The 42,922-nt window shown below is 62.8% G+C and carries 45 protein-coding genes, 1 tRNA gene and 3 pseudogenes (1 of these 49 only partly in view); 17 read left to right on the top strand and 32 right to left on the bottom strand.

Features of this window, described 5'->3' with window-relative positions:
* Window positions 1-52 (top strand): annotated as a pseudogene (locus YY7_RS56530) (SOS response-associated peptidase); its annotated part reaches 254 nt to the left of the window's first position; the annotation flags it as partial.
* A 34-nt stretch (window positions 53-86) separates the two neighbouring features.
* Here the strand turns inward: YY7_RS56530 and YY7_RS0115300 are convergent.
* The 3 genes and pseudogenes from YY7_RS0115300 to YY7_RS60310 form a co-directional block, all read right to left on the bottom strand.
* The gene (locus YY7_RS0115300) at window positions 87-314 is read right to left on the bottom strand and encodes a hypothetical protein (protein WP_028164031.1); all 228 of its coding nucleotides are present in this window, start codon (window positions 312-314) and stop codon (window positions 87-89) included.
* 616 nt (window positions 315-930) lie between these two features.
* Window positions 931-1,179 (bottom strand): hypothetical protein, encoded by a 249-nt coding sequence (locus YY7_RS0115305; RefSeq protein ID WP_028164032.1) that lies wholly within the window; start codon window positions 1,177-1,179, stop codon window positions 931-933.
* 629 nt (window positions 1,180-1,808) lie between these two features.
* Window positions 1,809-1,910: pseudogene (locus YY7_RS60310) on the bottom strand (DUF3606 domain-containing protein); the annotation flags it as partial.
* A gap of 742 nt (window positions 1,911-2,652) precedes the next feature.
* On the opposite strand from YY7_RS60310, the gene YY7_RS0115320 reads away from it, so the two are divergent.
* On the top strand, window positions 2,653-2,916 hold the full coding sequence (locus tag YY7_RS0115320; RefSeq protein ID WP_028164034.1) for a hypothetical protein: 264 nt from the start codon (window positions 2,653-2,655) through the stop codon (window positions 2,914-2,916).
* Here the strand turns inward: YY7_RS0115320 and YY7_RS60315 are convergent.
* The 3 genes from YY7_RS60315 to YY7_RS64745 form a co-directional block, all read right to left on the bottom strand.
* Window positions 2,879-3,172, bottom strand: a complete 294-nt coding sequence (locus YY7_RS60315) for a hypothetical protein (protein WP_155255182.1) — start codon at window positions 3,170-3,172, stop codon at window positions 2,879-2,881. The two genes, YY7_RS0115320 and YY7_RS60315, sit on opposite strands and share 38 nt — an antisense overlap.
* A gap of 156 nt (window positions 3,173-3,328) precedes the next feature.
* Window positions 3,329-3,541, bottom strand: a complete 213-nt coding sequence (locus YY7_RS60320) for a hypothetical protein (protein ID WP_155255183.1) — start codon at window positions 3,539-3,541, stop codon at window positions 3,329-3,331.
* A gap of 69 nt (window positions 3,542-3,610) precedes the next feature.
* The gene (locus YY7_RS64745) at window positions 3,611-4,021 is read right to left on the bottom strand and encodes a hypothetical protein (protein WP_155255184.1); all 411 of its coding nucleotides are present in this window, start codon (window positions 4,019-4,021) and stop codon (window positions 3,611-3,613) included.
* A 208-nt stretch (window positions 4,022-4,229) separates the two neighbouring features.
* Here YY7_RS64745 and YY7_RS0115330 point away from each other — a divergent pair, with 208 nt between their 5' ends.
* Window positions 4,230-4,463, top strand: coding sequence for a hypothetical protein (locus YY7_RS0115330; protein WP_028164036.1), 234 nt, complete (start codon window positions 4,230-4,232; stop codon window positions 4,461-4,463).
* A gap of 213 nt (window positions 4,464-4,676) precedes the next feature.
* Here YY7_RS0115330 and YY7_RS0115335 read toward each other — a convergent pair whose 3' ends face one another.
* The 3 genes from YY7_RS0115335 to YY7_RS58045 form a co-directional block, all read right to left on the bottom strand.
* Window positions 4,677-5,495 carry a pentapeptide repeat-containing protein gene (locus tag YY7_RS0115335; RefSeq protein WP_028164037.1) on the bottom strand — a complete coding sequence of 273 codons (819 nt, stop codon included), beginning with the start codon at window positions 5,493-5,495 and terminating at the stop codon, window positions 4,677-4,679.
* 182 nt (window positions 5,496-5,677) lie between these two features.
* Window positions 5,678-6,148 carry a PaaI family thioesterase gene (locus YY7_RS0115340; protein ID WP_035690184.1) on the bottom strand — a complete coding sequence of 157 codons (471 nt, stop codon included), beginning with the start codon at window positions 6,146-6,148 and terminating at the stop codon, window positions 5,678-5,680.
* Window positions 6,149-6,166: 18 nt separating this feature from the next.
* A complete protein-coding gene (locus YY7_RS58045; RefSeq protein WP_028164039.1) occupies window positions 6,167-6,745 on the bottom strand; it encodes a bifunctional transcriptional activator/DNA repair enzyme AdaA in 579 nt (192 codons plus the stop codon).
* An 83-nt stretch (window positions 6,746-6,828) separates the two neighbouring features.
* Here YY7_RS58045 and YY7_RS60330 point away from each other — a divergent pair.
* Window positions 6,829-6,905, top strand: a tRNA-Arg gene (locus tag YY7_RS60330).
* 68 nt (window positions 6,906-6,973) lie between these two features.
* Here the strand turns inward: YY7_RS60330 and YY7_RS51660 are convergent.
* The gene (locus tag YY7_RS51660; protein ID WP_080663699.1) at window positions 6,974-7,363 is read right to left on the bottom strand and encodes a DUF1330 domain-containing protein; all 390 of its coding nucleotides are present in this window, start codon (window positions 7,361-7,363) and stop codon (window positions 6,974-6,976) included.
* A 342-nt stretch (window positions 7,364-7,705) separates the two neighbouring features.
* Here YY7_RS51660 and YY7_RS60335 point away from each other — a divergent pair, with 342 nt between their 5' ends.
* From YY7_RS60335 to YY7_RS0115365, 3 genes are all read left to right on the top strand, one after another.
* On the top strand, window positions 7,706-7,846 hold the full coding sequence (locus tag YY7_RS60335) for a hypothetical protein (protein WP_155255185.1): 141 nt from the start codon (window positions 7,706-7,708) through the stop codon (window positions 7,844-7,846).
* A gap of 167 nt (window positions 7,847-8,013) precedes the next feature.
* Window positions 8,014-9,738, top strand: coding sequence for a sugar nucleotide-binding protein (locus YY7_RS0115360; RefSeq protein WP_028164040.1), 1,725 nt, complete (start codon window positions 8,014-8,016; stop codon window positions 9,736-9,738).
* Window positions 9,735-11,552 carry a glycosyltransferase family 2 protein gene (locus tag YY7_RS0115365; protein ID WP_028164041.1) on the top strand — a complete coding sequence of 606 codons (1,818 nt, stop codon included), beginning with the start codon at window positions 9,735-9,737 and terminating at the stop codon, window positions 11,550-11,552. Before YY7_RS0115360 ends, YY7_RS0115365 begins: the two co-directional genes overlap by 4 nt.
* A 9-nt stretch (window positions 11,553-11,561) precedes the next feature.
* Here YY7_RS0115365 and YY7_RS0115370 read toward each other — a convergent pair whose 3' ends face one another.
* Both YY7_RS0115370 and YY7_RS51665 read right to left on the bottom strand, forming a co-directional pair.
* Entirely contained in the window at window positions 11,562-12,551 is a 990-nt protein-coding gene (locus YY7_RS0115370; protein ID WP_035690188.1) for an alpha/beta hydrolase, read from the bottom strand.
* Window positions 12,552-13,590: 1,039 nt separating this feature from the next.
* Window positions 13,591-14,346, bottom strand: coding sequence for an AraC family transcriptional regulator (locus tag YY7_RS51665; protein WP_080663700.1), 756 nt, complete (start codon window positions 14,344-14,346; stop codon window positions 13,591-13,593).
* Window positions 14,347-14,899: 553 nt separating this feature from the next.
* Between YY7_RS51665 and YY7_RS0115395 the strand changes: the two genes are divergently transcribed.
* The 4 genes from YY7_RS0115395 to YY7_RS0115410 all read left to right on the top strand — a co-directional run bounded on the left by YY7_RS0115395 (window position 14,900) and on the right by YY7_RS0115410 (window position 19,400).
* Window positions 14,900-15,415 (top strand): (2Fe-2S)-binding protein, encoded by a 516-nt coding sequence (locus YY7_RS0115395; RefSeq protein ID WP_035690192.1) that lies wholly within the window; start codon window positions 14,900-14,902, stop codon window positions 15,413-15,415.
* On the top strand, window positions 15,412-16,428 hold the full coding sequence (locus tag YY7_RS0115400) for an FAD binding domain-containing protein (RefSeq protein ID WP_028164045.1): 1,017 nt from the start codon (window positions 15,412-15,414) through the stop codon (window positions 16,426-16,428). Before YY7_RS0115395 ends, YY7_RS0115400 begins: the two co-directional genes overlap by 4 nt.
* On the top strand, window positions 16,425-18,665 hold the full coding sequence (locus YY7_RS0115405) for a xanthine dehydrogenase family protein molybdopterin-binding subunit (protein ID WP_028164046.1): 2,241 nt from the start codon (window positions 16,425-16,427) through the stop codon (window positions 18,663-18,665). The genes YY7_RS0115400 and YY7_RS0115405 overlap by 4 nt, the downstream gene beginning before the upstream one ends.
* A gap of 354 nt (window positions 18,666-19,019) precedes the next feature.
* The gene (locus YY7_RS0115410; RefSeq protein ID WP_028164047.1) at window positions 19,020-19,400 is read left to right on the top strand and encodes a hypothetical protein; all 381 of its coding nucleotides are present in this window, start codon (window positions 19,020-19,022) and stop codon (window positions 19,398-19,400) included.
* A gap of 5 nt (window positions 19,401-19,405) precedes the next feature.
* Here YY7_RS0115410 and YY7_RS0115415 read toward each other — a convergent pair whose 3' ends face one another.
* Entirely contained in the window at window positions 19,406-19,903 is a 498-nt protein-coding gene (locus YY7_RS0115415) for a hypothetical protein (RefSeq protein ID WP_028164048.1), read from the bottom strand.
* A 244-nt stretch (window positions 19,904-20,147) separates the two neighbouring features.
* A complete protein-coding gene (locus tag YY7_RS63125; RefSeq protein ID WP_051396716.1) occupies window positions 20,148-20,744 on the bottom strand; it encodes a hypothetical protein in 597 nt (198 codons plus the stop codon).
* Window positions 20,745-21,083: 339 nt separating this feature from the next.
* Here YY7_RS63125 and YY7_RS0115430 point away from each other — a divergent pair, with 339 nt between their 5' ends.
* Entirely contained in the window at window positions 21,084-21,470 is a 387-nt protein-coding gene (locus YY7_RS0115430; protein WP_028164049.1) for a VOC family protein, read from the top strand.
* Between the two features lie 150 nt (window positions 21,471-21,620).
* Here YY7_RS0115430 and YY7_RS0115435 read toward each other — a convergent pair whose 3' ends face one another.
* Window positions 21,621-21,959 carry a hypothetical protein gene (locus YY7_RS0115435; protein ID WP_028164050.1) on the bottom strand — a complete coding sequence of 113 codons (339 nt, stop codon included), beginning with the start codon at window positions 21,957-21,959 and terminating at the stop codon, window positions 21,621-21,623.
* Between the two features lie 365 nt (window positions 21,960-22,324).
* Here YY7_RS0115435 and YY7_RS0115445 point away from each other — a divergent pair, with 365 nt between their 5' ends.
* Window positions 22,325-22,675, top strand: coding sequence for a GrlR family regulatory protein (locus YY7_RS0115445; RefSeq protein ID WP_028164051.1), 351 nt, complete (start codon window positions 22,325-22,327; stop codon window positions 22,673-22,675).
* A 197-nt stretch (window positions 22,676-22,872) separates the two neighbouring features.
* Here the strand turns inward: YY7_RS0115445 and YY7_RS0115450 are convergent, their stop codons facing one another.
* The 8 genes from YY7_RS0115450 to YY7_RS0115485 form a co-directional block, all read right to left on the bottom strand.
* Complete coding sequence (locus YY7_RS0115450; protein ID WP_028164052.1) at window positions 22,873-25,554, bottom strand: PAS domain S-box protein; 2,682 nt, start codon at window positions 25,552-25,554, stop codon at window positions 22,873-22,875.
* 231 nt (window positions 25,555-25,785) lie between these two features.
* Window positions 25,786-26,586 carry an NUDIX hydrolase gene (locus YY7_RS0115455; RefSeq protein WP_028164053.1) on the bottom strand — a complete coding sequence of 267 codons (801 nt, stop codon included), beginning with the start codon at window positions 26,584-26,586 and terminating at the stop codon, window positions 25,786-25,788.
* Window positions 26,587-26,716: 130 nt separating this feature from the next.
* Window positions 26,717-27,673, bottom strand: a complete 957-nt coding sequence (locus YY7_RS0115460) for a dihydrodipicolinate synthase family protein (RefSeq protein ID WP_028164054.1) — start codon at window positions 27,671-27,673, stop codon at window positions 26,717-26,719.
* Between the two features lie 69 nt (window positions 27,674-27,742).
* Window positions 27,743-28,621, bottom strand: a complete 879-nt coding sequence (locus YY7_RS0115465) for an SDR family oxidoreductase (protein ID WP_028164055.1) — start codon at window positions 28,619-28,621, stop codon at window positions 27,743-27,745.
* Between the two features lie 184 nt (window positions 28,622-28,805).
* Window positions 28,806-29,666: a MaoC family dehydratase gene (locus tag YY7_RS0115470; protein ID WP_028164056.1), complete on the bottom strand. Its 861-nt coding sequence runs from the start codon at window positions 29,664-29,666 to the stop codon at window positions 28,806-28,808.
* A 199-nt stretch (window positions 29,667-29,865) separates the two neighbouring features.
* Window positions 29,866-30,255 (bottom strand): Zn-ribbon domain-containing OB-fold protein, encoded by a 390-nt coding sequence (locus tag YY7_RS0115475; RefSeq protein WP_028164057.1) that lies wholly within the window; start codon window positions 30,253-30,255, stop codon window positions 29,866-29,868.
* Window positions 30,255-31,412 (bottom strand): thiolase domain-containing protein, encoded by a 1,158-nt coding sequence (locus tag YY7_RS0115480; protein ID WP_028164058.1) that lies wholly within the window; start codon window positions 31,410-31,412, stop codon window positions 30,255-30,257. Before YY7_RS0115480 ends, YY7_RS0115475 begins: the two co-directional genes overlap by 1 nt.
* A 245-nt stretch (window positions 31,413-31,657) precedes the next feature.
* Entirely contained in the window at window positions 31,658-35,149 is a 3,492-nt protein-coding gene (locus YY7_RS0115485) for an indolepyruvate ferredoxin oxidoreductase family protein (protein WP_028164059.1), read from the bottom strand.
* Window positions 35,150-35,536: 387 nt separating this feature from the next.
* Here YY7_RS0115485 and YY7_RS0115490 point away from each other — a divergent pair, with 387 nt between their 5' ends.
* A complete protein-coding gene (locus YY7_RS0115490; RefSeq protein WP_028164060.1) occupies window positions 35,537-35,944 on the top strand; it encodes a hypothetical protein in 408 nt (135 codons plus the stop codon).
* 65 nt (window positions 35,945-36,009) lie between these two features.
* Here the strand turns inward: YY7_RS0115490 and YY7_RS0115495 are convergent, their stop codons facing one another.
* The 3 genes from YY7_RS0115495 to YY7_RS0115505 are packed head-to-tail and all read right to left on the bottom strand — an operon-like array spanning window position 36,010 to window position 37,549.
* The gene (locus tag YY7_RS0115495) at window positions 36,010-36,825 is read right to left on the bottom strand and encodes an isocitrate lyase/PEP mutase family protein (RefSeq protein ID WP_028164061.1); all 816 of its coding nucleotides are present in this window, start codon (window positions 36,823-36,825) and stop codon (window positions 36,010-36,012) included.
* 33 nt (window positions 36,826-36,858) lie between these two features.
* On the bottom strand, window positions 36,859-37,209 hold the full coding sequence (locus tag YY7_RS0115500) for an antibiotic biosynthesis monooxygenase family protein (RefSeq protein WP_028164062.1): 351 nt from the start codon (window positions 37,207-37,209) through the stop codon (window positions 36,859-36,861).
* A gap of 31 nt (window positions 37,210-37,240) precedes the next feature.
* Window positions 37,241-37,549, bottom strand: a complete 309-nt coding sequence (locus tag YY7_RS0115505) for an NIPSNAP family protein (RefSeq protein ID WP_028164063.1) — start codon at window positions 37,547-37,549, stop codon at window positions 37,241-37,243.
* A 161-nt stretch (window positions 37,550-37,710) separates the two neighbouring features.
* On the opposite strand from YY7_RS0115505, the gene YY7_RS0115510 reads away from it, so the two are divergent.
* Both YY7_RS0115510 and YY7_RS65035 read left to right on the top strand, forming a co-directional pair.
* A complete protein-coding gene (locus YY7_RS0115510; RefSeq protein ID WP_028164064.1) occupies window positions 37,711-38,406 on the top strand; it encodes an ArsR/SmtB family transcription factor in 696 nt (231 codons plus the stop codon).
* Between the two features lie 246 nt (window positions 38,407-38,652).
* Window positions 38,653-38,877 carry a GCG_CRPN prefix-to-repeats domain-containing protein gene (locus YY7_RS65035; protein ID WP_080663701.1) on the top strand — a complete coding sequence of 75 codons (225 nt, stop codon included), beginning with the start codon at window positions 38,653-38,655 and terminating at the stop codon, window positions 38,875-38,877.
* 268 nt (window positions 38,878-39,145) lie between these two features.
* Here YY7_RS65035 and YY7_RS64750 read toward each other — a convergent pair whose 3' ends face one another.
* Window positions 39,146-39,319: a hypothetical protein gene (locus YY7_RS64750; protein WP_155255187.1), complete on the bottom strand. Its 174-nt coding sequence runs from the start codon at window positions 39,317-39,319 to the stop codon at window positions 39,146-39,148.
* A gap of 389 nt (window positions 39,320-39,708) precedes the next feature.
* On the opposite strand from YY7_RS64750, the gene YY7_RS0115525 reads away from it, so the two are divergent.
* On the top strand, window positions 39,709-40,170 hold the full coding sequence (locus YY7_RS0115525; RefSeq protein ID WP_028164065.1) for a VOC family protein: 462 nt from the start codon (window positions 39,709-39,711) through the stop codon (window positions 40,168-40,170).
* Between the two features lie 14 nt (window positions 40,171-40,184).
* Here the strand turns inward: YY7_RS0115525 and YY7_RS0115530 are convergent, their stop codons facing one another.
* The 5 genes and pseudogenes from YY7_RS0115530 to YY7_RS0115545 all read right to left on the bottom strand — a co-directional run.
* Entirely contained in the window at window positions 40,185-40,496 is a 312-nt protein-coding gene (locus YY7_RS0115530) for a hypothetical protein (RefSeq protein ID WP_028164066.1), read from the bottom strand.
* A 32-nt stretch (window positions 40,497-40,528) separates the two neighbouring features.
* The gene (locus YY7_RS63140; protein ID WP_245287286.1) at window positions 40,529-40,807 is read right to left on the bottom strand and encodes a filamentation induced by cAMP protein fic; all 279 of its coding nucleotides are present in this window, start codon (window positions 40,805-40,807) and stop codon (window positions 40,529-40,531) included.
* A gap of 38 nt (window positions 40,808-40,845) precedes the next feature.
* A pseudogene (locus YY7_RS63145) lies at window positions 40,846-41,010 on the bottom strand (Fic family protein); the annotation flags it as partial.
* Window positions 41,011-41,192: 182 nt separating this feature from the next.
* Window positions 41,193-41,357: a hypothetical protein gene (locus YY7_RS61900; protein WP_196237274.1), complete on the bottom strand. Its 165-nt coding sequence runs from the start codon at window positions 41,355-41,357 to the stop codon at window positions 41,193-41,195.
* Window positions 41,358-41,420: 63 nt separating this feature from the next.
* Window positions 41,421-42,922: acyl-CoA carboxylase subunit beta (locus YY7_RS0115545; RefSeq protein WP_028164067.1), on the bottom strand; the 1,502-nt coding region annotated here is incomplete at its 5' end.

Genomic DNA, 42,922 nt, shown 5'->3' on the forward strand with positions numbered 1-42,922 from the left:
CCTGAAGATCGTCATGCGCGGCCCCGACAAGGAAAATAAGCTCGCCGCATGAAATACACCGAGCGGGCAAGCCAAGCGCCGATGATTCATTTCCCGGCGATGGCTTTGGACAGAACATCGCACTGCTCGTCGAAGTCCAAATGCGGGTTTTGCCTTTTCACGACCTGTTCCAGTTCAAGCGCCGCGATAGCAAGCTCATCACCTAAACGCTTAAACAGCTCGCGTTGACGTGGATCCGTCGCCGACGTGCCGAGGTCGGCAAAGTGCTTCGCATCAGCTCGAAGTTGGTGCCACTTCCCGGTGAGGTCCTTCATGGCGCATGTCCTCGGTTTGGCGTCGTTCTTGGCGGTCGAGTGCGACGCGCACTGCAGAGCTTTCGCCTAGCGGCCGCATCCGACACCTTCTTTCGAAGGGCAAGCAGCTGAGCCCTTTCCTGTTCCAGCCTATCCATAACGATAATCACGATTTGAAAGTCCTCTTTAGAACCACCTTCGATTGGAAAATCCATTTACGCCTCCACTCGGGAAAAAGTAGCATCGCCTCACCCGAGCGGCGGTCCACTTACCTGTGTTAAGCCGAAGCGAGATTTATTCTGCTCTTGAACATAGACAGCCTATCTGAGCGAATCCGACGAGTCGGATTCCCGACAGATCAGAATGAACCTACCTGCGCTGATCTCCGCTTGAATGCTCGCAAATCGAGCCGGCGAGATTGACTAGATCGTCTTACCAGCGAAAAACTCCGGCGCTCGTGCGTGCGTTCCTCAGCCAGACCACCGGGAAAACGCGGCAACTTGCGGGGGAACGATGCCGCTCACCACGGCTTTAAAGTTAGATAATGTGCCCCCGGAGGTATTTGTCGATGACGAAAGGAAATGACGCCATGGATGCCGTTGAGCGTGGTTTCCTCGCTTGCGCGCTGGTCGGATTTTTAGTCTTGGCGACAGCCATTTGGCTGATGTAGGCTCTGGCGCCCAAAGAGCCGTTGCGGCCCGAAGTCAAGCGCCGTCGGCTCCATCAGCGATGCGATCGGTCTGCCGCTATGCGAAAGCGTGGCAAGTTCAGCGTCGGCAACAAGCTTTCGAAGCGAACGCAAGTCCGACATCATCAGCGCGAGCACCTTGTCATCTGACAGCAGTTGCTCGCGAACTGTTTTGGCAGTGCGTTTTGAATCGGCCATGTCCACCGCCCTCCTTTCGAAGAGAATCAAGGCCCGCGGTGCGCCTCCATGCGCGAAGAAACGGCCCCAGCATGGGGGCAAAGCTGGGACCGTTCCTCTCGGGACGTGAGACGGCTGTCACACCAGCATGCGATATCGAACTCGCTGACGAGCTACACCAATATGGCATGCGTCGCGTGAACGCCGCGGCACGCACGTTCGGCCGACATTATAGCGCCTTCTTCAGAGCCTCAGTCGTGCTTGCGGCGGCGCTTAGCCAGCCAATAGACGCCATAGCCGATGGCCAGGACCGGAAGCCCAGCGCCAGCAACGGGCCCGGGGGCTCCGCTAACACGGTGACCCGGCGGGTCTCGACCAGGGGCGTTCTCGCAATTCCCCCCGCCGTTGCAGGCATTCGCGGGGAGGGCAACAATTGTCAGAGCAAGAGCAAAAACGGCGGCGGAAATGCCAGATACAATCTTCATCAGATCTTTCTCCTGCGCGCCAACTTTGTTCATATATAATTAAACACCCCATTTAAACATTAACTATTTTAATTTTTTAAGATATCTCACGGCGTGCGCCCCTTCGGCTCGTGAGGTCAGGGCGCGTTTTACGGACCAGGCACACTGAGCCGATAGCGTCAGCACCTAGCGGCCCAGCCGCTTCTCCGCCCGCTTCCGGCTGTTGCCGACCTTCTTGACCGTCTTCCGCACCATCGTGGCGGATCGGCCGGTCTCCTTCGCCTCGTACGCGGTGACCAGCGTCCGCATGCATCGGTTCGGAAGTAGACCTTGCCATACTCCAATATTCGGTCGTTCGACCTGTAGGGCACAGACGACACCTCGACTTCGCAGACTATTTTCGTGATGCTCAATTCATCGAGCGCCGCGCCGATGGTCAAGTTGAGATGCTTCGAGACATCGGGACTCCGGAGTCGCTCATCCGAGCTATGCCCGCCCTGCAGTCAATAGCCGGCTGGGCAAGGAGATTGTTCCGCGTCGCCTCGCGTCCGGGCTGAAAGTTCACAGCTACCGCAAGATCGCAGTCCATCGCAGGTTATCCGGCCAGAGCGCCCCACGGGCTGCAACACACGAAATCGCACGGTCTCGGATCACTGCCGGTTGTGGCGCGCGGCAGGCAACGGCGTCATAAAGGAACTGCGAAGCAATAGTGCCTATCTTCATCGGCCGCGGCACGCCACTTCCGCACGACGTAATGCACTGGTTTATTTGTGTTTTTTCGTTTTTGCCCGTTTTGGCACCCCCGTGCAATCGACTGCGAGAAACGCGCAACTCGGCTCCCCCCGCAAAGTGCTGGCCAGGGTTCAGCTTGGATGCATTCGAATGCGCCGCAGGGTCGGCGGGCGCACACCCCTCTGCAGCTCCCCCGAGCAAAAATAGTAGCGAACTGTGCTCAACCGAACAGAGACTTAGCGTCGATTGGCTAGAGTCCCACGTCCGCGTAGCGTACAGGCCAGCGAGGACGTGAGCCATGAAGGACCTCAGCGGAAGATTGCACCAGCTTCGGGTGGACGCCAACAATTGTGCCGTCATGGCCATGTCGGCGACGGATCCGAACAAACGCGAGTTGCTTAAGCGTTTGGCGGACGAGCTCGCCATCGAGGCACTTGAGCTGGAGCAGGTCGTGAAAAGCCAAACCGGGCATGTGGGCTCCAACGAGCAGTACGATGCCTTCTCCAAGCCAGCGTTAGATCCCGCTATGCCGGTCCGGAGAAAGCCGCTCGCCGGCTCGTGAAGCGCGTGCGTGTAGTCGAGCGAAACAGACCGACCGCATTCACATCGAGAAAATCAACTACTCGTTTCTTTTTCAGGACAAGGCCAAGCCGCCCGGATACGGCGCCGGGTTTAAGCTCGCGATCGAGCGCAGGCTTGTGGATGCACGAGAGCGGCACCTGCGTGAAGATCACGCCTGAAGCTGCCGAGATGCTTATTTGAAATCGCTGATCTGGCAGGAAGCTCTGCGGAAAGAAAGGTCCCAGCATCGGGGCCAAGCTGGGACCGTTCCTCTCCGGACGTGACAGGCGGCTGTTGCACGACTGTCCACTATCGAGGTCCCTAAAGGGTTCGATACCGGGACAGCATCCTCTCCACGTCGCGTGCATGCCGCATGTACGCCTCGCCGATATATGCCGCGTTCTTTCAGAACCTCAGTCGTGCTTGCGGCGGCGCTTAATCAGCCAATAGACGCCATAGCCGATGGCGAGCACCGGAAGACCAGCGCCAGCAATCGGCCCGGGGGCTCCGTTGATGTGGTGGGGGTGGTCTCCTCTATGGCGACCGCCTGAGGCATTTGCAGGCGGGACAATCATCGTCAGAGCGAGGACAAAAAACGCGGCGGAAATGCCAGATAAAATCTTCACTCGATTTCTCCTGCATTTTGACCAGGCCCAAATAATGGTAATAAATTCCTTATTTAAAATTTAAATAGTTTAATTATTAAGAATTTTTTCTCGCGCCCCGCCCAGCCGACGGTTCACCCCCGGCTTGGGGAAAACGGTCGTTACGTCAATAGCGCTGCATTTTTCCCGATCGGCGAAGCGATATCCTCTCATGTGGGCTTTCGGTGCATCATGCAATTCAGCCGCATCATCGGTCCGACGGAGGACTTCCAAGTTTGGAGCGCGATAAGCTGCGGGTTCTCGTTCGTGATCAGTAATGAGAGCCGAACCGGCCCCGGCCTTCACGGAGAGCCCGGCTTTGTTGCCTCGTGGCGTCCCATCGATCTGAACAGGCCTGCGATCAGAGTGGGCGGTTCGCCGTTCAAAACCTTCGCTGAAGCCGAGAATGCGTGTGAGGCGATGCTGAAGCACCTGACCGACGACAGGGCCGGATAGGAGCATGAGCACGGCTGCGGCTGCGGCGCGGTCGGCCCGCCCTGCAACGTCGCGGCGCCTGGTAACGCACGTTGTGGAATATCCACTGGCGTCTCCATCACCGGTACTGTCCCTGGCGATCAGACGTGGTCAGCCTTGGAACACCAAAGGTTGGGGCGAGTTTACATACGGCCGTAGTCCAGGCGGGAGGCCCGAGACAAAGAAGGGCCGAACCATGACAACGTTCCGAACCGATCAAGTTGACGACGACAGGGTGAACATCAAGCGCGCCCCGAACACATTGGCCGGGTCGATCGCCCGGGTCGACGATCATTGGCGCGTCGAGATCATGTGGGGCGGCCCTGGCGGTGCCATTATCTACGAGGCGCCATCACTGCCCCGCGCGTTGGCGTTCATGGATGGGGTCGACGCGGCATTCGAACGGGTGATAATGCTCGGAGAGCGCTAGACCATATTATGCCGGAGACGGTGTGGGTTGCGCATCGCAACGGAACCATTGGCCCTCCGACGGCACGAATTCCAACGATGAGCTGCTGCTCGCGACACTCAAGGCGTTTTGCGAAATCTGAAATCGCGGCAGGTCGCACCTTCCACGATCGTGTTGGCGGCGATATGCGGATCGCTTCAGGCCGAAATGCCAGGTTGTGGCTCAGTGCGATCGCTAAGGTGGGCGCCGCGCCAGGTTGAAGTTCCGGGCCTTGTCCAGATTGCGCGCCTTTTCCAGCGCGGCTGCACTGGGCATAAGGGCCGAGGCGAGGTCTGCTTCGGTGAAATCGGCGCCGGCGAGATTGGCGTTGGACAAGTCGGCTCCCGCAAGGTCAGCGTGGTTCAGGTTACAATTCGCCAGATTGGCGTTCTGCAGCTGCGCGAATCCCAGATCGGCGCGCGAGAGATTGGCACCGCTCAGATCCGCATTCCTGAGATCGGCAGATTTGAGCACGCCACGCATCAGGCCCATCGATTGGTTGCGCATGTCAGCGCTCAAATCGGCGCCCGCAAGCGTGGCCCCAATCAAGTTGGCACCGGAAAGATCTGCGGTGATGCGAGCGCCGTTCAGATCGGCGCCGCCAAGCTTGGCGCGTTGCATCTGCGTGCCGAGCAGCGATGCCCCTACGAGAGACGCTTCCGTCAAATCCGCGTCGACCAGCCAGGCCTGGTTCAGGGTGGCTCGATCGAAGCGCGCGCGTTTCAGGCGAGTCCGGTTGAGCTTGACGAGGCGGAGATTGCCGCCGGAGAAGTCGAGCCCCGAGAGATCGAGATGCGACAGCCGCTTTCCTTGCAAATCCGCAGCGCGTTGGCCCGCGCCGTCCTCAGGCGCCATCTTGAGAAGCGTCTCGACGTCGGCGCGCGTCATCTCCGATGTCGACATTTCGGGACTGTTGAGGTCGACGCTGCGCAGCATGTCCTGCGACACGGCGTCAATGGGATCAACCAGCAGCGCCGTCATCGACACAAGGGCAAATGCGAGACGAAACAGCATCGCTGTCGCTCCGCTCCAGTAACCCGCTATTGTCTCTTGCATCAAGGTGAAGCGTCAAGTCGCGGTCCTGGTGACTGGAGGGAGCAAACAGGCCGCGAGATCATAGGGCTGCGGCGAAGCAATAGGGCTGCGGCGAAGCAATAGTGCCAATCTTTATCGGCCGTAGCGCGCCATCGTCGGGTTCAACTCGGCAAGATGAGGCACGTGGTTGTGCCATGGGCGAGCAATCGGCCCTTGACGTCAGTGACACGCCCTTCGGCCGTGCCGATGCGGCGTCCACAATTCAAGACCGTTCCTTCGGCCCTGATCTGGCCTGTTTCCGGCGTGATGGGACGCACAAGAGAAATCTTGAACTCGAGCGTTGTCTGGGCCACGCCCATGTCCAGCATCGATTGGACGGCGAGCCCCATACAGCTATCAAGCAGCGTCGCCGTGAGACCACCATGGACCGTGCCGGCTGGATTCAAGTGGGCGCCAGTTGGGATGAGCGTCACGACAACGCGACCGCGTGTAGCTTCGGTGACATCGTATCCCAAGGTTTGCGCCAAGGTGTTGAGAGGAATCGTGCCACTCGCAAGGCCCTGCACGAACTCCAATCCACTCATCGCTTTCTGTGTCTCGGCATCCACCGTCCCGAAGGTCTTGGTCAGCATCATATCGCTCCGTCTCGCTCAACTCGTTTTCGTTCTTGGCGACGTGTTCTTGCGAAACGCCGATGGTGACCGGCCATAGATCCGGCTGAAAGATGCGCTCATGCGCCTTGCGCTCGAAAACCCGGCACGCTTGGCGATGAGAGGAATTGGAAGATCGCTTTCATCGAGGAGACGCTTTGCACGTTGAACACGAAGCGAAAGCGCGACTTGCAGGGGCGATGCATCGAGGTGCTCGGCAAACAGGCGCGCGAGGTGCCGGGCCCCTACTCCGAGACGCTCGGCCAATGCTTCGATATTGCTCCGATCAAGCGCACCGTTTTCGATGAGGGCCAGTGCGCGCTCGACAGTCGTCCTGGTCCCCTTCCAGGCCGGGCAGAATGGAGCGGCCTCCGGACGGCAGCGGAGGCAAGGTCGAAAACCCGCGTGTTCTGCGGCAGCGGCGCTGCGATAAAACCTCACATTCCGCGAGAGCGGCGTTCGCACCGGGCAGACGGGCCGGCAATACACCCCCGTCGTCTTCACCGCCACAAACACCAGCCCGTCCCACGCCGGATCGCGGCGCCGAAATGCTTCATACTGTGCGGCGAAGTCGAGCATGCGATTGCTATAATGACCATCGCCGCAGGTGGCGAGCCACTCCGGAAGATCGGGTCCGAAAACGACCGCCGCCAGGACGGTCCGCGCTCATAGCCAGGCAGGATAGAGCATCGGATTTCGATTCCGAGGGGCGGAAGTTCGAATCTCTCCGAGCGCGCCAGTCTCAAGCGGGGTAAGCCAATATCTGCGCACGCCTGCCGCAGCAGCGCGGCCTGGGATGGACCGCGACTACTTTTCGACTTCGACGACGTACCTCCGTACGACTTTGACCGCCTTGTCACGCTGCGGTGCAAGGTCCGCCCAGGCTTTCGACTTGTAGAACGCTACGGCGTCATCCAAGCTATTCCATTCGACGATCCCCACCCCCTTGGGGGCTGGCCCACCGTCTATCTCAACAATCCGTCCGGCCGCGGTGCGCAAAGCGTGACCATGGGCTGCTTCTATCGCCTTCCGGGCGGCAGGCAAGTACGCGGCTTGGGCTGAAGCATCGAGGATCTCAATTTCGCCGACAGAGTAAGCTTTCGGCTTAGCTCCTTGAGCGTGGAGGCCTTGGACCGCGATAGCTCCAATTGCGACGCCCGCTAGCAATACCATTGCGAGTTTGGAACGAGATCTCATGGCGTTTCCTCCGATTTTGCAATTTCAATCGAAGACGGATGCCCCCTAGCCGTGTGTCGGAATGGCCAACTGAAGGTTCAAAGCAGACGGGCTGCTAATGCGCAAAACGCTTGCTCTCCCTAGCGGATGTACGGAGGAGCGACGCAAGCGCTGACAACACCGTTTGCAAGACGCCATCTACGATTTTCGATCTTGCACGCTGTTGTATTGCCGTCATTCTAACGACAACAAGCTGGCCGGCTTGAAGCGTAGGCTTCGGCTCCTCCCGCCAACGCGATCACGGAACCCGCGGTCTATTTTCCTCATCCGGAATGGCAGTTCGCCTACGACATGGACAACGGGGTGGCCGTCGCCAACCGGAAGAAGCTGCTCGACCGCCCCGCAACCGACAGGATGAAGATGCTGGGCTTCCACTGGCCCTATCCCGGCCTGGGCTTTGCCGAGCGGAAGGGCACGGGATATCAATATGTGCCGGCGGCCTGACGAGCCGCCTTCCCGACATCGTCGGTGGCGAAATCCTCCCGAGGCAATTTGCAAGCGGCGCCGCAATCTGCCGAATTCTCCTTGAAGCTTCAGAGCGCATCCGATAAAATTACAACTATTGCTCGATACGTTTGCTGTTGATAGATATTGCAATCTCCGAGAGTGCGATGCAGCGCTGGCTGATTTCAGGCGCATCGGGGCAGTTAGGCGGTCATATCCTCCGTGCGCTCTCGCATCGTCGTCCTGGCGACTATGTGCATGCGCTTGGCCGTGCCCCGCTGCCGGGTGCCCATGTCACCGAATGGGTGGATCTCAGAAGCGGCGCGGCTTTGATGGAGTTGCTGCAACGCGCGGCGCCCACGCGCGTCCTGCACCTTGCTGCAGTGCCGCCGGTGGTCGCCGAGTCCAATCCCGCCTCCTGCCATGCGCTCCACGTTGGCGCCGCGATGAGGATGGCGGCTTACGCCGCCTCCACGAACGGCTGGATGCTGTATGCCTCGTCCGATTTCGTGTGGGACGGAAACGGCGGGTTCCACGATGAAGGCGATGTGCCGCTTCCGGCGAACGTCTATGGCCGAAGCAAGCTTGCCGGCGAGCGTGTCGTCGCAGAGCACGGCTGTGGATTGGTCGCCCGCTACTCGCTGCTGTTCGGTTTCCCGGTCAATCAGCGCCAGACATCATGGACCACGATCGCCGCACGCCTGAAGCGCAACGAACCGGTCGCCGCGATAGACAACGAATGGCGATCGGCAATCAGCCTGGCCGACGCTGCTTTGGCAACAATAGAGCTGGCAGCGCAGCGCCATCATGGACTCGTGCACATTTCAGGCTCATCCGCGATGACGCCGTACGAGATCATCAGCATGATGCGCCAGGAGATGAACTCGGTGTCTGAGATCCAGCGGGTCTCGCGGGCCTCGTTCAGCCCGAACATGATCCGGCCGCGCAACGTCACCCAGTCGAACAGCCGGCTGAGGCGCCTCCTTCCGGGATTCGAACCCATGCCTTTACGCTCTGCTCTGCGCACCCCGCGGGGCGCGGTGCCGCGCTTTTCCGTGATCATTCCGGTGTATCACGGAGCCGACGCCGTGGGGCGGAGCCTGGCTGCACTTGCCGATCAGCAATTCGATGACGATGACGGACTGCAAGCGAGCGATGTCGAGGTGCTGCTGGCACTGAACGACGGCCGACCAGACAGCGAGGCGGCGGCGGAGGCGCATGTCGCGAGCCTGCGTGCACGGAACTTCCACGTGCGATTGCTACGGACCCCGCCGACCCGCCGCGCCGCCATAGCCGCGGCCGAGGCGGTGGCGGCTGCCGGCAGCCATCGCCTCTATCTGGACCAGGACGCCAGATTATCTCCGCACGCGCTTTCCGCCATATTTGCAGCGCTCACGAGCACAGGCATTCAATTCGCCGCGCCTCGCGCGCGGTTCGATCCCTCCCCTTCCCTGGTGGTGCGCGCGTTCTGCCGTTACTGGAGCGCTTTACCCTATTGCGATGCTTCGCCCGTCACCATGGGCGCCTATGCGGTGTCAGCCGAGGGCCGGCGACGTTGGGGCGCGCTCCCGCAGCTCGCTTCGGACGACAAGTTTGTCCGGATGCTGTTCGCGCCGAAGGAGCGGCTGCTGCTGACGTCGGAGAGCTATCATGTGGTGGCGCCGCAAGGCTGGCGCGAGCTGATCCGAGCCCGGCGCCGCTACCTGCGTGGTAATCGCGAACTGGCGCGCGCGACCCACCTTGCTCCTCCAGATCCGGTTCCACGTTACAGGGGCGTGCTCAGGCCGCTGTTGCGACCGTCGGCCTGGTTCGACTTCGCGGTCTTCGTCGCGGCCTATGGGGCGACCTGGCTGGCGGAAAGCGTCGGGGCGCGAACGATGAGACCATCGTGAACCGCGCCCTTGATGTCGTCATCCCCGCAGGTGGCGATCCTGGGCTGCTTTTGCGATGCCTGGTTGCGCTTCGGTGCGACGGCAACGAGATCGACCTTCGGGTGATCGTGGTGGCAAACGGGCCGGCGTTAAGCCAAAACCAGGCGACCGCCCGGTCATTGCTGACGGCGTTCGAGAATGAACGCCAAACATTGATCGTCGTAGCGAACACCTGTCCGGGCAAGACCGCAGCGCTCAATCGGGGCGATCGCGAACGTCGCGGCGGGGCGGTCCTTTACCTTGACGCTGACACCATCATTCTCCCTGGCACCTTGGCCGCGATTGTCGCGGGCCTGGCCACCGATGAGCCGCTTCTCGTCGCGCCCCCCATGGTGCTGGTTCGGCCGGAGGGCCGACTGGAGCGCGGGTTCGCCTCGGTGTGGCCGCGTCTCTCCGGGATGGAAAACGACGTCGTCGGGGCCGGCCTCTATGCCACCAACGCGGCGGGCCGCCGCAGGTGGCGCGAGTTTCCCCTGATCGCGGCGGACGATCTGTTCGTGCGCTCGCGCTTCGCGAGAGGCGAACGAAAACTGCTTGCGGCGGGCGGCTTCCTGTTCAACATCCCACAAGGATCGGATCTGCTCCGCGCCAAGCGCCGATGGGACCACGGCAATCGCGCCCTTGCAGGACTGCACGATGTTCAACCAGGTAACCTGCCCAAGAGGTCGTTCCGGTCCCGATTGGGCGATGTCGGGCGGCTCTGGCGAGAAGGCCCTGGCCTCGCCTGCTTCGTACTGCTTGCGCTCTCGGCACGGCTCACACGAGGCGAGAGCGATGGTGCCGCCGCGTGGATCGGGCCAAAGCCGCGGCCGATTGCACCAATCGCACCACGCCGGCCGCACATCGGCATATGCATCGTCACGCATAACAACGCTAACGAGATCGAAGCCTGCCTCGCTTCGCTGAAATCCCGCTGGTCCGATCTTTCGATTCGAATCGAGGACAACGCGTCGGTCGACGGCACGGTCGATCTGGTTCGACGAACCGGATGCCGCACAAAGATCACAGCGAACCTCGTCAATCGCGGTTTCGCCGCTTCGGTCAACCGACTAGCCGCCGATTTCGGTGAGGAAGTCGACCATCTTCTGCTCGTCAATCCGGACGTCGAACTGGCAGCCGACGCGATCGATCAGTTGATCGCGACCTCGCTGGCGAGCGAGACGGAGGCGATTGTCGGCGGACGGATGATGCGGTACGACGGCAGCGTCGACCCGACCAACTGCCTTGCCGAACCGTCGCTCCGGCAATCGATCGCGTTCGCATTGGGCCTGCGGCGCTGGCCCTGTTGCGGGTGGCTCGATCCGGATGCGCTCGGCGGCTGGTGCCGCACCGGTATTCGAACAGTCCCCGTGCTCACCGGAGCGACGCTCCTGATCAACCGCGCATTGTGGGACCGCTTGGGCGGGTTCGATGAGCAGTACTTCCTCTATGGCGAAGATGTTGACCTGTGCATTCGGTCGAAAAGACTGTCGAGCGCCACGCTATTCACTGGCTTTGCGCATTATGTCCACCAAGGCGGCGCGAGTTCGGCAGGCGACTCGCAGCGATGGGTCGCCATCCTGCGCGGCAAGGTGAGCCTCTACCGCCAGCACTTGCCCTCGCTCGCAAGCAGATTAGCTCGAGGGCTGCTGCTGTGCGGCGTAGCACTGCGCGCAATGGCTGAAACATCAGGGCTCGCTCGTACAAAAATATGGCGAGACCTGTGGCGGAACCGCGACCTGTGGCGGCGTGGGTGGCCGCCAAAGAGCAGCGTGGCTGGCGCCGCAGCTACGTGACAGCCGAGCTCACGCCGCCGAGGTGTCGATCTGGCGGCGGATCACTCGCCGCACCTCTGCATTCGACAGGAACAGATCGTGGTTGATGATGCCCCAACCCGAATCGGACGCATCGACCACGCGCACGCCGAGCTTCTCGATGACGGCCTTCTCGGCGGCGCCGACGCGTGTCATGCCGCCGGCGAGCGACCCCGAGAGGGCGAGCGCGCGGTCGTTCGTTGCGGTGATCACCGTGATCTTGCGGGCGAGCGGCCCGATGCGGTTGATCGCCGAGGAGAACACGTCCATGTCGATGTCGGGCGAAGCGAACACCACCGCCCCGATCCTGCCGTCAACGGTGTCACCATATCGATCATGGAGCTGGCGCAGGCTTTCGAGCGCCAGCATCGTTCCCATGCTGTGCGCGACGATGTGGACGCGGCCGACGCCCGGAGGCGTTACGATGGCCTGAAGCACGCGCTCGAAATCATCGCGGGACCACATTGCGCTGTCGCGATCGTAGGCGTAGTCGAACAACCCCGCCTTTGACGGCCAGGAGAACACCATCGTCTGGCCACGGAACCGGATGCCATCGGAAAGATGGGCGGCATCGAGCGCCGCCGTCTCGAACGTCTGCTTGAAGCCGTGCACATAGATCAGGACGTCTGATCCGCCGCCGCCGGCCTGCCCGAGAAGATCGCTGACGTCGCCCGAAACCGGCTCGACCTGATCAATACGCCAATCGCCGAGCCCTGCTGCCGCCAAGGAGAAACGACTTTCGTCCGGTGGCACCAGCTTCGCCCGTGCGACGGTCATCGCGGAGGCCCGATCCGGCCCGAACCAAGGCTTCGCGCGCCCGCCTTTTACGGGCTTGCGCGTGGTTGCGACAAGCAGCGTGGGGTCCACCGACAGCGACGATGCATCGTAGCGCGCGCCGGTCGCGCCCAGGCTGGCGCAGCCGCCGAGCGCGAGTGCGCCCGCGGAGGATGCGAGCCCGCCCAGCAGAGCACGGCGGGACATCATGACTTCGTTTTGCAGTAAATGTCGGACGATCACGCGGGACTTCAGAAGCCGCCTCCGTAAGACCCGCCCCTCACGAATTTCCTGAATGATGATGGCGGCGAGAAAAGGGCGGCAGCTTCAGGCCGGGACGTCGCGCAAGACCGCCGAACGGCGTAGATGTGTCGATTGCGGTGCGGAACCGGTCGGAACCCGGCGAAGCAAAGTTCCCTTGTGGCCATTCCAGTGAAGCCTTCGACCGCCTCACGCAGCGAGCCTTCGACGAAGGCGCCCGTCGTCCTGCTTATTAATGAGAGCAATCTGCCTAAAGCATCACGAGCTGGACCACACCATCTTCGAGCTCGCCGCGAGCAAGTCTCGCGCGAGCGATATGCTCGAACTCGGTTCGATGCCTGTGCAAGTAGCTGAGAGCTTGGTTCTGGGTCCGAAAAGTCGTCCGAAGTCGGCATGCTTGCCTGACCGGCCCGACCGCCAGCGAGAATGTAATGGTTTGCCCTGACTCGGTGGTGGATACCGTCCCCATGCTCTTCGCCATGTGTCCGCCTACTCCATAGGAAATGAGCGTCAGATGGTTTTCGCACTGCGCCGCTGAGCGCCGGAAGTCAATGGAGTTGCCGCCTTAATCGAGCGGCTCGTCTCGGTGCCCATCGGCGATGAGAGTAGCTTAGGCGGTCGATAGTCCATTTCGACTCAATACCCGGCCAAAGTATGTTCCGTGCCGTTTTGCCGAAGCGCCCTAAGCCTCCCGCTCGCGAGCGCAAACCCGCACGTGCTGCGATCCTCAATGCGAGCTGGTGGCCAGTCCTGCGCGGTCGCGCTCGATCGAGTTCCGGGGGTGCTCACGGCGGGGAGCACCCTGACGGAAGGTGTTCACAGTGGGGCCACCGTGATTTCACGGAATCCAAATCAGATCACAATACCGCTAAGGTTCTTTTGCCGGGGCCAATTTCATCCCGAACAGATTTATTAACCGGCAAGGGCCGCTGAGAAATCAGCGGCCCTTTCGTTTCAGCGCCTCGGCGCGACCGGAATGCGGCGTTCAACCGGATCTGCCGAGCCGCAGTTTGCTGGGCCTGACGCCATAGCGCCGGAGCGAGGCTCTGCTCAGCGCTCCCTCCGACTGGTAGCCGAGATCGGCGGCCATCACGCAAATGGGGTCGTTCGTGGTCATGAGCCGCTGTCGCGCGAAGCCGAGACGCAGTTCGGTGAGGAAGGCGAGCGGCGCCAGTCCGGCCAACTTGCGGAACGACCTGACGAGCGTTGCCCGGGATGCCGCGGACGCGTTCGCCAGAAGATCAAGCGTCCAGTCGCGGGCGGGCTCCCGCAGCATCGCAAGCACCGCATGCGACGTCGAGCGATGGGTCAGAAGCGCGAGAAGACCGCTAGCCGGCGGCGCCTCCTTGAGATGTTCGCGCAGCATCATCACGAAGAGCGCGGTTGCGAGATTGGTCGCGATGACCGTGGAGCCGGTCTCGTTCGAATCCAGTTCGTCGCTGATGCAGATCGCGAGCATGTGCAATCGCTCGGCCAGCACGACAAAGTTCGGAAGCGCGGCCATAAGCGCTTGCTCGGATGCAGCTTCGCCCCGCAATACGCCGCACACGAGCTCGGTGTCGTAGGCGACCCCAGGGGTCGACTTCGTGCGAATGGCATTGCGGAGTTCAGTCACGATGCTGCGGTTGGTGCCAACGGTCGAAACCGAGCGGACCACATGAGCGTCACCGTGCGGGAGCAGCAATGTATCGCCAGCGCCAAGCTTCACCGGACCGTGACCGGTCACCTTCCCAGACCGCACGAAACAACGCTGCCCGCTTCTGGGGCAAAGCCGTCAGAGATTTTCCAATCCGAGAGCATTCATGCTCACCCTGCCCCAACTCATGATGTCGCGGCGCGGAACGATGGCTGCTCTTGCTGATTATATCGAATAACAGTCCTCACGGTCACCGATCATGATCTATGCACTCAGCATCATCCTGATTCTAATGGCGGCGGCCGCCAGCGCTGGCGTCCTGATTGTTGCCGGGCTCGACGCTGATATGGGGTCGCACAGAAGCAACGATTGACCAGCGTTGCCTCAATGTGAGCCGGAACACTCCCGAACAGGCTGTCACGACAAAGACCCGCGACTTCACGGAATACATTCACAGCAAGCGCGAGGCTTTACGAATTTGCAGCGGGATGTCCTGCGGCATCGTGGCAAATGCACTCATGGAATCCGGCGTGCAATTTGGAAAGAACCGGAACAGCCGCTTCGACATGCTGCCGCTCGCGTTGGAACCAATCTAAACGGCCAGTATTCTCCGCTGTAATGGCGGATGGCAGTCACCCGCAAGACGGAGTTGCCGACGATGCAAGATCGAGCCGTGCAATCGGACGCCGAGCCTCAACCGCTGCCGGAAAAAGTGTCGGTGACATTGACCGTCAAGGGAACAGAGAGGCGCTTTTCGGTCCTGCCCTGGGTCTCGCTTCTGGATGCGCTCAGGGATCACCTCGATCTTACCGGCACCAAGAAGGGGTGCGACCACGGCCAATGCGGCGCATGCACCGTGCTTGTCGACGGTCGCCGCATCAACTCGTGCCTGACTCTTGCAGTGATGCGGGACGGCGCACACGTCACCACCATCGAGGGACTGGCAGCCAATGGCGCGCTGGACCCCTTGCAGCAGGCTTTCATCGACCATGACGCTTTCCAGTGCGGCTATTGCACGCCCGGGCAGATCTGCTCCGGCGTCGGGTTGATCGCTGAGGGACGGGCCAAGACCCCTGACGAGATCAGGGAATTCATGAGCGGCAACATCTGCCGCTGCGGCGCCTATCCCAACATCGTCGCCGCGATCCAGCAGGCGATGGGGACCAGGCCATGATCCCATTCCAATATACGAAAGCAAATAACGTCGCCGACGCCGTGCGGCTGATCGCGGCCACTAGCGGCGCAAAGTTCATCGCCGGCGGCACCAATCTGCTCGATCTCATGAAAGACAATGTCGAGCGGCCGACGACGCTGATCGACATCTCCCGCCTGCCGCTCGGCTCGGTCGAAGAGACAGCATCGGGAGGCTTGCGGATCGGCGCGCTGGTGCCGAACTCCGACCTTGCCTGGCATCCGCTGATCGAAAAGCGCTATCCGCTGGTGGCAAGCGCAATTCTTGCCGGCGCCTCGCAGCAATTGCGCAACATGGCTTCCACCGGCGGCAACCTGGTGCAGCGGACGCGATGCGCCTATTTCTATGACACGGCCACGGCCTGCAACAAGCGGCAGCCGGGTTCGGGCTGCTCGGCCGTCAATGGTATCAATCGCGGGCACGCCATCCTCGGAGCGAGCACCTCCTGCATCGCGACGCATCCGTCCGACATGTGTGTAGCGCTCGCCGCACTCGATGCCACCGTGCACGTGACGGGCTCCAACGGCGCGCGCGCCATTCCGTTCGCGGACTTCCACCGCTTGCCCGGCGATACCCCGCATATCGACACCAATCTCGGGCCGGACGAGATCATCACCGCGGTCGAGGTGCCGGCAAAGGGCTTTGCGACCAACTACTCCTACCTGAAGATCCGTGACCGGATGTCCTACGCCTTCGCGCTGGTCTCGGTCGCGGCCGCGCTCGAGCTCAAGGACGGCACGATCCAGGAGGCGCGGCTCGCGCTTGGCGGTGTCGCCCACAAGCCGTGGCGCGATCCGGCGGCCGAGGCGGCGCTACGCGGACAAGCCGCTGAGGAAGCGAGCTTTGCCCGCGCCGCTGATCTGCTGCTTCGTGACGCCAGGCCGCAGACGCATAACGGCTTCAAGGTCGATCTCGCCCGGCGGGCGATCATCCGCACGCTGACGCAGGCTGCGCACGGTACGCCGCAATCGCAATCGAACAAGACAATCCAATGAGCATGGCCAACAACACCGCGAAAACCTACACCGGCACCGCCACTTCGCGCGTCGACGGCCGCGCCAAGGTCACCGGCGCCGCCAAATATGCCGGCGATTTCAACGAAGGCGGCCTAGCCTATGGCGCGGTCGTGGAGGCGACCATCGCCAGGGGCCGGATCACGCGGATCGACGCCAGCGAGGCGCGGAGCGTACCCGGTGTGATCGACGTCATCACCCACGAGAACAGGCCGCGGGTCGCCGACAGCGATAAAGCCTGGAAGGACGACGTCGCCCCGGAGGAAGGTTCGCCGTTCCGCCCGCTCTATGACGACGCGATCAAGTTCAACCAGCAGCCGATCGCGCTGGTCGTGGCGGAAGAATGGGAAATCGCACGGTATGCGGCATCGCTCGTCCGCGTCGACTATGAGAAGCAGGCGTTCGTCACTGACGTCTATCGCAAGCGCGACGATGCCATCGTCGTCGAGAAGCCCGACAAGCCGCGCGGCGACGCTGCGAAGGCATTTGCGGCGGCCGATGTCCGCCACGAAGCGGATTATTTCATCCCGACCGAGCATCACAACCCGATGGAATTGTTTGCGACCACGGCGATGTGGGAAGCCGGCGGCCCGCTGACGGTCTACGACAAGACCCAGGGCGTGCAGAACGTGCAGCAGTATCTCTGCAGCGTGTTTGAGAAGAAGTCGGAAGAGATCCGCGTGGTCTCGCCCTATGTCGGTGGTGCCTTCGGTTCGGGCTTGCGGCCGCAATATCAGGTGGTGCTGGTGGTGATGGCGGCGCTGAAGCTTCAGCGCTCGGTGCGGCTGGTGCTGACGCGCCAGCAGATGTATGGGCTGGGCTATCGTCCGGCCACCATCGAGCGGCTTGCGCTCGGCGCGCGGCGCGATGGCACGCTCGATACGATCACGCATGAGGCTGTTGGCACGACCTCGCAGTTCGAGGAATTCTCGCGCAACGACACCGGCTGGTCGGCCCTGCTCTACACCTCGCCGAACGCGCGATATGAACATCGCGTGGCGCCGCTGGACGTGCCGACGTCCTGCGACATGCGCGCCCCTGGTGCTGCGACCGGTGTCTACGCGCTGGAGAGCGCGATGGACGAACTCGCGGTCGCGCTGAAGATGGATCCGGTGGAGTTGCGGCTGCGCTGCTATTCGGACCGCGACCAGAACGAGGACCTGCCCTACACCAGCAAACGCCTGCGCGAATGCTATCGCGAGGGCGCCGCGGCCTTTGGCTGGGACAAGCGCAAGGCGGAACCGCGCTCGATGCGCGATGGCAAGACTCTCGTGGGCTGGGGGATGGCCTCCGGCGTTTGGGAGGCGCTGCAGATGCCGACCGCGGTGCGTATCGTAATGACCGCCAACGGCCACGCTGAAGTCTCCTGCGCGGCCTCCGATATCGGTACCGGCACCTATACGATCATGGCCCAGGTCGCGGCCGACAGCCTCGGTCTTCCGATTGAAAATATCAGCGTCAAGCTCGCCGATTCCACGCTGCCCAAGGCACCGGTCGAGGGCGGGTCATGGATAGCGGCCTCCGCCTGCCACGCCGTGATCGCGACCGCGAGCGAGGTTCGGAGCGAGCTGTTGCGGCTGGCTAAGCTGATGAAGGGCTCACCCCTCGCCGACACGGTCGAGGAAGACGTCGCCCTTTCCGACGGCAAGCTCGTCAGCCGGACGCAGACCGACCGCGGGGTTTCGATCTCCGACATCATGCGGCATGGCGCGCTGGAGCGGATCGAGAAGGAAAAGACCAACCAGGTCGCCGACGACAAGGCGCACGCCAGGAACACGCATTCGGCCGTATTCGCCGAGGTCAAGGTCGATGAACAGCTCGGCGTCATCAGGGTCACCCGCGTCGTCAGCGCAGTCGCGGCTGGCCGCATATTGAACCTGAAGACCGGACGCAGCCAGGTGATGGGCGCCGTCGTCGGCGGCATCGGCATGGCGCTGCATGAGGAGACGGTCTACGACCACGGCCTCGGCCGTATCGTCAACCATGACATCGCCGAGTACCATGTGCCCGTTAACGCCGATATCCACGACATCGAGGTAATCTTCGTCGACGAGCCGGACAGCCTGATCAACCCGCTCGGGATCAAAGGGCTCGGCGAGATCGGCATCGTCGGCGTCGCGGCAGCCGTCGCCAATGCCGTCTACCACGCGACCGGCGTGCGGGTGCGTGACCTGCCGATCACCCTCGACAAGGTGCTGGAGCGCCGAAAGGCGGCTTAGAGCGTTTTCGAGCGAGGCATGCCCTCGGACTTGATCCGAGGGTGGACACCGGTTCGCGTGAAGAAAACGCGTCAAAACTAGAATCTAGAGCTTCGGTTCTGATTCCATCAGAACCGAAATGCTCTAGGCCCTCCTTTTGGGGGGCTGGGGGCCGGGCGGCCGGCCGGAGGCTCCGTCCCGCTGGACAGGAACCGGAAAATCCGTAAAGAAACATGGCCTGTCGGAGCGGCGTTGCGCCCGCTTGGACGGGCGCACAAGCGCGAGTAAACAACGTTGGGTTTTGGGGCGATTCCAGCGGTCCGGTTCGATCCGTTCGGGCGCCCTCTCCGGTCCCGCCATTTCGGACAATTCGATATGAGAAAGATCATCCTGGCGCTGGCGCTTCTGTATCCGGCCGCCGCGCTCGCCCAAGGTACGACCCCGCCGGCCGCCCCCGCCAGTCCGCCCATGGTCGGCGACAAGCCCCTGATGCAAGTCGGCGCCAAGAAGACGGCGGCGAAGAAAGGCGAGAAGGGCAAGCAGCCATCCGTCGCGCAGAAGCTCCAGGCATGCCAGGAGATCGATGACGGCACCAAGGAGCGGCTGACCTGCTATGACGAGGTCTTCGCGCCGCAACCCAAACCGAAGCCGGCCGCGGCCAAGGCCGTCAGCGAGTGCCGGTTCGTGAAGGAAGAGGACGAGCGGCTGACCTGCTACAACGGCTTTGCCGACAAGATCCCGAAACTGCCGCAGTAATCCGGTTACCAGGTGCCCCAGCCGCCGAAGAAGCCGAAGCGCGACTGCTGCGCCACCCGCATCGGCCGCTGGCCCATGAACATCGGCTGCTGACCCATATACATCGGCTGACCCGCGTACATCGGCTGGTAGGCCCGCGCCCTGGCGACCTTATGCCTCTTCGGCGCCTGCGGCTCGTGCTTCTTGGCGTCGGCCGGGACGTATTGGGCGAAGGTCTCGCGCTCGCGAGCCTGGGCAACCGAGGACTCGGCACCGGGCGCTGGCGGAAGCGGCGCGGCAGCCATCTGGGTGGCTGGAGCCGGCGGCACGATGGTCGGGAGGCTGGTGTCGAAAACCACCCGTTCCGGCAGCTTCTGGGCAGACTGGATGCGGACGGTGGACTTGTCGATGCCAGGCGCGCTGTGGCTTGCCGTGGCCGCGTCCTGCGGCACCAGGGCGTCGACTGCGTATAAGGCCGCGAGCAAGGCTCCGCCGACATAAAGGAAATAACGCGTCACCAACATCACAAACAGCTCCCCCGCGCGATGACGCGGTTTAATCGCCTAATGGCGATATAGGGAGTTAGTTCCTGGCCACACGCTACGGGTTCAACCGAAACGTTCACTTTTTCGGGACGCTTGAGCTAGAGCGATTTCGAGCGAGGCATGCCCTCGGACTTGATCCGAGGGTGAACTCCGGTTCGCGTCAAGAAAACCTGTCAAAACGAGAATCTAGCGCTTCGGTTCTGATCCAATCAGAACCGAAGCTCTAGGCTCGGCTTGCCGTGACCAGGGAACACTTTGCCTTATTTGCATTGACGTTCACGAACCCGACCAGAATGCCGGCGTAAGTCTTGCGGCTCTTCATGTTGATGGTGTCGCTGATCACGCGCCGGCGGTCGGTGAGATGCGTGCCGTCGGCGCGGACAAAGGCGCAGGCGATCTCGATATCCTTGACCGGATAGTGGTTGGCATTGCGCAGCGTCAGCCAGACCAGCGCTTTCGAGCCGAGGCCGCCGCGGCGCCAGAACTGGCGAGAGATCTTCAGCCCATCGATCGGCGCCCGCTCGACCGTGAAGGGCTCGTTGGTGCTGGCAGCCGGCGCCTCATCGTCGACGACATCCTCCGCCGGCGCGATCGCTTGCTCGACTGGCGCAGCCGCCTGCTCGGTCGGCGCAGTCGCCTTATCGAGCCAAACGACCTCCTGCTGAGAAGTCGAGGGCGGCGACGCCACGGCAACTGATTTGTTATTGGCATCGCTGGGATCGGGGAGCATCAGCCATCCGGCAGATCCGACGATGGCGAGGACGGCGAGCAGAACCAGCTTGGCGCCAAAGCCTCGAAACGACCACCTGCCGATGCCCATGGCCATGTCCTCACCCGCGTGACAGCGCTTCCTGCCTGCACGCAAAGCCGCTCCGGCGGATCACCGCACGGCTTGAAAGGGACGCGCTGCTGTACGGAAACCACCGCCAGTCAATTAACCATCCGCCGAAACTACGGTTCCAAGCTCTCCCGGCAAAATTGCGGCAGTACCTGCGACAGGATGGCCTTGTGGATTCCGAGCCGGTAGATTGCCGCACCAGCGGATCGCGCGGTTAGAGCATGATCCGAATGTGGAAACCGGTTTTCCTCGCGACAAACGCGCAGCATTTGCGTGGGAAGATCATGCTCAAACAAATCATCGAGCAAGATGGGAGATGAAATGCCGATAGAGGTTACCTGGGACCATATCCACCTGCGCACCCCCGATCCCGAAGCGACCGCAGCATGGCTCCGAGACGTGCTGGGCGGCGAGATCATCCGCAATCCCGGACGCATCGACGTGCAGCTCGGCGGCGCCAAGGTGTTCATCGCGCCGGTCACACCGGGCGACGGCGTCAATGCGCCGCCGGTGACGCCCTATCAGGGCCTCGACCATTTCGGACTGGCGGTGAAGGACATCGACGCGGTCGCCGCCGAGATCAAGGCAAAGGGCGTCGAGTTCACGACGGAGCCGACCACGATCCGTCCCGGCGTGCGCATCTGCTTCATCCGCGGCCCGCAGGGCATCTCGATCGAGCTCCTGGAGCGTGACAAGAAATATGCCTGACCGTGCGACGTGCGAGTGGAGCTTTTTCGGTTCTGATTGAATCAGAACCGAAGCTCCAGATTCTTGTTTTGACGCGTTTTCTTCACGCGAACCGGTGTCCACCCTCGGATCAAGTCCGAGGGCATGCCTCGCTCGAAAACGCTCTAGCGGTCAGGTCATGCTGCCGGGCATGAAGCAGCGGATCTGCAGTCCGAGATAGCCGCGGATCGGCCACACCATCGTGCGGCCGTAGCGGTTCGGCTCGGTGATCACGGCATCATCGGGCACGTCGATCCATTCGCCGTCGATACGCACGCGATAATGTCCGTCCTTGGATTCCCAATCGACGTCGCTCACCGCGGTGCCGTCAGCGTCGGAGCAGCACGGCCCCTTCCCGCTCCTCAAACTGTCGAACCATTGCTTGAGCGGCGAATTGGCGTAACGGCCATCGGGATCGCGCGCATGCACAAGACTTGCGGCGGCGACCGACAACAACGCGACAAGACTCAATGTGAGTGGGACTCTGAGGCGGACCCTTCGACGATGGTCCGTAATTTCACGGATGGAACCTGTGAGCTCTGCGCGTAGGCGCGCGAAAATGCGGCCGGAATCGATCCAGTTCGTCACCTGTCTCTTGCTCCTGCACCCACCGGCCGGTGCCAACAAATGTTATGCATTTCGCGGGCCAAGTTGATTCGCCAAGCGCTGCCAGCGACAACGTCGTCATCGAGACGTCGTTCACCAATGGAATCATTTCGGGTTCGCACGGCATCGAGCGACGCATGGGCAACCTGCCACGTTGCGCCGGCCATGCCGCTTTGGCATAAATTCTGAACTGGCAGCCCTTGGGCGAAGGGGGCCGGCCGCGGGGCACTATGAGAAACGGCCTGTATTCTATTCACGTCACCCTGCTCGACGGACGCGTCGGCAAGGGCAGCGGGGTGATCGTGTTCCGCGACGGCCAGATTGTCGGCGGCGATGCCTATCTCTATTACACCGGCACCTACACCGTGAAAGGCAACACCTTCAAAGGCGAAGTGCTGGTGCAGCGACACACCACGCCGCGCGACAGCGACAACCCGCTATTCGGCGGACCTGCGCCGGTCGGCATCGGCGTCACCGGAACTTTCACCGCCACGCAGGCGACGATGAGCGGAACCGCGCTGGTCGGCAAAGCCAGCCAGATCTTCGGCGCCACGCTGCGCAAGCTCGTGGATATCGATTAGCTGCAGAGCTTAGCCCTCTTCCCGTTCCTACGGGGAGAGGGTTGGGGTGACGGGCTGTCTCCACGAGCACAGTAAGAGATGAGTTCGTGGAGAGAGCCCCTCACCCGGAATTCAAGCTGTGCTTGAATTCCGGCCTCTCCCCGCAAGCGGGGCGAGGCGATCCGAGTTTGCGGACCCAGCGCCGGCCGCAACGATAACTACTCCGCGGCCTGCTCCACGGGCGCGACGCGCGGCAGGATGATCTGGATGCGGGTGCCGCCGCCGGGCTCGGAGTCGAGATCGAGACGGCCCCCTAAGCGCGTGGTGACGATGCTGTAGACGATGTGAAGCCCGAGGCCGGTGCCGCCCTGGTCGCGGCGCGTCGTGAAGAACGGATCGAAGGCGCGGCGGCGCACGTCGAGCGACATGCCGCAGCCATTGTCGGAGAAGATGACCTCGACATTGTCCCTGCCGGAAGCGCGAACCTGGATGTCGACGATACCCGGCTTGCCGTCGGGAAAGGCGTGCGCGACCGAATTGAGGAAGAGATTGGTTAGCACCTGGCCATAAGGGCCGGGATAGGAATTCATGATCAGGTTCGGCTGGCAATCGACATTCAGCGTCAGATTGTGCTTGCGCAGACCCGGCCTCAGACTCATCACCACCTGCTCGGTGAGGTCGCCGAGGTCGAAGTTGCGCTGATCGGAATAATTGCGGTCGGCGGCGACCTGCTTGAACGACTGGATCAGTTCCGCGGCACGGTTGAGATTGGCGACGAGCTGCGAGGACGCATCGCTCGTCGTGGCAAGGAAATCGTTCAGGCTCGAACGCCGCAACTCGCCGCGCTCGACCTGCGCGGCAAAGGTCGCCGCCTTGCGCTCGAGCGCGGAGGCGACGGTGAGGCTGATACCGACGGGATTGTTGACCTCATGCGCGACGCCCGCGACCAGCCGCCCGAGGGCCGCGAGCTTTTCCGCCTCGATCAGCGAGTTCTGCGTCTCGCGCAAATTGCGTAGCGCCGCTTCCGCAGCGTCGCGCGCTTTCCGCATCTCATGCTCGCTGCGCTTGCGCTCGCCGATGTCGAGCGCCACCGTAACGATGTTCTCGATCTCGCCGTTGACGTCGAGGATCGGCAATTTGTTGACCAGCCATTGCCGCATGTTGCCGGCGACGTCCTTGTACTCCTCCTCGTAGAAGCCGAGCTCCGTTCGCCCCGACAACACCCGTTTATCGTTCTCGTCGGTCTTGGCAGCACCATAGCGTGCCATCAGCTCACCGGTGGTATGGCCGAGCGCCTCGTGCGCCTCGATGCCGAAAATGCCGGCCATGTAGCGGTTCATCAGGACGTAGCGCAGATTGCGATCCTTGACGTTGATCACGGCCGGAACGGTGTCGATCACCATCTGCAGCAACTGCCGGCCTTCGGCGATCGCGTCTTCGGCCCGCTTCTGGTCGGTGATGTCGCGCACCGTGCCTTCGTAGCGGATCACCTCGCCTTTCTCGTCGCGCACCGCGCTCGCGCTGTCGGACAGCCACAGCACCGCGCCGCTGCGGGAACGGACCTGATATTCGTAGTCGCGCACCATGCCGTCGCGGTCCATCAGCCGCTGGTATTCGGTGCGCGCGGCCGGATCGACATAGACATTGGAGGCGACGTCGTCGATGCCGTTGATCAGGTCCTGCGGCGTGGCATAGCCCATCATCCACGCCAGCGCCGGATTGGCATTGAGCAGCGCTCCGCCCGGCGTCGTCACATAAATTCCGTCGATGGAAGATTCGAACAGCTTGCGATAGCTCTCTTCTGCAAGCCGCTGCTCGGCGAGCGCGCGCACCGCTGCTTCGCGCGCGGTATCCGCATCGACCAGCGTCTTCCGGAATACCTCGGCGGCGCGGGCGATCTCGCCGATCTCGTTGTCGACGTCGGTCGCCGGGATCGACGCGCTCTTCTCGCCGGCTGCGACCGCGCGGATCGACTTGGTGATTGAGGCGAGCGGCCGCACGGTGCGGCGGACCACGAGCAGCGCGGCGAAGATCCCGATCAGCACGCCGGCCGAGCCAAGCACGATGCTCTGCCATTTCGCCTCGGTAAGCGTGCGCGCGAAATCCCGCGACAGGATGTGACCGCGGCGGGAGCTGAGTTCGCGCAACAGCTCGGTCACGCGCTGGATCAGCCGTCCCTCGGTGCCCAGCACCTCACGGTCGATATCGGCGATCTGGCGTTCCCGGATCGATATTGCGACGACCGCGTCGGCGTAATTGTTCACGGCCGTGCGCAGCGCCGGCTCAGTGATGGTCATCGACCGCATGCTCTGCGCCGCCTGCTCGGCCGCGGACGGGTTGTGGGCAAGCAGCGCGGTGGCGATGCGGCCCTGGGCCTGCAGCAGGGTGGACGCAGTCGCGGAATCGGACGTTTCGGCTACCGCCTTTTCGAAGGCCTCGCGCAATGGCGGCAGACCGATGATCAGCTCGGCGCGGCGGTTGATCAGCGCCGAGATGCGCTCGATACCGCCGCGGTAGGTGGCGAGGCGCTCGGTCACGCCGTCGATCATGTCCTGCTGCTCGGGGGCAAGCTCGATCCTGGTCTTCTTCAGCGCCTCGCCGAGCGCGCTGGCGGCCTCGCCGACCTGGATCGTCTGCGTGCCGGGATCAGTGACGAAGTCGCGTGCCGCAAGCCGCAGCTCGTTCATCCTGCGATCGATATCCTCCGCCAGGTCGCCGACGCTCTGCAGCCGCTGCAGCTCGCCGAACGTGGCGTCGATGTGACGGATCGCGATCACGCTGGCGGTCGAGGTGATGATGATCACCGCCAGCACCAGGAGGAAGCTGCCGAAAGTAAGCTGACCGATCGACAGCGCGAACGGTCGCTTCTGGGGCGGATTCGGCGGCAATTCGGAGGTCATGCGAGGGGCCGGGGTGAAAACTGCCTCAATATACGACGTAATCCGGCTCCGGGGGAACCGGGGCCGGGCCCAAAAGCGGGCTTCGCGCCTAGGTCCCGTCCTTCGAGACGACCGCTGCGCGGTCTCCTCAGGATGAGGTCCGAGTTCTTGGCCGAGTTCGGATCAGTGCTAGCCCCTCATGGTGAGGAGGCGCGAAGCGCCGTCTCGAACCATGAGGCCCCATCTGAGACCTCAGCCGGCGGCGCCGACCTCGAAGACCTCGCCGTCATAGCCGGCCTCGAGCGGGATACGGAGCTGGCGGCCGGTGGCGGTCTTGGTCATGATAGGCATCACCGTGACGATGGATTTGCCGCGGCTGTCCTGCAGCGCCTCTCCGACGCTGGCCTGCTTGCCGAGCCTGATCAGGTTGCGGGTGGTCGGGAACGGCAGCTTGAAGCGGCCACTCTCCCCGCCCTCCAGCGCCTCCCGAGGGGAAACCCAGATCGAATCTGTGGATTCCCTGCCGTCATGGGCGCCGAGCTGCTCCGGGGGCGCTGCGGCAAGGAAGAACCAGGTGTCGAACCGCTTGGACATGCCTTCCGGCGTGATCCAGTGCGCGTAAGGCACGAGTTCGTCCAGCGCCAGCACCATGCCGGTCTCGGCCAGCACGTTCAGGAAGCTGGTCTTGCCTTCGCAGAGCCGGCTCCGATGCGCGAGCTCGATCTCGTGGGCCCGTCCGGCATCCACCAGCTCGCTCGATCCCTTCGGCCGCGCCAGCAGGATGCCGCTCTCCTCGAACGTCTCGCGGATCGCGCCGATGCGGAAGCTGAGCGCGCTCTCGTCGAGCCCCTCGCCTGCGGAATAGAGCGCGTGGTTGGCGATGATCTCCTTGTCGCCCTTGTCGACACTGCCGCCGGGAAACACCAGCGCGCCGGAGGAGAAATCGATCTCGTAATGGCGCACCATCATGAAGACTTCGATTTCGCGCCGCGCGGCGGCATCCCGCAGCAGCAGGATGGTGGAGGCAGGGCGCGGCGTGACGATCTCGGCCATGGCGGCTCACTCCTCAGGACCTCATCCTGAGGAGCGGCCATCGGCCGCGTCTCGAAGGATGATGCGGAAACATCCGGGCCTCATGGTTCGAGACGGCGCTGTGCGCCTCCTCACCATGAGATGTAAGAATTCAGCCTGCGGCGCTGGACTGCGGCTGCAGGTTGGCGCGGCGGTCGACGCGGGCCACGCGCGACAGCAGGTAATCGACCTCCGCCATCGCCTGCGGCGTGATGACGGCGCCCGGCTTGCGCTGGGCGCTCGAGGCGATGATGCCGCGCTTCTGCAGCACATATTTGCGCACGGTGAGCCCGACGCCCGGCTGCTGCTCGTAGCGGATCAGCGGCAAATGGGCGTCGAACAGATCATGCGCGGCGTCGCGTTTGCCGGCCTTTGAGAGCTTGACCACGTCGATCAGGAGCTCGGGGAATGCGTAGCCGGTCATCGCGCCGTCGGCGCCGCGCTCCATCTCGAAATCGAGGAACAGGCCGCCATTGCCGACCAGGATCGACAGCGGCCGCAGCGAGCCGTCCTTCTGGAAATTGCGCAGCGTCGTGATCTTCTCCAGGCCCGGCCAATCCTCGTGCTTGAGCATCACGCACGATGGGCAGTCCGTCACGATCTTGCGGATCACCGCGGGCGTGAACACCACCGTGAGCGTCAGCGGGTAATCCTGCAGCACCCAGGGAATGTCGTCGCCGATCGCTTCCTGTGCCTGCTTGAAGTAGCCGATGATCTGGTCGTCGGTGCGCAGGTGCGGCGGCGGCGCGATCATGACGCCGGCGGCGCCGGCATCCATCGATGCCTTGGCCAGCGAGCGCATCGAGGCGAAGCCCGGCGCGGAGACGCCGACGATCACCTGCAGATCCTTGGCGCGCTTGACGAAGCGAAGTGCGACCTGCTCGGCCTCGGCTGCATCCAGCTTCGGCGCCTCGCCCAGGATGCCGAGCACGGTGACGCCGTCGCAGCCGACCTCGGTGTAGAAGTCGCTGAGCCGGTCGATCGAACGCTCGTCGATGCGGCCGTCATCATGGAACGGCGTCGGCGCGATCGCAAAGGTGCCGGCGGCCTGGGCGGTGAGCTTTGTCATTCGTGCGTCTATCCTCTTTTCGTCATTCCGGGCTCGTGCTTCGAGCGCCCCGGAACGACGTGTTAACCATCAAAACCGCCGCGCACCCATCTTGATCTGCTCCTCGGAGAAGAAGATCTCGTTGGCATGGGCGACGATATCCTCGGCTTTCCAGCCTGTGAACGGCGGCTTCCAGCCTTCCATTTCCATCATACGCATCTCCCGCACCCCGCGCGGGCCGGAGACACCGAGCACCTTGCCGGTCTGGTCACCCGACAAATCGCTGACCATGTATAGCACGGCCGGCGCGATGCCGTCCGGGCCGAGCGCGGCACCGGGGTTTTCTTTATAGCGGGGCAGGTCTGCTGTCATGCGCGTCAAGGCGCCCGGCGCCAGCGTCCAGACCCGGATGTTGTATTTGCGGCCCTCGATTGCCAGCACGTTGGAAAAACCCCAGATGCCGCCCTTGGCCGCGCCATAGTTGCTCTGGCCGAAATTGCCGATCAGCCCCGAGGTCGAGGAGGTGTTGACGATAACGCCGCCGCCGTTCTCGCGCATCCAGCGGAAAACCGGCAGCGTGCAGCAGAAGGTGCCTTTGAGATGCACCTTGATCACCCTGTCCCAGTCGGCCTCGCTCGATTTGGCGAAGGTCTGGTCGCGCAGGATACCGGCATTGTTGACGAGGATGTCGGCGCGGCCGAAATTCTTGATGGCATCGTCGAACACCGACTGGCCGCCTTCCAGCGTCGAGATGTCGGCCCCATTGGCGACCGCGCGGCCGCCCTCGGCCTTGATCGCATCCACCACCTGCTGCGCCATCGACTTGTCAGCGCCCGAGCCATCGCGCGGGCCGCCGAGATCGTTGACCACCACCGCCGCGCCCTCGCGTGCGAATAGTCTTGCGTAGGCCTCACCGAGCCCGCCGCCCGCGCCGGTGATCAGCGCCACCTTGCCGTCGAGTAATCCCATGGTTGCTTCTCCCGTTTTGTTTTTTCTTCCTCTCCGTCATGGCCGGGCTCGTCCCGGCCATCCACGCCTTAGGCGCCATTTGCAACAAAGAACGTGGATGCCCGGGTCATCTAGCGCGAAGACGCGCTTCGCGCTTTTACCCAGGCATGACGAAATAAACTCAGAGCGCCTCAACCACGGCCGACTAGCCCAGCACCGTCTTGCCGTTGCGGATCACGGTGACGCCGCGCGATTTCACCTTGGCCTCGAACGAGATCACGTTGCCGTCCTTCCAGAGATCGATCGTCACGGTCTCGCCGGGATAGACCGGCGAGGAGAAGCGAGCGACGTGCTGCTTGAAGGCGGACGGATCGTAATCGCCGTAGGTCTGCAGCACGCCGCGGCAGGTGATGCCATAGGTGCACATGCCGTGCAGGATCGGCCTGGGGAAGCCCGCTTTCTTGGCGAACTCCGGATCGGAATGCAGCGGGTTGCGGTCGCCGCAGAGGCGGTAGATCAGCGCCTGGTCCGGGCGCGTCGCGATGTCGACGGTCTTATCCGGCACGCGCTCCGGCACCTTGTGCGGCTCCGGCTGGCCCTCGGACGGTCCGCCAAAGCCGCCGTCGCCGCGGGCGAAGCGCGAGGCGACCAGCGTGACGAGCTTCTCGCCCTTCTCATCCCTCAGGATGGTCTGGTGGCGGATCACCGCGCCCTTGTCCTTGCCCTTGTCGAACACGTCGAGCACGCTGGAATCAGCGGTGATGTTTGCGGCCGTTGCGAGCGGCTTGTGGAAGCTGATGTCGCGCTCGCCATCGACCACCAGCACGCGATTGAGGTTCATTTCGCCGGGGCCGGCACCCCAGGCCGCAACGGACGCGAAGGTCGGCACCACCTTCAGCGGACGCGGCGTCAGCGTCGCTTCATTGACGAAAGCGAGTTCGCGCTCGTCCATGGGATCGGCGCCCATGCCGATGCCATAGGCGTAGAGCATCACCTCGCGATCGCCGTAGCTGTACTTCTGGCCGAGATTTTTCAGGGCCATCAGTTGCTCGTAGTTGATCGGCATTTTTTCACTCCTCCCGGATTCTTCACCGGCACCCGTTGCAGCGCCCTCTCCCCTTGTGGGAGAGGGCAACTCCGCGGCCGGCCTCAAACTCGTTCGGGTGAGGGGTCGCCTCCACAAGCACCGAACTCGCGGAGAGAACCCCTCATCCGGCGCGCATTGCATGCGCGCCACCTTCTCCCACAAGGGGAGAAGGTTAAGGCTAGGCCGCCGTGAAGAACGGCAGTGGCGCGCCATCGGTCGGCTTCCACACCACCTTCACCTTCTGGCCGATCCTGATCTTGTCCAGGTCGCAGTCGACGATATTTGTCTGCAGTGACGGGCCTTCCTTCAGCGTGACATAGGCGATCGCATACGGGCCGGTCGGCGACTTCCGCATCAGGCTGTAGGTATAGACGGTGGCCTCGCCGGAGCTCTCTTCCCACACCGTCTTGTCGGAGAAGCAGAACGGGCAGATCGACCGCGGAAAGTAATGCGGCTCGCCGCAGGCGGTGCAGCGCTTGATCAGGAACTTGCCCTGCTTGGCCGCTTCCCAGAACGGCGCGGTTTCCGGGTTGGTCACCGGCGCATTGTATTTCTTCGCTTCAGTCATCACACGCGCTCCAGAATGCAGGTCGAGGCGGCGTGGCGGACGCCGAGCAGGCCGCCGGTGCCATGCGCGATCGCGAGATCGCAATTGGGCACCTGCACCTTCGGATGCGCTTCGCCGCGGAGTTGCCGGACGGCCTCGAGGATCTTGGTCATGCCGCCGCGGTTGACGGGATGGTTGCTGCAGAGCCCGCCGCCATCGGTGTTGAACGGCAATCTGCCGACGCCGGAAATCAGGTTGCCGTCGGCGACGAACTTGCCGCCCTCGCCTTTCTTGCAGAAGCCGAGGTCTTCGAGTTGCATCAGCACGGTGATGGTGAAGCTGTCGTAGATCGAGGCGTATTTGATATCCTTCGGCGTCACGCCCGCTTCCTCGAAGGCGCGCGGACCGGACCACACGCCGGCGGAATACGTCAGATCGAGATCCTTGCCGCCGCGCGGGCCCTTCATCGCTTCGCCATGGCCGATCAGGCGCACCAGCGGCTTCTTCAGGCTCTTCGCGATTTCCTCCGTGGTGACGATCATCGCGCCGCCGCCGTCGGTGACGACGCAGCAATCCATGCGGTGCAGCGGATCTGAAATCATCGGTGAGTTCAGGACGTCCTCGACTGTGACGACCTCCTTCAGCATCGCGTGCGGGTTGTATTGCGCGTGATGGGATGCGGCGACCTTGATCCAGGCGAGCTGCTCGCTGGTGGTGCCGTAATCGTGCATATGGCGCATGGCACACATGCCGTAGGCGTTATGCGTGGTAGCCCCGTAGGCGGATTCGAAATCGGCCTCGGCGCCGGCGGCGCGCGGCGGCATCACGCCGGTGCGCGGCTTGCCGGCGAGCGTCACCAGCGCGATCGAGCATTTGCCGGCAGCAATCGCTTCGGCTGCGTGACCCAGGTGGATCAGGTAGGAACAGCCGCCGGTCTCGGTGGAATCGACGTGCCGCAACTTCTTGGTGTTGAAGCCGAGATAATCGACCATCGGCCAGAGCCCGCCGGGCGCATCGCCGGCGAGGAAATAGCCGTCGATATCGTCCTTGGTGAGCCCCGCATCCTCGATCGCGCCCTTGGCAACCTCGGCATGGAGCTGCGCGGTGGATTTGTCGGGAGCATGCCGGGTGGGATGCTCATAGATGCCGGCAATGTAAGCCTTGCCTTTGATGGTCAACTCGTTCTCCGCTGGCGTTTCTGGTGCGAGCGTTTTTCTGGACCGTCAGGCAGGCCTTGGCAAGCGCGGAAATATTCCGTGCGGCGAGAGGCAGATATCTCTCCGTCGTCCCCGCGAAAGCGGGGACCCATAACCACAGGATGGCGTTGTGGGCAGGGACAAGCGGTTGTAGCGGAGCAGCCTACAAACGCCTGTGGTTATGGGTCCCGGCCCAAGGCCGGGACGACGATGATGGTGACGACCGTCTACTCCGCTGCCATTTGCCTCGGGGCCGGCGGCGGGTTGGCGAGGTCGGCGGCGAGTTGGGCGTAGCGAGCTTTTGCGTCCTGCACCGCCTTTTCCTTCACCGGGCCGTAGCCGCGGATGCGATCGGGCAGCGAGAGCAACTCGACAGCGGTGTCGACCGTGACCGGCGACAACAGGCCGAGCACGGTCGCGACGTCCTTCTCGTAGCCTGCGATCAAATCGCGCTCGAGCTTGCGATCGGCGCTATAGCCGAAGAGGTCGAGCGGCGTGCCGCGCAGGAAACGCAGCCTGGCCAGCACGCGGAAGGCATTCAGCATCCACGGACCGAAGGCGCGCTTCTTCGGGCGGCCCTGGGCGTCAACGCCGCGCGCCAGGATCGGCGGCGCGAGGTTGAAGTTGAACTTGAAATCGCCTTCGAACTGCTCGCGGAGCTGATGTTCGAACTTGCCGTCGGTGAAGAGCCGCGCGACCTCGTACTCGTCCTTGTAGGCGAGCAGCTTGGCATAGTTGATCGCAACCGCGCGCGGCAGCGCTTCGCCGTGGCCGCCCTTGGTGGCGGCATCGCGCACCTGGTCGACCAGCTTGCGATAGCGTTTTGCCAACCTGCTACTCTGATACGCCGTGAGATGGGCACTGCGGTGGGCGATGATCTCGTCCAGCGTCATGGCATCCAGCGTCTTCGGCGCGACCGGCTCGTCCTGGTCCTTCATCATCGCGGCCAGCCGCACCGGATCGGCGGCGGCAAGACGGCCGAGCTGGAAGGCCTCCTTGTTCATCTTGATCGAGACGCCGTTGACCTCGATCGCCTGCTCGATCGACGCCGCCGACAGCGGCAACAGGCCCTTCTGATAGGCGTAGCCCATCATCATGATGTTGGTGGCGATGCTGTCGCCAAGCAGGGCTTCGGCCGGCCTGGTGAAATCGAAGAACGCAGAGTCCTGGCGCAGTGCGTTCTCCAGCACCGAGTTGACCTTGCGAACCTGGAAGTTGAAGTCGCGGTTGAGGATGAAGTCCGCGGTCGGGATCACATGGCTGTTGATGATGCCGGCGGTGCGGCCGGATTCGCACAGCGTGATCGTCTCCTTGGACGCCGCGACCACCTCGTCCGCGGCCAGCACGAGATCGGCGGTGCCGGTGACGATGCGCGAGCAGGTGACGTCGGCCGGGTGATCGGACAAGCGGACGTGGCTCAGCACCGCCCCGCCCTTCTGCGCGAGGCCGGACATGTCCAGGATCATGCTGGCCTTGCCTTCGATGTGCGCGGCCATGCCGAGCAGCGCGCCGATCGTCAGCACGCCGGTGCCTCCGACACCGCCAACCGCGATGTTGTAGGGACGCTCCAGCGACGGCCGCGTCGCCGGCTCCGGCAGCTCACCGATGGCGCCGAGATCCGGCGGCGCGCGGCGGCGCAGCTTGCCGCCATCGACGGTGACGAAGGACGGGCAAAAGCCCTTCACGCACGAATAGTCCTTGTTGCAGGTCGACTGGTTGATGGTGCGCTTGCGGCCGAACTCGGTCTCCAGCGGCTCGACCGAGATGCAGTTCGACTGCACCGAGCAGTCGCCGCAGCCCTCGCAGACCGCGGGGTTGATCAGCACGCGGCGCTGCGGATCCTCCATCAGGCCGCGCTTGCGGCGGCGGCGCTTCTCGGCGGCGCAGGTCTGCACGAACACGATCGCGGACGTGCCCTTGAACTCGCGGCACGCCTTCATGACGTTCTCAAGCTCGTCGCGATGGGCGAGCTTCACGCCGGGCGCGATGGTGCTGGCCGGATAGGCGTCGGGATTTTCAGAGACGAGGTAGATCTCGCGGATGCCTTCGGCGTGGAGCTGGAAGGTGATCTGCTGCGGCGACAGATCGCCGTCGTGACGCTGGCCGCCGGTCATCGCAACCGCGTCGTTGTAGAGGATCTTGTAGGTGATGTTGGCCTTGGAAGCGACCGCCTGCCGGATCGCCAGAATGCCGGAATGGAAATAGGTGCCGTCGCCGAGATTGGCGAAGATGTGGTTCTCGTTGGTGAACGGCGCGATGCCGACCCACGGCACGCCCTCCCCGCCCATATGGGTGAAGGTCTCGGTGTTGCGGTTCATCCACAGCGCCATGAAGTGGCAGCCGATGCCGGCCATCGCGCGGCTGCCTTCCGGCACTTTGGTCGAGGTGTTGTGCGGGCAGCCCGAGCAGAAATACGGGACGCGGGCGATCGGGGATGTCGCCTGCATTTGCGTCGCCTGGCGGCCGTTGAACCAATCGGCCTTGGCGCGCAGCATCTCGGCGATCTCAGGGTTGAGATTGAGTCGAAGCAGGCGCTCGGTCAGCGAGCTCGCGAGCGAGGCGACGCTGAGCTCGGCAGCGAAAGTAAGGAAGCGCTTCTCGTGTTCGTCCATCTTGCCGACGATGCGCGGGCGGACGTCGTCGCGCCAGTTGAAGAGTTCCTGCTTGACCTGGTTCTCGACGATCTCGCGCCGTTCCTCGACGATGAAGATCTCCTCCAGGCCGACGGCAAAGTTGCGCACGCCTTCCGGCTCCAGCGGCCAGGGCATGCCGATCTTGTAGAGCCGGATGCCGATCTTGGCGGCGATCTCCTCCGTGATGCCGAGTTCGCGCAGCGCCTGACGGATGTCCTCGTAGCTCTTGCCTGAGGCCATGATGCCGTAGCGCGCGTTCGGCGAATCCATGGTGATGCGGTTGACCTTGTTGGCGCGGGCAAAAGCGATCGCCGCATAGCCCTTGTAGTCCTGCAGGCGCCGGTCCTGCTCGAAGCGGTCGTCGGGCCAGCGGATGTTAAGGCCATCAGGCGGCAGTTCGAAATCGGTCGGGATCACGAACGGCGTCATCTCGTCGCTGAGGTCGATCTCGGCCGTGGTCTCGACTGTCTCCGTGATCACCTTCATGCCGACCCAGCAGCCGGAGTAGCGCGACATCGCGATGCCGAGCAGACCCATCTCGATCATCTCGTGGATGCTGGACGGATAGAGATAGGGCATCAGCGCCGAGATGAAGGCATGGTCGGACTGATGTGGCACGGTGGAGGATTTGGCGCCATGGTCGTCGCCGGCCAGACACAGCACGCCGCCATGCTTGGCGGAGCCCGCCGCATTGCCGTGGCGGAACACGTCGCCGCAGCGGTCGACGCCGGGGCCCTTGCCGTACCAGATGCCGACCACGCCGTCGTAGTTGGCGCCGGGCGAAAGGTGGAGCTGCTGCGAGCCCCAGACCGCCGTGGCAGCCAAGTCCTCGTTCACGCCAGGCTGGAACTTGATGTTGTACTGCTCAAGATGGTGCTTCGCCGCAAAGAGCTGCTGGTCGTAACCGCCAAGCGGCGAGCCGCGATAGCCGGAGATGAAGCCCGCGGTGTTGAGGCCGGCTGCACGGTCGCGGCGGATCTGCGCCATCGGCAGACGGACGAGGGCCTGGATGCCGGTCAGAAAGATATGGCCGGTGCCCTGAGTATATTTCTGGTCGAGACTGATCGGACCTTGGTTGATTCCCATCTAAGCCCTCGTAATCCTTGGTCGCAGCGACTGATTTTAGCTAGTCATCCAAGCGCCTTAGAACCAGTCTATGTCGGTTTTCAAAGGCCGCGCAGCACAATTCTGTGCTGAAGCACCTCGCTTTCGAAGTTCGCAATTTCGTGCCTGGAATGACCGGGTTTGTTTTCGCTTCGTGCGCCGGAGGGGTGTTGCGCGAAATGCCGTAAGGTGCCCGGAAGGCCGACAGCAGGTGGGCGGATGCAGGCATGGCGTCAAACGGCCGGCGCGATTCTCGCTCGCGTGTTTTTGTGCAGTGCATTCTTCTTCGACGAAGACGTGCAGCACGCAGGGACCGGGAACGTCAGGGAGCGCTCGCGAGTTGTAACTTAGGCTAACGGAGGAACCCCAATGGCATACCAACCGAATGACCCTGACCGCAGCAATATGACCGAGGAGGAGATCCGCCATCAGGCGCGTCTCAACAATCTGGACAATGAGTTGCAGCCCGATCCGGAGCTTGCCGAGGGCCCGGCCAGTGGTGCGAAGATCGCGATGTTCGCGATTGCGATCGCGGTGGTGCTTGGCGCAGTGTTCTATGGCCTGAACAACACGTCCGTTAACAATGCCGGCACGACGCCGCCATCGCAGAGCGCGCAGAACCAGCCGGCCAACCCCGCATCTCCATCGACCACGCCGAAGGCCAACACCGAACCCGGCACGACGACGGGCGCGGCGACCAACCGCCCGACACCACCGCAGTCGAATCCGACCGGCCAGGAGATCGACCGTTCGGCCAAGCCGGACAGCAATAAGTAAGAGGTATCGACACTCTCGCAGGCACGGCGGGCTCAATCTGCCCGCCGTGTTTCTTGTGAGAACCGCTACTTGAACATCTTGTTGAGCTCGCCGCCGGGATAGCCGTGGGCGAGTTCGGTGAAGGTCCCCTGCTCCGCCATCTCGCGTGCGGCTTTCATGAAGCCGGCCCAGGCGTTGCGTGCCAGCGAGCCGCCGACGCTGATGCGGCGCACGCCGAGATCGGTGGCTTCCGCCAGCGACAGGCCGGAGGCGCCGATCAGGAGATTGACGGGTTTGGGATGCACCGCCTTTACGACTGCAGCGATCTCTTCCCGCGTCTTGATGCCGGGCGCATAGAGACAATCGGCGCCGGCGGCGGAATAGGCTTGCAGCCGCTCAATGACAAGATTGAGATCGTTCCGTCCCCACAGGAAGGCTTCGCAACGGCCGGTGAGCAGGACGCCGCTATCCTCGGCGTCGATCGCCTTGCGCGCGGCCTTGATGCGTTCGACCGCCAGGCTGGAATCGTACAGCGGCTTTGCCGCATCGCCGGTCGAGTCCTCGATCGAGAGTCCCGCAACCCCTGTCCTGACGCCGCGGGCAACGTTGGTTGCAACGTTATCCGGCTCGACGGCAAAGCCGCCTTCGAAATCGGCGTTGACGGGCAGATCGACGGCGGCGCAGAGCGCCGTCAGATGGCCCACGACATCATCGACCGTGACGCGGTTGTCGGCCTTGCCGATGGTCCAGGCAAAGCCGGCGCTGGTAGAGGCGAGCGCCTTGAAGCCGAGTTGCTGCAGTGCGCGGGCGCTGCCGACGTCAAAGGGGTTGGGCAGGATGAAGCAGCCGCTCTCATGTAGCTTCCTGAACGCAGCGCGCTTCTCGGCAATCGTGACCGGCATGTTTGCTCTCCTTTCGATGATTGGTATTGCGAGCTAGTACGGCTCATGAACGGCACGGCTGTCCCTGGGCGCCTGCGCGCGATCGTTCATGCCGTAGTCGCGGATCACACTGGCGATCCGGATCCGGTAGTCCTCAAATATGACCGCGCGGCCCTTCGCCTGAGACCTGCGATGTTCCACCACATTGCGCCAGGCCTCGACGGCGGCTTCATTGCGGAAGAACGATATCGACAGGAACTTTCCCTTCTCGGTCAGGCTCTCGAAGCGCTCCACGGAAATGAAGCCGTCAATGCTCTCCAGGATCGGCCGCAACTCGGCGGCAAGATCGAAATATTGCTGCCGAAGTTCGGGCTTCGGCCAGACCTCGAAGATCACGGCAATCATCGGCACCTCCCTCGTTCCGGAAGGCGACAGTCTACAACGTAACCGGGCGCAAAAAAGTCCGCTCTTCGGCCAGGATGAATTTCTCTTCCTCGGCGAAGTTGAAATTGGCCATGCCTTCGGCGTCCGCGCGCAGCCGTGCGCGATAGGCCTCGTAGGCGGCAAGGCTTTCGAACGAGATCAGCGCAAAGGCGATGTTGTTGGTGCCCTCGTGCGGCATGAAGTAGCCGATCAGATCGCCCCCGCATTTGGGAATGATGGTGAGCCAGCGCCTGGAATATTCCTCGAACTGCGCGCGTTTGAAGGGATTGAGCTGGTAGCGGATGAACACGGTGATGGTCATGGGTTGCTCCCACAGCTTGCGTCGTTGCGGGCGACGGCGGAAGCATCCGTCCGCGCACGCGGAATGATGGACCGCCTCGTCGCCACCGGTGCGACACTTCGATCAGGTTGCGCGAATGATAACGCCTTGCTCGACGCTAATGCTTCGGCTAAGATCGAAGTATGAAAGCTGGTCCTGACATCGCCATGGTCGCGTCGCTGGTCGGCGACCCCGCGCGCGCCAACATGCTCACCGCGCTGTTGAGCGGCCGAGCACTTACCGCGAGCGAGCTTGCGCAGGAAGCTGGCATTACGCCGCAGACCGCGAGCTCGCATCTCTCAAAGCTCGAAACCGGCGGGCTGATCGAGCCGGAAAAGCAGGGCCGCCACCGCTATTACCGCCTCACCGGCACCGACGTCGCAGGCGTGCTGGAGGGGCTTGCGGGGCTTGCCGCGCGCGCCGGCCACATGCGCGTGCGCACCGGGCCGAAGGACCCCGCGCTCCGCCGCGCGCGGATCTGCTACGATCACCTCGCGGGCGACCTCGGCGTTCAGATGCTCGACAGCATGAAGAAGCAGCGGCTGATCCGGCAGAGCAAGGACGCGATGGAGCTGACCGGCGAAGGCAAGCGCTTCATCGCGAAGGCGCTGCAGATCGACGCCGACGCGCTACTCCATCCTCGCCGCCCCGTGTGCAAGGCGTGCCTCGACTGGAGCGAGCGGCGGCATCATCTGGCAGGCACGCTGGGCGCTGCGATCATGGAGCGCTTCACCGAGTTGAAATGGGCGGCGCGCGACACGACGCCGGGCAGCCGCGTGGTGAATTTTTCGCGGAACGGCGAAAAGCGATTTGCTGCGCTATTCGGGACTGGCGAATAGCGGCACGCGAGCGCAGCGAAGAACAGGCGTCGTCATTGCTTCGTCATTTGCACCGGCCAATGCTGCAGAACGCTAACTTGGTAGCAGGTTTCTTTGCTCCACGGTAAGAAGTAACCGCTCCGTTCACATCGCGTTCAGCCCTGGAAACTATGCTCCGCGACAAGTGATGCGGCGTCTGCGACACTCCAGCGCGGCGAATCACTGTGTCGCATTCGCGTGCGGCGAGAACTCAATGGGAGAACAAGAATGAAGTATGTTCTGGCGGCGGCTGTCGTTGCGGCTGGCATGGTCGCGAGCTTCAGCTCCGCAAACGCGGCGGGCGGTTGCGGCCCCGGCTTTCACCGTGGTCCGTATGGCGGTTGCCGACCCAACCGCGCCGTCTACGTGCGGCCTGCACCGAGAATGGTGGTGGCGCCTCGCGTCTGCCCCCGCGGCTTCATTTGGCGCCATGGCCGCTGCCGGCCTTTCTAAACTTTTCGTTAAAGCGTAGAGCGTTTTCGAGCGAAGTGGACTCCGGTTCGCATAGCAATCAAGTTTACGCAGATTGCGTAGACTTATCTGCGCAGAAAACGCGTCAAAACTAGAATCTAGAGCTTCGGATCTGATTCCATCAGAACCGAAGCTCTAGTCGAACAAAGCTCGGCCAATCAGATGGCCGAGCAGAGCGCGCTAAACTTTAGTGGCCAAAACAATAATGGGCAGGGACGCGGTCCCTGCCCTTTTCCGATTAGTGGGCCTGCTAGACTAGATTGGCCTCACCAGCGACGCCAGTGCCGCCGGTGCCAGCGGCGATGGCGATGGCGCCAGCCCCGGTGAGGATGCCAGTGGCGACGATGTCCATGACCTCCATGCCCATGACCGCGATGCCCGTGACCGCCATGCCATTGCACCTGTTCGGGCTTGAGCTTTTCAACTTCATCGCCGGTGGAAACCGCAGGATGGGCATCCGGGCTGGAAGGCCGCCGCGCGTCTTCGCTTAGTGGCATCATCGGCGCGGCTTGCGCGGTTGCAGCAAAGGTTGCCACACCTGCGGCAGCGCCCAATGCAATCTTCAAAAAGTGGCGGCGTTCCATGAACATTGTCCTTTTCTTGCTCAGCATGTGATGCCCGAACAGTGTTGCCGCCGTGAGATGAATGTCCGCTGAACTTTGCGCGTGCGCTGGGCGCGACAAAAAGCGCCGCGGCAAACGCGCGCGCCTCTGCATCCGCGGACTCGCCCACGATGTTTTTTTGCCGACACGATGCGACCAAAATGGACGCTCGGCGTTAACGGGGTTAGCTCCAATTCCGAAGGAGAATGCCATGGCGGCAAAGGCACGACCGACTCCAGACGGGTTTCACACCGTGACGCCTTATCTTATCGTGGAGGGTGCCGAGAAGATCATCAGCTTCCTGGAGCAGGCGCTGGGCGCGCGGAAACATCACGAGCCGACGCTGCGGCCCGACGGCACGATCATGCATGCGACACTCAGGATCGGCGATTCCATGGTGATGATTGCCGATGCCTCCGAGCACGCCAAGGCCATGCCCGCCATGCTCTATCTCTACGTGCCCGACGTCGACACCGCCTACCGCTGCGCCATCGAGGCCGGCGCGACCTCGATCATGGAGCCGGCGGACCAATTCTACGGTGACCGCACCGGCGGGGTGAAGGATGTCGCCGGCAATAGCTGGTTCTTCGGCACGCACATCGAGGACGTCGCACCCGACGAACTGAAGAAGCGCGCGGCGGAGATGTTCAAGAACCAGGGCAAGGCGGCGTAGGCGCGACGCGGCGATCAGGCCGCAATCTCCTCCGCCAACACCAGCACCTCACGCGTCCGCGTGACGTCAGGCCAATCGCGGTTGAAGTCGGCAATCAACCGCTTCATCTCCTCGCCACCAACCGCACGCTCGAGCGAGTCCTGGTCGGCAAACTGATAAGTCGCCAGATGTTGCGACGGATTGGTCGCGCTCCAGTGCCGCCACGCCTTCGCACGGAACGATTTCAGCGCATCCGGCAAATGCGCGCGCGAATACCAGGCATCGAACGCGGCGCGTTTCGCGGGGTCGGAGACGGTGGCACGGACGATGAAAAGCGCAGTGGGCATATGATCCTCTCCTGCAGTTCGTTGTGAGCGAGCTAGCCGGGAAGCTTTCCACCCATCGCTTTATAAAACTGGGTTAGCTGGTATGCGAGCAACGCAGCTAGCAGATCTTCCATCTTAGAGACATCGATTCTCCCCTCACGAAAAGCCACATCTGCCGCATCGAGGGCATCAAAATACGGCTTACGATTGTCCACAATCTGGTCGGGAATCGTGGGGGTGCCAGGCAGGATCGAACCAGCGCGAACGGAAAGCACGGCATACGACACGATGCGCGACGTTCGCCCGTTGCCGTCCGCAAAGGATGGATCCAATTCAGCCGCCACATGACATAGGACGCCAAGTGAATGGGCGACTTCTCGTTCCAGTGATCATTGACATAATCGCACATGTCCTCGACCAGTTCGGGGACTAGATGTGCACCGACGGGTTCGTGCTTGCTGCCTTCTATTGCTACTCCGCCGGGACGATAGTTGCCTGCATAGGAGCTAATTCCTGTTAGCGCCTCACGGTGCAAACCCAGAATGAGCGAAGGCCGCAGCCTGAACGACCCGCGTTCGAGGGCAGTCTGTATTGCGGCAATCGCCGCGTCATACTGGCGGAAGCCATTTCTCGCTTCCGCAGTCGCCTTTTCCAGGGGATCGCTGATTAGTTCGGGCTCGAGCGCGCGACTATCCCGCCGATCGCGCTCTTCACCCGTCAGGCCAACTTCTCAGCTTCGCGATCAACCATCTCGCGCGTAATCAGCTCATTCTCAAAATGAGTATTGCCGTAAACAAAGCTACGCCGCTGCTCCTCCCGATGCGCGGGAGTCGGATTGGCCGTCTTGGCCGCTTCAAGAAGCTTTTTGAGATTTTCGATCATAGTCGGAATATAGCCGAATCGGCCTATCGATGCCACGTGATTTTGGAACGCCCTACGGCATCCCTACAACGGCAGATTGTCGTGCTTCTTCACGGGGATCTCGACCTTCTTGTCCTTCAGCATCGCGAGCGCCCGCGCGATGCGTCGCCTTGTCGAATGCGGCATGATGACGTCGTCGATGTAGCCGCGCTCGGCGGCGATGAAGGGGGAGAGGAAGCGGTCCTCGTATTCCTTGGTGCGCGCGGCGATCTTGTCGGGGTCGCCGATGTCGGAGCGGAAGATGATCTCGACCGCGCCCTTGGCGCCCATCACCGCGATTTGCGCGGTCGGCCAGGCATAGTTCATGTCGGCGCCGATCTCCTTGGAGGCCATGACGTCGAAGGCGCCGCCATAGGCCTTGCGGGTGATGATGGTGACGAGCGGCACCGTGCATTGCGAATAGGCGAACAGCAGTTTTGCGCCGTGCTTGATCAGGCCGCCATATTCCTGCGCGGTGCCGGGCAGGAAGCCGGGCACGTCGACGAAGGTGACGATCGGGATGTTGAAGGCATCGCAGAAGCGGACAAAACGCGCGGCCTTGCGTGACGCATCGCTGTCGAGCACACCGGCGAGCACCATCGGCTGGTTGGCGACAAAGCCCACGGTGCGGCCGGCGATGCGGCCGAAACCGGTGACGATGTTCTTGGCGAAGGTCTCGGAGATCTCGAAGAAGTCGCCCTCGTCCACGACCTTCAGGATCAATTCCTTCATGTCGTAGGGCTTGTTCGGATTGTCGGGGATCAGGGTGTCCAGGGACATGTCGACCCGGCCGATGTCGTCGAAGCTCGGCCACTCCGGCACGCCGTCGGTGTTGTTCGAGGGCAGGAAGTCGATCAGCCGGCGCATCTGCAACAGCGCGTCGACGTCGTTCTCGAACGCGCCGTCGGCGATCGAGGAGCGCGTCGCGTGCACCGAGGCGCCGCCGAGCTCCTCGGCGGTGACCACCTCGTTGGTCACGGTCTTCACCACGTCAGGACCGGTCACGAACATGTAGCTGGTGTTCTTCACCATGAAGATGAAATCGGTCATCGCCGGCGAGTAGACGTCGCCGCCGGCGCAGGGGCCCATGATGACGGAGATCTGCGGGATCACGCCGGAGGCGATGACGTTGCGGCGGAACACGTAGGAATAGCCGGCGAGCGCGGCGACGCCCTCCTGGATGCGGGCGCCGCCGGCGTCATAGAGGCCGATGATCGGCGCCCGCGCCTTCATCGCCATGTCCTGGAGTTTCGTGATCTTCAGCGCATGGGTCTCGGACAGCGAGCCGCCGAACACCGTGAAATCCTTGGCGAAGACGAAGGTCTTGCGGCCGTTGACGGTGCCCCAACCGGTGACGACACCGTCGCCGGGAACCCTGGTCTTCTCCATGCCGAATTCGGTCGAGCGGTGCTCGACGAACATGTCGAATTCCTCGAACGATCCCTTGTCGAGCAGCAGCTCGATGCGCTCCCGCGCCGTCAGCTTGCCGCGGGCATGCTGCGCCTCGATGCGCTTGACGCCGCCGCCCAACTTGGCGCCGGCGCGCC

It is taken from the genome of Bradyrhizobium elkanii WSM2783, assembly GCF_000472865.1.
In the GTDB taxonomy this organism is placed as follows: Bacteria; Pseudomonadota; Alphaproteobacteria; order Rhizobiales; family Xanthobacteraceae; genus Bradyrhizobium; species Bradyrhizobium elkanii_A.

Coding starts and splice junctions, on each gene's coding strand:
- YY7_RS0115530 (WP_028164066.1), bottom strand. CDS start 40,496: ATGCCCACTGCGCTTTTCATCGTCCGTGCCACCGTCTCCGACCCCGCG.
- YY7_RS0115320 (WP_028164034.1), top strand. CDS start 2,653: ATGAAGGACCTCAGCGGAAGATTGCACCAGCTTCGGGTGGACGCCAAC.
- YY7_RS65035 (WP_080663701.1), top strand. CDS start 38,653: ATGAAGTATGTTCTGGCGGCGGCTGTCGTTGCGGCTGGCATGGTCGCG.
- YY7_RS51660 (WP_080663699.1), bottom strand. CDS start 7,363: ATGAGATCTCGTTCCAAACTCGCAATGGTATTGCTAGCGGGCGTCGCA.
- YY7_RS0115300 (WP_028164031.1), bottom strand. CDS start 314: ATGAAGGACCTCACCGGGAAGTGGCACCAACTTCGAGCTGATGCGAAG.
- YY7_RS0115510 (WP_028164064.1), top strand. CDS start 37,711: ATGAAAGCTGGTCCTGACATCGCCATGGTCGCGTCGCTGGTCGGCGAC.
- YY7_RS0115445 (WP_028164051.1), top strand. CDS start 22,325: ATGAGAAACGGCCTGTATTCTATTCACGTCACCCTGCTCGACGGACGC.
- YY7_RS0115470 (WP_028164056.1), bottom strand. CDS start 29,666: ATGCCGATCAACTACGAGCAACTGATGGCCCTGAAAAATCTCGGCCAG.
- YY7_RS0115500 (WP_028164062.1), bottom strand. CDS start 37,209: ATGATTGCCGTGATCTTCGAGGTCTGGCCGAAGCCCGAACTTCGGCAG.
- YY7_RS0115360 (WP_028164040.1), top strand. CDS start 8,014: ATGCAGCGCTGGCTGATTTCAGGCGCATCGGGGCAGTTAGGCGGTCAT.
- YY7_RS0115330 (WP_028164036.1), top strand. CDS start 4,230: ATGACAACGTTCCGAACCGATCAAGTTGACGACGACAGGGTGAACATC.
- YY7_RS0115490 (WP_028164060.1), top strand. CDS start 35,537: ATGGCATACCAACCGAATGACCCTGACCGCAGCAATATGACCGAGGAG.
- YY7_RS0115450 (WP_028164052.1), bottom strand. CDS start 25,554: ATGACCTCCGAATTGCCGCCGAATCCGCCCCAGAAGCGACCGTTCGCG.
- YY7_RS0115475 (WP_028164057.1), bottom strand. CDS start 30,255: ATGACTGAAGCGAAGAAATACAATGCGCCGGTGACCAACCCGGAAACC.
- YY7_RS0115495 (WP_028164061.1), bottom strand. CDS start 36,825: ATGCCGGTCACGATTGCCGAGAAGCGCGCTGCGTTCAGGAAGCTACAT.
- YY7_RS0115485 (WP_028164059.1), bottom strand. CDS start 35,149: ATGGGAATCAACCAAGGTCCGATCAGTCTCGACCAGAAATATACTCAG.
- YY7_RS0115430 (WP_028164049.1), top strand. CDS start 21,084: ATGCCGATAGAGGTTACCTGGGACCATATCCACCTGCGCACCCCCGAT.
- YY7_RS0115305 (WP_028164032.1), bottom strand. CDS start 1,179: ATGGCCGATTCAAAACGCACTGCCAAAACAGTTCGCGAGCAACTGCTG.
- YY7_RS0115410 (WP_028164047.1), top strand. CDS start 19,020: ATGAGAAAGATCATCCTGGCGCTGGCGCTTCTGTATCCGGCCGCCGCG.
- YY7_RS0115415 (WP_028164048.1), bottom strand. CDS start 19,903: ATGTTGGTGACGCGTTATTTCCTTTATGTCGGCGGAGCCTTGCTCGCG.
- YY7_RS0115525 (WP_028164065.1), top strand. CDS start 39,709: ATGGCGGCAAAGGCACGACCGACTCCAGACGGGTTTCACACCGTGACG.
- YY7_RS0115505 (WP_028164063.1), bottom strand. CDS start 37,549: ATGACCATCACCGTGTTCATCCGCTACCAGCTCAATCCCTTCAAACGC.
- YY7_RS0115395 (WP_035690192.1), top strand. CDS start 14,900: ATGCAAGATCGAGCCGTGCAATCGGACGCCGAGCCTCAACCGCTGCCG.
- YY7_RS0115370 (WP_035690188.1), bottom strand. CDS start 12,551: ATGTCCCGCCGTGCTCTGCTGGGCGGGCTCGCATCCTCCGCGGGCGCA.
- YY7_RS64745 (WP_155255184.1), bottom strand. CDS start 4,021: ATGCTCCTATCCGGCCCTGTCGTCGGTCAGGTGCTTCAGCATCGCCTC.
- YY7_RS0115340 (WP_035690184.1), bottom strand. CDS start 6,148: ATGCTGACCAAGACCTTCGGGACGGTGGATGCCGAGACACAGAAAGCG.
- YY7_RS0115465 (WP_028164055.1), bottom strand. CDS start 28,621: ATGGGATTACTCGACGGCAAGGTGGCGCTGATCACCGGCGCGGGCGGC.
- YY7_RS0115460 (WP_028164054.1), bottom strand. CDS start 27,673: ATGACAAAGCTCACCGCCCAGGCCGCCGGCACCTTTGCGATCGCGCCG.
- YY7_RS0115455 (WP_028164053.1), bottom strand. CDS start 26,586: ATGGCCGAGATCGTCACGCCGCGCCCTGCCTCCACCATCCTGCTGCTG.
- YY7_RS58045 (WP_028164039.1), bottom strand. CDS start 6,745: ATGCTCGACTTCGCCGCACAGTATGAAGCATTTCGGCGCCGCGATCCG.
- YY7_RS63125 (WP_051396716.1), bottom strand. CDS start 20,744: ATGGGCATCGGCAGGTGGTCGTTTCGAGGCTTTGGCGCCAAGCTGGTT.
- YY7_RS61900 (WP_196237274.1), bottom strand. CDS start 41,357: ATGATCGAAAATCTCAAAAAGCTTCTTGAAGCGGCCAAGACGGCCAAT.
- YY7_RS0115405 (WP_028164046.1), top strand. CDS start 16,425: ATGAGCATGGCCAACAACACCGCGAAAACCTACACCGGCACCGCCACT.
- YY7_RS0115335 (WP_028164037.1), bottom strand. CDS start 5,495: ATGCTGTTTCGTCTCGCATTTGCCCTTGTGTCGATGACGGCGCTGCTG.
- YY7_RS0115400 (WP_028164045.1), top strand. CDS start 15,412: ATGATCCCATTCCAATATACGAAAGCAAATAACGTCGCCGACGCCGTG.